The sequence below is a fragment of the Pseudomonas parakoreensis genome, assembly GCF_021602155.1.
Lineage (GTDB): Bacteria > Pseudomonadota > Gammaproteobacteria > Pseudomonadales > Pseudomonadaceae > Aquipseudomonas > Aquipseudomonas parakoreensis.
On record NZ_BQHY01000006.1, the window covers coordinates 1 to 57671 of the forward strand.

The window sequence follows — 57671 nt, forward strand, 5'->3', positions numbered from 1 at the left end:
TGAAGCGATCTGCCGTCGAAAACTGCGTAACTCGTTGAATCTCAAGGAGTTTTCCGTTTCGACTGCGCCGGAAGTGGGGCGAATTATAGACCTCCAGAATCTGCCGTCAACCGTTAATTTCAGTTTTATTGCAAAACCTGCTTTTTAGCCAATAAACGCGGGATTCGACGGGCAACTGTAGGCACACGCAGCAGTAAAAGCACTGCACCTATAAAGGCATAGATCGCCCACTCCTTGAGATCAGCACGCACGATCCACAACATGTGCAGCAATCCCAGCCCCAGAATCACGTACACCACCCGATGCAATTTCTTCCAGCGCACACCTAAACGACGCTGACTGTAACGATTTGAGGTTACTGCCAGTGCCAACAATCCAAGAAAACCCAGCGTACCCACAATAATGTACGGCCGCTTGCGTAACTCCACACCCAACTGTGACCAGTCGAAACCAAGGATGAACGCCATATAGCTGAACAGGTGCAGAACCACATAGGCAAAACACCAGAGCCCCACCTGACGGCGAACAGCAATCCAGCCCGCCCACCCCGTCAATTTCTGCAACGGCGTCATGCTCAACGTGATCAGCAGGAATACCAGCGTCCCCAGCCCCAGTCGATCAACCAGCACCTTGCCGGGATCCGGACCGAGCAAATCGGCAAACGCCTGATAAAACCAAAACAGTGGCCAGATCGCCGCCGCAATAAAAACGCCTGCACGCCAAAACGGATATCGCATCAGTAGTTCTTCCGCAGATCGAGCCCTGTATATAAAGAAGCGACTTCATCCGAGTAGCCGTTGAACATCTGGGTATCGCGTACATTCGGCTTGAACAAACTGTTCGGCAGACGCCGCTCTCTTGCCTGAGTCCAGCGCGGATGATCGACCGTCGGATTCACGTTGGCATAAAAACCGTATTCATCTGCCGCAATGCTCTGCCAGGTAGTCTTGGGCTGCTCGCTGACGAGACTGATCCGCACAATGGATTTCACACTCTTGAAGCCATACTTCCACGGCACCACCAGACGCAGCGGCGCGCCATTCTGATTGGGCAATTCGCGGCCATACATGCCAACCGCCAGAATCGCCAAGGGATTCATCGCCTCATCCAGACGCAAGCCCTCTACATAAGGCCAGTCGATCAGCGCGAAACCCGAGCGCTGCCCAGGCATGCTCTTGGGATCCTGCAAGGTTTCAAAGCGAATGTACTTGGCGTTAGAGGTCGGCTCGACCTGCTTGAGCAGTGCGGAAATCGGAAAACCAATCCAAGGGATGACCATCGACCACGCCTCAACACAGCGAAGACGATAGATACGCTCCTCTAACTGGTACGGCTTCATGAAGTCTTCCAGCGCGTAACGCCCGGGCTTTACCACCTCTCCATCGACGACCACGCTCCACGGCTCGGTTTTCAGCGAGCCGGCATTGGCTGCGGGATCGCCCTTGTCGGTGCCGAACTCATAGAAGTTGTTGTAATGGGTCGCGTCTTTATAAGGCGTGATCGCCTCATCCTTGACGTTGACTGCCCCCCACTTGGTAGAACGGAGCTTCTCGGCAAACCAGGCAGGCGCCTTGCCTGGCTCGACATCAGCATAGCGCGCCGCGTCCTCGGCACTGGCCCAACGCGGCAGGCTGCTCACGGCGATACCGGCCGCAGTAGCTCCGAGCAATTGACGACGGGAGAGATAAATGGACTCAGGCGTGACATCCGACTCATGGCAGTCGGACGCTTTGGGGATTTTGATCAGCATGGCAACTCCGCAGCTTTGGAGGACAGATGCACCCATAGACTGCGGAGTATGCGGGAAATTACATCACTCGGCGTTTTTGTGCCGACGAAGATGCAACAGGTATTGCACCGGTCCGGAAGCCGCGTAGGCGAGGAACACCAGCAGCAAAATACGCGGTGGATCGCTGAACACCACAGCGAACACCAGTACCACGGCGAGGATCGCCACGAACGGCACGCGCCCCTTCAGATCCAGCTCCTTGAAGCTGTTGTACTTGATGTTGCTGACCATCAGCATGCCGGCAGCCGCCACCATCAGAGCGACCAGGAACGACATCTTCGAACCCTGAATACCGTAATCGCTGAACGCCCAGACAATCCCCGCCACCACGCCTGCCGCCGCCGGGCTGGCCAGACCGATGAAGTAGCGCTTGTCGGCCGTACCGACCTGAGTATTGAAACGCGCAAGACGCAGCGCTGCACCGGCTACATAGATGAAGGCCACCATCCAGCCGACCTTGCCCATGTCGCCCAGCGCCCAGCCGAACGCCAGCAGCGCCGGTGCCACACCGAAGGCAACCATGTCGGACAGCGAGTCATACTCGGCGCCGAATGCACTTTGTGTATTGGTCATGCGCGCCACGCGGCCATCGAGACCATCGAGCACCATGGCCACGAAAATCGCGATCGCGGCAAAGGCAAAATACTTGCTCGCATTCGCAGAATCCCCGGCGCTCAAGGCAGCCTGGGCACTCATCGAGTTGATGATGGAATAAAACCCTGCAAACAGGTTCGCAGTGGTGAACAGGTTCGGCAGCAGATAGATACCACGATGCCGGACTTTACGACCTTCTGCGTCGTGCCCTTCCTCGACATGTTCATCGATGGGCAGCAGGCTTTCGGCGTCAGAAGCCTGGTTCGGCTCTTCGGGACGTTCGCTCATGGACATTACCTTGCAACGGTTTGGAAAGTTTCGACAGGTGTCTGTGACGACGGTTCGGCCACAAACGATGCAGCTTTATACCAGAACCATCGGTTTCAAACGAAAAAACGCGGCCGAGGCCGCGTTTTTCGTACAAGGGACGACGACTTAGTTTTTGGCTTTGTCGACGATCTTGTTGGCACCGATCCACGGCATCATGGAGCGCAGTTGCTCGCCGATGATTTCGATACCGTGAGCGGCGTTGTTACGACGCTTGGCGGTCATCGAAGGGTAGCCGGTTGCGCCTTCGCTGATGAACATTTTGGCGTATTCGCCGTCCTGAATACGTTTCAGGGCGTTGCGCATGGCCTGACGGGATTCGGCGTTGATCACTTCCGGACCCGTCACGTACTCGCCGTATTCCGCGTTGTTGGAGATCGAGTAGTTCATGTTGGCGATACCGCCTTCGTACATGAGGTCAACGATCAGCTTCAGCTCGTGCAGGCACTCGAAGTAGGCCATTTCCGGCGCGTAGCCAGCTTCAACCAGCGTTTCGAAACCGGCCTTCACCAGCTCAACGGTACCGCCGCACAGTACGGCTTGTTCGCCGAACAGGTCGGTTTCGGTCTCGTCCTTGAAGGTGGTTTCGATGATGCCGGTACGACCGCCGCCCACGCCAGCTGCGTAGGACAGCGCAACGTTTTTGGCGTTGCCCGAGGCGTCCTGGTAGATCGCGATCAGGTCAGGGATACCGCCGCCCTTCACGAACTCGGAACGTACGGTGTGGCCCGGAGCTTTCGGCGCGATCATGATCACGTCGAGGTCGGCACGTGGAACAACCTGGTTGTAGTGGATCGCGAAGCCGTGGGAGAAGGCCAGGGTGGCGCCTTTCTTGATGTTCGGCTCGATTTCGTTCTTGTACAGCTGAGACTGGAATTCGTCCGGGGTCAGGATCATGACCAGGTCGGCGCCGGCAACGGCAGCAGCCACGTCGGTCACTTTCAGGCCATGGGCTTCGGCTTTGGCAACAGTGGCCGAACCTTTACGCAGACCGACGGTAACGTCGACACCGGAGTCTTTCAGGTTGCATGCCTGGGCGTGGCCCTGGGAACCGTAACCGATGATGGCAACTTTCTTGCCCTGGATGATCGACAGGTCGCAGTCTTTATCGTAGAAAACTTTCATGAATTTCCCCTATATATCCAGGCCGTTCAGGCCATTCGCTAATTTGGTTTAGATGCTGAGTACTTTGTCGCCGCGGGCAATGCCGGTCACGCCGCTACGGACGGTTTCCAGAATCGATGCGGTGCCGATGGACTGAATGAAGCTGTCGAGCTTGTCGCTGGTACCGGTCAATTGCACGGTATACACGCTGGCGCTGACATCGACGATCTGTCCACGGTAAATATCGGTGGTGCGTTTGATCTCGGCGCGCTGGGCGCCAGTGGCCTTGACCTTGACCAGCATCAGCTCGCGCTCGATGTGAGCGCTTTCCGACAGGTCCACCAGCTTGACCACTTCGATCAGCTTGTTCAGGTTTTTGGTGATCTGCTCGATGATTTCATCGTGGCCGACAGTGGTCAGCGTCAGACGCGACAGGGTCGGGTCTTCGGTTGGCGCCACCGTCAGGCTTTCAATGTTGTAGTTGCGCTGCGAGAACAGGCCGACTACGCGAGACAAAGCGCCGGGTTCGTTTTCCAGAAGCAGGGAAATAATGTGCCGCATGATTAAGTACGCTCCGTCTTGCTCAGCCACATATCGCGCATGGAGCCGTCTTTGATCTGCATCGGATAGACGTGCTCGCTGGTATCGACCGAAATATCGATCACCACCAGACGGTCTTTCATGGCGAACGCCTCTTCCATCTTCGACTTCAAATCCTTCGAATCGGTGATGCGCACGCCGACGTGACCGTAGGCTTCAGCCAGTTTGACGAAGTCAGGCAGCGACTCCATGTAAGAGTGCGAGTGACGGCTGCCATAGCTCATGTCCTGCCACTGACGAACCATCCCCAGAACACCGTTGTTCAGGATGACGATTTTCACCGGCAAGCCATATTGCAGGCAGGTCGACAGTTCCTGGATGTTCATCTGGATGCTGCCTTCGCCGGTAACGCAGGCAACGTCGTCATCCGGGAAGCTCAACTTGATGCCCATGGCCGCCGGGAATCCGAAGCCCATGGTGCCCAGGCCACCGGAGTTGATCCAGCGGTTCGGCTTGTTGAACTTGTAGTACTGCGCCGCGAACATCTGGTGCTGGCCCACGTCGGACGTGATGAAGGCATCGCCTTTGGTCACTTCGCACAGGGTCTCGATCACGGTCTGCGGCTTGATCAGGCTGCCGTCGCCCTTTTCATAAGGGAACAGGCCGCGATCACCGCGCCACTCATCGACTTGCTTCCACCAACTGGCCACAGACTCCTTGTTCGGGGTCTCGCCGATTTCCTTGAGGATCGCGACCATTTCGGTCAGGACACTCTCCACCGGACCAACGATTGGCACGTCGGCCTTGATGGTCTTGGAAATCGAAGCCGGGTCGATATCGATGTGGATGATCTTGGCGTTCGGGCAGAACTTCGCCGCGCCGTTGATCACACGGTCATCGAAACGTGCGCCAACAGCCAGGATCACGTCGGCATGGTGCATCGCCAGGTTGGCGGTGTAGCTGCCGTGCATGCCGAGCATGCCGATGAACTGACGATCAGTACCCGGGAAACCGCCCAGGCCCATCAAGGTGTTGGTCACTGGCAGGTTGAGCATTTTCGCCAGTTCGGTCAGCGGTGCGGAACCGTTGCCCAGAATCACGCCGCCACCGGAATAGAGCACGGGACGCTTGGCCGCCAGGAGCATTTCTGCCGCCTTGCGGATTTGCCCGGAGTGACCGCGAACGGCCGGGCTGTAGGAGCGCAGCTTGGCTTTTTTCGGAAAAACGTATTCGAACTTCTCGGCCGGGTTGGTCATGTCTTTCGGGATATCGACCACGACCGGGCCTGGACGACCGGATTGCGCCAGGTAGAACGCCTTCTTCATGACTTCCGGGATTTCCGAGGCGTGCTTGATCATGAAGCTGTGCTTCACGATTGGCCGGGAGATACCGATCATGTCGGTTTCCTGGAACGCGTCGGTACCGACCATGGTGCTTGGCACCTGACCGGAAATGATCACCATTGGAATCGAATCCATATAGGCGGTGGCAATACCGGTGATGGCGTTTGTGGCGCCTGGACCGGAAGTCACCAATACCACGCCGGCTTTACCGGTGGCACGGGCGTAGCCGTCAGCCATATGGGTCGCCGCTTGTTCGTGACGAACCAGAATGTGGGTCACTTCCGGTTCTTTGAACAGGGCATCGTAAACATGCAGGAGAGCACCACCCGGGTACCCGTAGATATATTTGACGCCTTCGTCACGCAAGAAGCGGACGAGCATCTCACCGCCAGATAAAAGCTCCACGTTGTTCACCTCTAAAACGCCAGAATACCGTCCACAAAAAGGGGCGGGTCTTAATAGGTTTACTTCTCGGCAGAGCATGAGCGACGGTGGTCGCCGACTACGTCAGCACTGACTGAGCAAGTATTGGGATCGTCCCAAGTGTTGCGGGCCTTTCCCACCCAGCGCGAGGTAACGCGTTGCGGGTGTAACAGGTCGACGCGGATAGGCGCCTCATGATCTGCCGAGTGGGTCTGCTTCTGGCAGTCCCTCTACAGCGGACTTTGGATTCTTCTGTTTCGCCCTCTCCAAGTCAAGCCGTCAATGTGCTTAATTGTGGGTAAGCACATGAGAACGCAAGAAAAAACCTGAAAACAGCTACTCTGTTAGCGTCAATTGCGCAATTTTGCCAAGGAATCAGCATGCGAACGCTTCTGTTAACTCTGCTGATCGGCCTCACCCCCTGGTGCTCGGCCGCTCAGATCTACAAATGGGTCGACGCTCAAGGCGTCACGCACTTCGATGCGCAGCCGCCGCAAGGGCTGCCGGCGACGACTGTGCAGACGCCCTCCTCGCCCCCACCGAAACCTGCCGCCATGCCTGGCAGTGGTGCGCTGGGCGATCAGAAAGCCATCGACGACAAGGTGAAGAAACAGGTGGCGGAGCAGCAGGCGCAGCTCAAGGCATTTTGCGAACAGGCACGGACGAACCTGGCGCAATTGCAGAACAATCCGCGTTTGCGGGAGGAAGTGGAGGGACAAGTACGGCGGCTGGATGATGCGCAGCGTCAGGAGCGCATTGTCGAAGCGCAGAAGCAGATTGCGCAGAACTGCGAATAAAAATCTGTAGGAGCTGCCGCAGGCTGCGATCTTTTGATGCTGTTTTCAAAAGCAAGATCAAAAGATCGCAGCCTTCGGCAGCTCCTACAGGGGATCGGCTCTAGCGGGAAGCGGTGATCAGCAGATCGAACTCTTTAAGCAGCACCTGCAACTGGCGATCCTTGCCCTGCAGATTGCGCTGGGCGAAGACCATTTCAGCCATTTCCTGAATGCCCGAGGCATTGGGCAACGGCAAGTCCTGCTCAAGGATCATCTTCATTCGCGGCAGGAAGATCCATTGCAGCCACTGCTCGAAATCCAGCGTGTCGACCGAAAACGGTTCGACACTGCTCAAGGCTTCGGCTGATGGCTGGATCTCATCCCACCAACCCTGCGTGCGCAGTTCACGCTCGATCAGCAGCAATTGATCGGCGATTTTCGGGAAACGGGTGTCCATCAGAGCGAAACCTTGGCCTTTTGACGAGCCAGTGCAGCGCCGGCGGAGTCGCCCTGCTTCTCACGGGACTGCGCGATGATTTCCCACAGGTTGGCTTGCAGATCCGGACGGCCGTTGGCCATGGTCAGCGCGCGACGGGCGAACTGTTCCGCCTGCGGCGCATCACCTTGGGCCATGCGCACCTGCGCCAGACGGTAGAGCACTTGCGGCTCACGCGGAGCTACACGCTGAGCGCGCTCCAGACTGGAAGATGCACCGTTGAGGTCGCCGCCGGCCTGCTGCTGTTGCGCAGTGGTCAGCAAGGCGAGTACCGGACCATCCAGTTGCTCGTCTGCGGACAGACCTCCGCCACTGCTGGCCGAAGGAATGCCGCTCGGCGTCGAAGGCATGCTGTAGCTGCCAGTGTTGATCGGTGCCGACTCGACCGGCGAAGGATTGTACGGACCCGCCGTAATCCCACCGGACGCCGGACCAGGAACGATCGGCGAGGAGCTGATCGGCGCCGATGTCGCAGCACCGCCACCCGGCACCATCACCACCACGCCGGTATCGCCTTGCGGAATGGCCTGGGATTGCGCCTGACCCTGCACTGGACGTTTGACTGTCGTCTTGCGGAAACCGCCGTTGGCCGACAGCCGTTCGCTGTTGGACACGGCTGTGCCGGAGTCCACCACCGGGATCGAACCACGCTGTACGGTAGAGCAGCCGCTGAGCAAAGCCACGGCGGTCACCGCTGGAATCAACCACTTGTTCACTTGAAACCCTCTTTGCTTAATTCATCCAGCCCTTGACCCAATCCATCACCGACTCCGGCGAAGCAGGCGTTTCGCTTGCACACGCGGCACCGGGTGGCGGTTCGCTGCCGCGAATATACGGCATCTGCACGGCTCCCGGACAGTTGGCATCCGAGCCTTGCCCGGTACGCGAATCGACCCACGCCTGAACGATGTTGTCCGGCTGCGGCATATCCAGCGGCAGCGGATCGGCCTTGCGCATGAAACTGGTCCAGACCTGCAGCGCACCGGTCGCCCCGGTGAACGGGGTCTTGCCGTTGTCGTCACGACCGAGCCAGACCACCGCCAGCAGATCCTGACTGAAACCGGCGAACCAACTGTCGCGCGAGTCGTTACTGGTACCGGTCTTGCCGGCCAGCGTCAGGGTCTTGGGCAGCACGTTGTAAACCGAGCTGCCGGTACCTTCACGCATCACCCGCTGCATGGCGTTCTGGATCAGGTAGATGGACGCCGGATCGAAACGCTGCTCGATCTGGAACGGATAACGCTTGAGCGGTTCGCCCTCAGCAGTCAGCACACTGCGAATCCCGCGCATCGGCGTATTGAAACCACCGTTGGCGAGGGTCTGATACATGGTCGCCACTTCGATCGGGGTCATGCCGCCAGCCCCGAGCAACATCGACGGGAACGCCGGGAATTCCCGGGTCACGCCCAGACGCGCAAGGGTCTTGAGCACATTCGGCACACCGACTTCCAGGCCCAGACGCGAGGTCGACAGGTTGTAGGAATGCGCCAGCCCTTGGTAAAGGAAGACTGTGCCGTGAGAGCGACGGTCGTAGTTCTGCGGCTTCCACACCTGACCGTCCGCGCCTTTGATCGACAGCGGATCATCCGACAGCCAACTGGTCAGCGTGTAGTGGCTCGGTTTCTCCAACGCAGTCAGATAGACCGCCGGTTTTACCAGAGAACCGATTGGCCGCACGGCGTCCAGCGCCCGGTTGAAACCGGCGTAACTGGCCTGACGGCTACCAATCATCGCCTGCACTTCGCCAGTCTCCGGGTTGGTCACGACCATCGCCGCTTCCACATCATCGGAGCCTTTGCGTCCAGCCAGACGTTTAAAGGTGTCGTTAACCGACGCTTCGGCTTTCATCTGCAGAATCGGGTCGAAACTGGTGAATATCCGCAAGCCTTCTTCGGTCAAGTCTTCGTCGCGGTAGTCTTCACGCAACTGGCGTTTGACCAGATCGATGAAGCCCGGGAACGAGCTGTCGGCGAGCTTGCCGCGCGTGGTTACACCCAAGGGCATTTTCTTCGCCGCTTCAACCTGTTCGGCAGTCGCCACGCCTTGCTGCTCAAGCACGTCGAGCACCAGGTTACGTCGCTCCAGCGCACGCTCGGGGTTGCGGCGCGGGTTGTAGTAGGACGGGCCCTTGACCATGCCGACCAGCAACGCGACCTGATGCAGCTTCAGCTCGGACAGTGGCTGACCAAAGAAGAACTGGCTGGCCAGACCGAAACCGTGCACGGCACGCTGACCGTCCTGCCCGACAAAGACTTCATTGAGGTAGGCCTCAAGAATTTCCTTCTTGTCGTAGTGCAGCTCCAGCAGCATCGCCATCATCGCTTCGGTGAGCTTGCGGCTCAGACTGCGCTCGTTGGTGAGGTAGAAGTTCTTCACCAACTGCTGGGTCAGCGTGCTGCCGCCCTGGGTCATCTTGCCGCCAGAGGTGTTGACCCAGATCGCCCGGGCAATCGATTTCGGCGACACGCCCCAGTGGCTGTAGTAGTCGCGGTCTTCAACGGCGACCAACGTATCGAGCAAATACGGCGGCACCTGATCGAGCTTGATCAGGATGCGGTCTTCAAGATTTTTCGGGTAAATGCCGCCGATCATCAGCGGCTCGAGCCGCACCACGGACAACTTCCCGCCGTTGAGCCCGGAGAGTTCGGCCACATAGTCGCCAGAGAAACGCACGCGCACCGGCTGCGGTTTCTCCAGGCCTTCATAGAACTGGAAGCCGCGGGTATTCAGATCGACGGTATTGCCACTGACGGCAGCAGCGCCGGGGCCATTGCTCACGGCTTCACGGCGATAGCCCAAGGCGTCGAGTTCGGTGAGGAAATCGTCCTTGCTCAGCTTTTGTCCGACGAACAGCTCGAGCGGACGCGCGTACACCTTCGCCGGAATGGTCCAGCGCTTGCCGGAGAATTTCTCCTGCACCACGGCATCGAGGTAAACGGCGAAGCCGGCCAGCACCACAAGGCCGACCAGACTGAGTTTAATGGCCCAGCCCAGCCACGGCCGCAGGCCCTTGGCAGGTGGTTTTTTCTTGGTACGGGGGGATCGAGTTCGAGTCATGGCGGCGGATTATACGCACTTTATTCATCCTCAACAGGAGCGCTCCGAGGTTTGCGTCAGGCTGGCGAGCGGCCATAATGGCGACCTCGAATTTCCCAGTCTCTGAAGGATCGCCCGTGAGCCAGTCACTGATCGCTGCCCTGCAAAACCCGGCCCTCTACCCGCACCCCGTCGACGGGTTCCAGGTCATCGAAACCCATATCTCGTGGGTGATCCTCACCGGGTCGTTTGCTTATAAAGTGAAGAAGCCGGTGAATTTCGGCTTTCTCGACTTCACCAGCCTCGAAGCGCGCGAGCACTTCTGCGCTGAAGAACTGCGTTTGAATCAGCGCCTGACCGAAGATTTGTATCTGGACGTGTTGCCGGTGACCGGCAGCGTCGAAGCGCCGCAACTGGGCGGCGACGGCCCGGTGATCGAGTATGTGTTGAAGATGCGCCAATTCCCGCAGACCGGCCTGCTCAGCACCCTGCAAGCCAACGGTGAACTGACCACTCAGCACATCGACGAAATGGCCGAGCAGATCGCCAGATTCCACCTCAGTGCGCCAAAAGTCCCGGCCGAACACGACGCTGGTACGCCAGACAGCGTAATGGCCCCGGTGCGCCAGAACTTCGAACAGATCCTGCCGTTCCTCAGCGACAAAAACGACTTGTTGCAACTCGAGGCCCTGCAAGCCTGGGCCGAGAGCAGCTTCGATCGTCTCAAGGCACTGTTCAGCCAGCGCAAGGCCGAGGGTTTCACTCGCGAATGCCACGGCGACATTCACTTGGGCAATGCCACTGTGATCAATGGCAAAGTGGTGATCTTCGACTGCATCGAGTTCAACGAACCGTTCCGCTTCACCGACGTCTGGGCCGACACCGGTTTCCTGGCGATGGACCTGGAAGACCGTGGTCTGAAATCCCTGGCCCGCCGCTTCATCAGCCAATACCTGGAATTGACCGGCGACTATCAAGGCCTGGAAGTGCTGAACTTCTACAAAGCCTATCGCGCGCTGGTTCGCGCCAAAGTCGCGCTGTTCAGCATGCCGGCAGACGCCACGCCGGTGCAGCGCGCCACCACCCTGCGCCAGTACCGCAACTACGCCAACCTGGCGGAAAGCTACAGCACCATTCCTTCGCGTTTCATGGCCATCACCCACGGCGTATCGGCTGTCGGCAAGAGCCACGTGGCCATGCGCCTGGTCGAAGCGCTGGGCGCGATTCGCCTGCGTTCCGACGTCGAGCGCAAGCGTCTGTTCGGCGAGCAGACCGTAGCCAACGACGTGCAGGCCGGGATCTACAGCGCCGACGCCAGCGTAGCCACCTATGCCCGTCTGCATGAGATTGCCGGAGTGATCCTGCACGCCGGTTTCCCGGTGGTGATCGATGCGACCTACCTCAAGCGCGAGCAACGTGACAGCGCGGCGAAAGTCGCCGAGGCGACCGGCACGCCATTCCTGATTCTCGACTGCAACGCTCCGCAAGCCGTGATCGAAAGCTGGCTGGCGATTCGTCAGGCCGACAAGAAGGACCCTTCCGACGCCACGCTGGCGGTCATAGAGGCCCAACAGGCCAGCCGCGAAGCACTGACGCCAGAAGAAATTCTGCGCAGCAAGCGCGTACAGACCAATGAAAGCGGGACCCTCGACACCGTAGTGGCGCAGATTCGTCAGCGCCTGCCAGGCCTGTAAGAAACTATTTCGGCCGTGAAGTCCTCGCTGGCTTCACGGCCGTCAAATAGTGGCACTATACTGGCGTCATAAAACCAACAGGTGATGTGACATGAGCCAGCCGAAACTTCTCGACACCCCGCTTTATGCCCTGCTGCACAAAGACGACATCGCAGGCTTCAACAAGGAACGCCCGAACGACGGCCCGATCGACATGGTCGGTGGCGACTTCCGTGGTCTCGATCTGCGTGAACTGAACGCCGACGGCGTGGATTTCCGCGACGCCTACTTCCGCTCCGCCGATTTGCGCGGCATCGATTTCCGTAATTCATCACTCGAAGGCGCAAGCCTGGCCCATGCGCAGATTTCCGGTGCGTACTTCCCACCGGAACTGAGCGCCGACGAGATCCTGATGTCGATGAATTTTGGTACCCGCCTGCGCTATCGCACCCGCTGATATTTTTATCTTTCTCTGACCCGACGCCTTTCCCGCGTGGGAGCGGGCTTGCTCGCGAAGGCGTGGTGTCAGTCGATACATCCTGCGGCCGACAGGACGCCTCCGCGAGCAAACCCGCTCCCACATTTATTTCCGCATTTCTTCCCTCCTTTCTGCGTTCACAGCTGCCTTCTTAGAAGCGTTTGCGTCTAATCCGACCAAACAACCACGCTTTTCCTACTGATGGCTACACTCCTGAGAAGATCGCCCACGCACCATTCGGCCGTCGCAAGGAGGCTTGATGAATGATGAACTGCAACACCTGAAGAATCTTGGCAAGACGTCGGCGCAATGGCTGCATGCCGTGGGCATCCACAGCGCCTCGGACTTGCGTCGCCTGGGGGCGGTGGACGCCTATCGGGCCGTGCGTACCCGCGGGTTTCGCGCATCAAAGGTGTTGTTGTACGCGATCGAAGGGGCACTGATGGATGTGCACTGGAACGATATCCCGGCCGAACGCAAAGACGCCTTGAACAAGCAGCTCGAAGCCATCTCCTCGCGTCACAAGAACTGACCAGGCGCTGACGACCATGTATCTGCTCGGGGAACAATCGGCATCGATCGATGCGCTGATCAATCGTTTGCAGAGCTTGCCCGCACGCTGGCTGGAAGGGCTTGCGCCATGCGGGCCAGCGTCTGAGCCGGAAATCTCTGACGACCTGATGGCGCAGCTCCCACGCGATCAGCTGTTTCTGCTGACAGAAGGCGTGATCCACGGCTACATCGGTGGCCGTGCGCTGTTTTACTGGCAGGAAGGCGATCTGATCGGCCTGCAGCAAGGTGACGCCTGGACCGATTGCCGACTGCGCAGCGATGGACTATTGCGCTTGCTGCCCTATCGACGAACCGATCTGTTCCGACATTTGTACGCCGAGCCGGAACGGGCTGAGCAATGGCTGGAATATCTGCTGGGGCAGATGGCGCTGCTGGCACACGCGGTGGCCGAACTGAAGCCACGGGAGTTTCGCAGCACCAATGGCTTTAAACGGGTCGAGAGCGGTGACGTGCTGATCCAGCAGGGCGATGCCGCCGATCACGTCTTTGTGATCATCGATGGACATGCCGAAGCGTTTGTTGACGGGCACAAGGTTGGCGACGTGCCCAAGGACGAGATTTTCGGCGCCATGGCCGTGTTCACAGGCGAGCCGCGAAACGCCACGGTCATTGCCCGCGAGCCAAGTACAGTGATGTTGATTCCGGGCGATCAGTTTCTGAGCATGATCCGCAACAATCCGAAGATTGCCCACAGCCTGATCGAGAGCATGGCCCGGCGCATTGGCCAGCTCAACCAGCAAATCACCCAACTGAGTGCGGTGAAAGCTGCGCGTTGAGTCCCCTGTTTCCGGGGCATTCCGGCCATTTGCACGACTAAATCACGCGAATGGAAAAACAGTGGTTGACTCGTTAATGAGAATCGCTATGATTATCACAACTGATCGCGAGATCAGTCGATATTCTGAAAAGCCCTTGGTTCGGACTCTCAGATTATCTCCTCATCAGGCTAATCACGGTTATTTGACCCGGTTTTTACCGGGTCTTTTTTTGCCTGTGGAAAAGTCACTGGCCGAACTGTTTGCGCATCTGTGCGCAGTAATCCTGCGCAGGCGTGGTCGGGGTGTACCAGACGTAATCGGCCATCGCCGCGCTGACCTCGGCGCCCTGTTCGGCCAGCATCAGCACCGTGGGCGCTTGGGCTGCGCCAAGATCAAGCACATGCAGCGGCACGCCAGCATCCTTGCGCGCATGCCAGGCGCCTGCCAACAACATGGCGGGCGCTGGTGCCGCCAGCAAACGTTCGGCCATGCGTCGATCACGTTGTTGCTGAACGCTGAGCATCGCCGGCATCTGCGATTTGAGCAGCAAGCCACAGTGCGAGTCGCTTATCTGCTCAAGCAGCGTGGCTTTTACCGTTGCCGCATTGCTGCGAACGCCGGTCAAGGCCGGCGGCTGACGATAGAACGCGCGGATCTCGCTGTCGTCCAGATTGGCTGCCAGCAACGGATAGGATTGTGTGAGGGCGAAGCGAACGATCGGTCCATAAAGCTTCCAGTCCCAGCCATCCTGCCAGTCCAGAGCGGCGGCAAGATCGGTGGGCCGCGCTGCTGCATGGCGAACCTGATCAACGTTCGGCTGTTGATCAGGCGTAAGCATCTCCAGCAGCAGACTGCCCTGAGGGCGTTGCTCACCCAGCGACCGCAACAGCCACAACTGCGCAGCGTGATGATCGGCATTGTCATGCTGCTCGCCAATGATCACGTGTTGCGCACCGGCCAGACGTGTCAGCAGTTCCTGCGCGGTCAGCACCTGACCGCTGTGCAGATCGCGTATCTCACCGCTGACCGGTGGTGGCGCAGCAACATGCTGACACCCCGCAAGCCACAACACCGCCAACAACCAGATCCCGCGCATGCCATCACCTCGATGAGAAATCAGCGGGCGATGATCAGCGGATGCCCACGCTCCGGGTGCGGCTGCACCAATACTTCGAGACCGAACACCGCTTTGAGCGAGTCCGGTCGCAAAACTTGCTGCGGCGTATCCAGCGCCACCGGGCGCCCGCCTTCAAGCAGCAACACCCGATCACAATAGCGCGCCGCCAGATTCAGATCATGCAGGATGACGAGCACCGCCGCACCGCGATCGGCAAACTCGCGTACTGCCTGCAGCGTGGTGTGTTGATGCAAGGGATCGAGCATCGAGGTCGGCTCGTCCAGCAACAGGGTTTGCCCGGCCTGACCCGGCCATAACTGCGCCAAAACCCGCGCCAGATGCACGCGTTGGCGCTCGCCACCCGACAGCGCCAGATAACTGCGCCCGCTCAGGTGCCCGGCATCCGCAGCGTCCAGCGCTGCCGCAATGATTTCGTCGTCGCGCACCCGACCACTTTGATACGGCAAGCGGCCCATGCCGACCACTTCATCCACACGAAAGGCAAAATCCAGCGTCGAGACCTGCGGCAACACCGCCAGACGCTGGGCGCGTTGCGTACCTGTCCAGTGATTCAGCGCCTTGCCGTCGAGCAACACCTCGCCTTCACTCGCCGTCAGCTCACCGCACAAGGCACCGAGCAAGGTGCTTTTGCCGGCACCGTTCGGACCGAGCACACCCAGCACCTCACCGGGCTCCAGTTGCAGGGTGACGTCGCTGAGGACGGTCTTGCGCCCGCGACGGATGTGCAGATTGTGTGCACACAGCATCAGGCACGTCCTCGCAGCAGCAGATAAAGGAAGAATGGCGCGCCGATAAACGCCGTGACAATACCGATCGGCAACTCCGCCGGCGCCAGTGCCAGCCGCGCCACCAGATCCGCCAGCAACAGCAGGCTCGCACCCGCCAGTACCGACGCCGGCAACAGCACCCGGTGATCGGGCCCGGCCAATAAACGCACCAGATGCGGCACCACCAGCCCGACGAAACCGATCATCCCCGCCGCCGCTACCGCTGCGCCAACACCCAACGCTGTGCAGAACACCAGTTCACGCTTGAGCCGTTCGACATCGATCCCCAGATGCCCTGCTTCGGACTCACCCAGCAACAACGCATTCAGCGCCTTGGCACGACGCGGCAACCACAGCGCAACACCGGCGCTGATGATCAGCAACGGCCACAAACGCGCGTAACTGGCACCATTGAGGCTGCCCAGATTCCAGAAAGTCAGCGTGCGCAGGGTCGCGTCATCCGCCAGATAGGTGAACAACCCGACTGCCGAGCTGGCCAGCGCCGTCAGCGCGATCCCCGCCAGCAGCATGGTCGCGACGTGAGTCTGGCCGTTGCGCCGTCCGAGCCGATAGACCAGCGCCGTTACCCCCAACCCGCCGAGAAACGCGCACGCCGACAACAAATACGGCCCGAACCACTCTGGCAAACCGCCAAAAAACGTACCGCCGACAATAGCTACAGCCGCACCAAGCGCCGCACCGCTGGAGACTCCGACCAACCCGGGATCGGCCAGCGGATTGCGAAACAAACCTTGCATCGCCACACCGGACAGCGCCAGTACGCCGCCGACGGCCAGGCCGAGCAAGGTCCGCGGCAGACGGATCTGCCCGAGAATCAGCTCAGCCTGCTCCAGACCGTCCGGCGCCAGCGGCACACCGAGCATGCGCAGAGCCGCGCGCAACGTATCGAACAGCGGCAGGCTCACCGGCCCCAGCGCCAACGACAGCCAGATGGCCAGCAAACACAGGAGCGTCAGCCCGATAAACACGCTGCGTGGTTTGACCAGTACGGTCATTGGCCGCTCGCAGTCGGGTAGAGGCCGTCAGACAAACCCTTCAACGCCGCCGGTAAACGCGGCCCGAGCCCGCCGACCAGCAGCGTCGGATCCAGCTCCAGTACCCGTCCGGTCTTGGCCGCACGGCTTGAATTGAGGATGGGGTTTTCCTTGAACAACGCCGCTTTTGCCGCCTCACCGCTCAACGCGCGATCCGCCAACACCAGCACCTCAGGATCAAGCCCGGCCAGCGACTCCACGGAGAACGGCTTGTAACCGGTATGCGTTGCCAGGTTATGTCCGCCGGCCCGTTGCAGCAGCCAGTCGGCGACAGTGTCCTTGCCGGCAATCAATGGTTTACCGCCGGCATGTCCGATCAGCACCAGCACACCGGGCGCCTTGTGCCGGGTCTGCAACTCGGCGACTCGCGCCTTCTGCATGGCGAGCTGCTGTTGATAACTTTCCAGCAACTGCGTCGCCTGGGCTTGCGCGCCGAGCAACTGCCCGAGATGCGTGAGGTTTTTTTCCAGCGTCGGCAGATCCGGCTGCGCCGAGAACAGTTCGACCTGCACCTTGGCGCTCCTTACCTGAGCGATCACCGGTGGCGGGCCCATTTCTTCGCTGCCGATAAGGATGTCCGGGCGCAGGCTGAGAATGCCCTCTGCCGACAGGCTGCGTTGATAGCCGATACTTGGCAGTTTCTTCAGCGACTCGGGATGCTGGCTGGTGGTGTCGACGCCGACCAGTTTCGACTCGCCGCCCAACGCACTGACCCACTCCGAAAGCGCGCCACCGGCACTGACCCAACGCTGTGGCAAGTCGGCAGCTGTCACCTGAAGGCTGGCGAACAGTCCGACACACAGCACAGCAACGCGGATAATCAGGCGCATACGCAGCTTTCCTTGAACAGTTTCCCGGGCAGCGAACCGGCAGGCCAAGTATCCTTGGCGGCAGCCGCGCACAGTGGGCGAAGGCGGCCATTTGATAATTGTTTGCATTTAAACGTCAAGCTCGGACATTTCCTGAAACGAGCCGACAGTTGAGGATAGTCATGAAGTTTTTGTGCGCGGGCGCCGATCTCGCCGAGGCCGGCAGCCGTGGGTTCGACATCCACGGCAACAAACTGTTTGCCGTGCGCCGCAATGGTCAGGCCTATGTTTATCTCAACCGTTGCCCGCATCGTGGCGTCGGCCTGGAATGGCACCCCGACCAGTTTCTCGACCCGAGCAACAGCCTGATCCAGTGCGCCATCCACGGCGCACTGTTCCTGATCGAGGATGGCGAATGCGTCGCCGGCCCCTGCGCCGGGCAATCCCTGATCGCCATCCCCTGCCGCGAGGACGCCCAAGGGGTGTGGATCGATGTTTAACCGTTGAGCAACACGTCCAGCCGCCGGTCGATCACCATTTCTTCGTGGTTCAAGCGCACGCCGTAGGCCAGCACTTCAACTCCGCATGCCACCGCCTCGCGCAGGGCATCGGCGTACGCCGCATCGATTTCCTCGGCCGGACGCACTGCGTCAATCCCGCTGAGATTAACGCAATACAGCTGCACCGCCCGAATGCCGTCACGGGCCAGATGCGCCAGTTCACGCAGATGCTTGGCGCCGCGCTGGGTCACCGCATCGGGAAACGCCGCGACATTCGTTCCGTCGAATCCCAGCGTGACACTTTTCACTTCCACGTAGGCCGGGCCGCTCGGGTACTCGAGGCGGAAATCGATGCGGCTCTTTTCCTGGCCGTACGCCACTTCACGTTTAAGCGCCGTAAAGCCGCTCAACTCGTTGATGACTCCCGCCTGCAGCGCCTCTTCCACCAGTGCGTTGGCACGGCCGGTGTTCACGCAAAACAGCCGGCCCTGCGGGGTTTCGCCAATTTCCCAGGTGCCGGGCAGCTTGCGTTTCGGGTCGTTGGAGCGACTGAACCACACCTGTCCGCCCTCAACCTGGCAGTTGAGCATCGAACCGGTGTTCGGGCAGTGAAGGGTCAACAGCTCGCCATTGACCGTTTCAACATCAGCCAGAAAACGTTTATAGCGGCGAATCAGCCGCGCCTCTTCCAGAGCCGGATAAAAACGCATCAGCCTTGCCAGCTCTTCAAGCCACGAGCGATGCGTTCCACCGCTTCCTGTAAGCGTGGGAGGTTTTGCGTGTAAGCAAAACGCACATGATGGCCCGCTTGATAACGACCGAAATCCAGCCCCGGGGTAAAGGCAACGTGCTCGGTTTCGAGGAAATGCCGGCAGAACGCGAAGGCATCACCGCCGAACTGGCTGATATCGGCATACAAGTAGAACGCACCTTCAGGTTCGACGGCGATATTGAAACCCAACTCGCGCAACGCCGGCAGGAGGAAGTCGCGACGGCGGCCAAATTCGGCGCGGCGCTCTTCGAGAATGCTGATGGTGTCCGACTCGAAACAGGCCAGTGCGGCATGCTGCGCCATGCTCGGCGCGCTGATATAGAGATTCTGCGCGAGTTTTTCCAGCTCACTGACGGCCGCATCCGGTGCCACCAGCCAGCCGAGACGCCAACCGGTCATGCCGAAATATTTGGAGAAGCTGTTGAGGACAAAGGCGCTGTCATCGACTTCCAGCACGCTGGCGGCATCGGTGCCGTAAGTCAGGCCATGATAAATCTCGTCCACCACCAGATGGCCGTGCCGCGCCTTGATCGCTGTGGATAATCCGGCCAGTTCGTCGCGGGTCAGGAGGGTGCCGGTCGGATTGGCAGGCGAAGCCACCAACGCACCAACGCTGTCGTGATCCCAATGCCGCGCCACCAGATCCGGGGTCAGTTGATAGCGCACCTCCGGCCCGACCGGAACCAGTTGTGCCGCGCCTTCAACCAGACGCAGGAAGTGCCGGTTGCACGGGTAGCCCGGATCCGCCAGCAGCCAGTGTTTGCCCGGATCGACCAGCAAGGCGCTGGCCAGCAACAGCGCGCCGGAGCCACCCGGCGTGATCAGGATCCTTCGCGGATCAATGTTCAAGCCGTAGCGCGTTTGATAAAACCCGGAGATCGCTTCGCGCAATTGAGGAATGCCCCGCGCCGCGGTGTAGCGAGTCTTGCCCGCCGTCAGCGCCGCTTGCCCGGCGCGGATGATCGGTTCGGCTGTGGTGAAGTCCGGCTCGCCGATTTCCAGGTGGATCACATCGTGACCTTCGGCCTGCAGTTCATTGGCCCGCGCCAGCAGCGCCATCACATGGAACGGTTCGATCGCACGACTGCGCGCACTGTAGGGCTGAGCCATTGGTTTTCCTTCGACGGGGAAAAAGAGACGATTCTACCTGTCTGCCGGAACGAGCGAGAACCCGTCGCGGTCACAGCCTCAAGAACGCTGGACTGTAACGATATGCGCGTACGCTCCAGGATTGACTAAAATCAGAGATTGATCAGGCCTCCATCACTGTCAGACATGACTTGCCAAACTTCTGCAAGCGCCGCCCGCCGGGGCCTCGACATCCGGGAGTAGCGCAGGCCGAATTGATCTGGTAAGTTCGCCCGCTTGCAGCCGCAGGGCCGGCAGGTGTCGGTGATGGAGCAATCCTGCGCAATGGATTACAAGAGTAGAGGCGGTCCATTTCATGCCCACCCAAGCAAAGCAACAGGCAAGTCAGACACTCAGCGGTTTCGAACCCTACGTCCCGAAAGCGGGCGAAGAGTACATGGGCGCTCCAATGCGCGCGCACTTCACCAAGATCCTGACCAAGTGGAAACTGGACTTGATGCAGGAAGTCGACCGCACTGTTGATCACATGAAAGACGAAGCGGCCAACTTTCCTGATCCGGCCGATCGTGCCAGTCAGGAAGAAGAGTTCGCCCTCGAGCTGCGCGCCCGCGACCGCGAGCGCAAACTGATCAAGAAGATCGACAAGACCCTGCAACTGATCGAAGACGAAGAGTACGGCTGGTGCGACTCTTGCGGGATCGAGATCGGCGTCAAGCGTCTTGAAGCCCGTCCGACTGCCGACATGTGCGTCGACTGCAAGAACCTGGCGGAAATCAAGGAAAAGCAGGTCGGCAAGTAATCTCGACCTGAACGAAAAACGGAGCGTGCGAACGCTCCGTTTTTGTTTCTGCCTTTTGCCCTTGTGGGAGCGAGCCTGCTCGCGAAAGCGGTGTGTCATTCAACATTTAATCGTCTGACATCAAGCTTTCGCGAGCAGGCTCGCTCCCACCCGTTGACCTGCGTATCGCCTGAAAAGTAGCTTCGTTTCCATGACAGCCAAAATCTCCCCCGCCTACATCGGCCGCTTCGCCCCCACCCCCAGTGGCCACCTGCACTTCGGCTCACTGGTGGCGGCGCTCGCTTCTTATCTGGATGCCCGCTCGGTGAATGGCCGCTGGCTGGTGCGCATGGAAGATCTCGATCCGCCCCGCGAAGAACCGGGCGCGCAGGCGGCGATTCTCAAGGCGCTGGAAAGTTACGGCTTCGAGTGGGACGGTGAGATGGTACGCCAGAGTGACCGCCACGCCGCCTACGCCGAAGTGCTCGACAGCCTGTTCAACCATGGCCTGGCCTACGCCTGCACCTGCTCGCGCAAGCAGCTGGAGCCGTATCACGGGATTTATCCGGGCTTGTGCCGCAATGCCGGTCATGGACAGCAAGATGCGGCGATCCGCCTGCGCGTGCCGGAACTGGAATACCACTTTATCGATCGGGTGCAGGGCGAGTTGCGCCAGCATCTGGGCCGTGAAGTGGGAGATTTCGTGATTCGCCGCCGCGACGGTCTCTACGCCTACCAACTGGCGGTGGTGCTGGATGACGCCTGGCAAGGCATCACCGACATCGTGCGCGGTGCCGACCTGCTCGACTCCACGCCACGCCAGCTCTACCTGCAAGAACTGCTGGGCCTGCGTCAGCCGCGCTATCTGCACCTGCCACTGATTACGCAGCCGGACGGCAACAAGCTCGGCAAATCCTACCGTTCGCCGCCGCTTGAGGCCGATCAGGCCACGCCGCTGCTGTTGCGAGCCTTGCGTGCGCTGGGGCAAAACCCCGGTGCCGAACTGGCCCATGCCACGCCCGAGGAATTGCTCAAATGGGGCGCAGCCCACTGGGATGCATCGAAGATCCCGCGCACACTGACGTTGCCCGAGGCGCAACTGCAATGACGACACTTGCAGTGGCGCGCCCATCCGTTACCATCGCCGCACGTTTTCGGGCACGCGCATAAAAAAGAGAGGCCGGGATGTACATCTATCGCTTGGTCCTGCTTCTGGTCGTGGGAATCTATCTGTTTTCGCCAGCCATCATGGATTGGTGGATCGACGCCACGGGCGCCTGGTATCGGCCGTATCTGCTGTGGTTGATCCTGATTGTCGTGACCTTCATCCTGCAGAGCCAAAAAGATGCCGATGAGCTTTAGCCTGACCCAGATGATCCTGATCAGCGCCGCGTACCTGGCGGTGCTGTTCGGCGTTGCCTGGATCAGCGAACGGGGCATGATCCCGCGGGCGATCATTCGCCACCCGCTGACCTACACCCTGTCGCTGGGGGTCTACGCCAGTGCCTGGGCGTTTTACGGCACGGTGGGGCTGGCCTATCAGTATGGCTACGGCTTTCTGTCCAGCTACCTCGGGGTGTCTGGTGCGTTTCTGCTCGCACCGGTGCTGCTGTATCCGATCCTGAAAATCACCCGCACCTATCAATTGTCGTCGCTGGCGGATCTGTTCGCGTTCCGCTTTCGCAGCACCTGGGCCGGCGCGCTGACCACGATCTTCATGTTGATCGGCGTGCTGCCGCTGCTGGCGTTGCAGATTCAGGCGGTAGCCGATTCGATTGGCATCCTCACTGGCGAGCCGATCCAGAGCCGCGTCGCGCTGGCGTTCTGTGCGCTGATCATTCTGTTCACGATTTTCTTCGGTTCCCGGCATATCGCCACTCGCGAGAAACACGAAGGGCTGGTGTTCGCGATTGCCTTCGAATCGGTGATCAAACTGATCGCCCTCGGCGGCGTCGGTCTGTATGCGCTGTACGGCGTGTTCGATGGCCCGCAACAACTCGAACTGTGGCTGCTGCAAAACCAGACCGCCCTCGCCGCCCTGCACACGCCGCTGCAGGAAGGACCATGGCGCACGCTGTTACTGGTGTTTTTCGCCTCGGCGATCGTGATGCCGCACATGTATCACATGACCTTTACCGAGAACCTCAACCCGCGCTCGCTGGTCAGCGCCAGCTGGGGCCTGCCGCTGTTCCTGTTGCTGATGAGCCTGGCGGTGCCGTTGATCCTGTGGGCCGGCCTGAAGCTCGGCGCCACCACCGACCCGGAATATTTCACCCTCGGCATCGGCATCGCCGCCAACAGCAAACCGCTGGCCTTGCTGGCGTACGTCGGCGGGCTATCGGCCGCCAGTGGCCTGATCATCGTCACCACCCTGGCCCTGTCGGGCATGGCGCTGAACCACCTGGTGCTGCCGCTCTATCAGCCGCCGGCCGAAGGCAACATCTATCGCTGGCTGAAGTGGACGCGTCGGGCGCTGATCGTCGCGATCATCATGGCCGGTTTCTGCTTCTACCTGATGCTCGGCGCCGGGCAGGATCTGGCCAACCTCGGCATCGTCGCTTTCGTCGCCACGCTGCAGTTCCTGCCCGGCGTGCTTTCGGTGCTGTACTGGCCGACCGCCAACCGGCGCGGCTTTATCGCCGGCCTGCTGGCGGGGATTGTGGTGTGGGTGGTGACCATGCTGTTGCCACTGGTCGGCAATCTGCAGGGTTTCTACATTCCCCTGCTGAACATGATTTACGTGCTGGACGACACCAGTTGGCACATGGCGGCGATCGCCTCGCTGGCAGCCAACGTATTGATGTTCACCCTGATCTCGCTGTTCACCAACGCCAGCCTCGAAGAAGCCAGCGCCGCCGAAGCCTGCGCGGTGGATAACGTGCGTCGTCCGCAACGCCGCGAACTGCATGCTGCTTCGCCCCAGGAGTTCGCCACGCAACTGGCCAAACCGCTGGGCGCCAAGGCGGCGCAGAAAGAAGTCGAGCAGGCCCTGCGCGACCTCTATCTGCCGTTCGACGAGCGCCGTCCTTATGCCTTGCGCCGCTTGCGCGACCGCATCGAAGCCAACCTCTCCGGCCTGATGGGCCCGAGCGTGGCGCAGGACATGGTCGAAACCTTCCTGCCGTACAAGGCCGGCGGCGAAAACTATGTGACCGAAGACATCCACTTCATCGAAAGCCGCCTCGAGGATTACCACTCGCGCCTCACCGGACTGGCCGCCGAACTCGACGCCCTGCGCCGCTACCACCGCCAGACCTTGCAGGAGTTGCCGATGGGCGTCTGCTCGCTGGCCAAGGATCAAGAGATCCTGATGTGGAACAAGGCCATGGAAGAACTCACCGGCATCGCTGCGCAACGGGTGGTCGGTTCACGCCTGAGCACCATCGCCGATCCGTGGAAGCCATTGCTGCAAGGCTTCATCAACCTGCCCGACGAGCACTTGCACAAGCAGCACCTGGCTCTCGACGGCCAGACCCGCTGGCTCAATCTGCACAAAGCGGCGATCGACGAACCGTTGGCGCCGGGCAACAGTGGTCTGGTGCTGTTGGTGGAAGACCTGACCGAAACGCAGATGCTCGAAGACAAACTGGTGCACTCCGAGCGCCTGGCGAGCATCGGTCGACTGGCGGCGGGTGTGGCCCATGAAATCGGCAACCCGATCACCGGCATCGCCTGTCTGGCGCAGAACCTGCGCGAAGAGCGCGAAGAAGACGGCGAACTGACGGAAATCAGCGGGCAGATCCTCGAACAGACCAAGCGCGTGTCGCGCATCGTGCAGTCGCTGATGAGCTTTGCCCACGCCGGCAGCCATCAGCACAGCGACGAACCGGTTTGTCTGGCCGAAGTCGCGCAGGATGCCATCGGTCTGCTGGCGCTGAACCGACGCAACTTCGAAGTGCAGTTCTACAACCTGTGCGATCCGGATCACTGGGTCGAAGGCGATCCGCAGCGGCTCGCCCAAGTGCTGATCAATCTGCTCTCCAACGCCCGTGATGCCTCGCCTGCGGGCAGCGCCGTGCGGGTCAAGAGTGAAGCCGGCGAACACACGGTCGATCTGATCGTCGAAGACGAAGGCAGTGGTATTCCGCAGAACATCATGGACCGATTGTTCGAACCTTTCTTCACCACCAAGGACCCGGGTGAAGGTACCGGTCTGGGCCTTGCACTGGTCTATTCCATCGTTGAAGAGCATTATGGACAAATCACCATCGACAGCCCGGCTGATGTACAGAGCCAGCGCGGCACCCGAATCCGGGTGACCTTACCGCGTCATGTCGAAGCGACGTCCGCTGTGAACTGAGACCGTCGAGAGTATCGAATCAATGCCGCACATTTTGATCGTCGAAGACGAAACCATTATCCGCTCCGCCTTGCGCCGCCTGCTGGAACGCAACCAGTACCAGGTCAGCGAAGCCGGTTCAGTGCAGGAAGCACAAGAACGCTTCAGTATTCCCACATTCGATCTGATCGTCAGCGACCTGCGCCTGCCTGGCGCCCCCGGCACCGAGCTGATCAAGCTCGGCCAGGGCAAACCGGTGCTGATCATGACCAGCTACGCCAGCCTGCGCTCGGCGGTCGACTCGATGAAGATGGGCGCGGTGGACTACATCGCCAAACCTTTCGATCACGATGAAATGCTTCAGGCGGTTGCGCGGATCCTGCGTGATCACCAGTCGGCGCCTGCCGCCGGCGAAACGCTTGCCGGCAAACCGAGCAGTGGCAGCGGCAAATCGTCTGTCGACAACAGCAACGGCGAGATCGGCATCATCGGCTCGTGCCCGCCGATGCAGGACCTGTACAGCAAGATCCGCAAAGTCGCGCCGACCGATTCCAATGTCCTGATCCAGGGCGAGTCCGGCACCGGTAAAGAACTGGTGGCCCGCGCCCTGCACAACCTGTCCAAGCGTGCCAAGGCACCGATGATTTCGGTGAACTGCGCGGCCATCCCGGAAAGCCTGATCGAGTCCGAACTGTTCGGCCACGAAAAAGGTGCGTTTACTGGCGCCAGCGCCGGGCGCGCCGGTCTGGTGGAAGCGGCGGATGGCGGCACGCTGTTCCTCGACGAGATCGGCGAACTGCCGCTGGAAGCCCAGGCTCGTCTGCTGCGTGTGCTGCAGGAAGGCGAGATTCGCCGCGTGGGTTCGGTGCAGTCGCAGAAGGTCGATGTGCGTTTGATCGCCGCGACCCACCGTGACCTCAAGAGCCTGGCGAAAATCGGCCAGTTCCGTGAAGACCTGTATTACCGCCTGCACGTGATTGCCCTGAAATTGCCGGCGTTGCGCGAACGTGGCGCCGACGTCAACGAAATCGCCACGGCGTTTCTCGCCCGCCAGAGTGCGCGCATCAACCGTACCGACCTGAAATTTGCCGCCGACGCCGAACAGGCCATCCGGCATTATTCCTGGCCGGGTAACGTGCGAGAGCTGGAGAACGCGGTAGAGCGCGCGGTGATTCTGAGCGAAAGCCCGGAAATCTCTGCCGACCTGCTGGGCATCGACATTGAGCTGAGCGACCTGGAAGACGACGAGTTCATCGGCTTGCCCGCGCAAACCGCGGGTAACACCAGCAACAGCAGCCATGAGCCGACGGAAGACCTGTCGCTGGAAGACTACTTCCAGCACTTCGTTCTTGAGCATCAGGACCACATGACCGAGACCGAGCTGGCGCGCAAACTGGGCGTCAGCCGCAAGTGCCTGTGGGAACGCCGTCAGCGCCTGGGCATTCCACGGCGCAAGACCGGGGTCACCAGCGAGAGCTGAACGTTACCTGTAGAGTGTGCGGGTAACGCTTGAAGACGTGAAAAAACTGTTACCTCAGCTTTTTCACGTAACAGAAGCCGGGGTTATCGGTAACGAAACCCCGGCTTTTTTTCGCCCCGAGAAAACCGTTATATCGACCTAACCCCTTGTTTTATTGGGCTTGGCAAAAGTTGGCACGGCACCTGCTATATGTTTGGTACAAGAACAATAACAAGCAATGCACAAGACAATAAAAATAAGACGAATCGACTCACGCACAATAAAAACAAGACGGCGAGAGGCGCAGCTAACTGATTCTTTTGGAGAGGCGTTGTATTTGGGGCTAGCCCCACGACCAGGCCGAGAACAACAAAAACTGTCCTAAGACAGAGCCTGTACTGGTTGGATCGCAAGATCACTGCAACACAGCGACCAAAGCAATCCGTTTGCTCTTGACTCCCGATTGGGAGGGTCATGAAGGAAAAGCTTCATGACGAGGGCACTCAACAAAAACAAGAAGCCCGAATCAATAATAAAAAGAGCACGCAACTACTTCTTGGGGAGCTTCGGCTCCCCTTGTAGTTTCTGTCTTTCGGCAAAAACCTCCGTTTCGACCCTGCCCGATGCCTGTAGCCTGCGGCTTGCAGCGCAAATCTGCTGCGTCCTACACCATCCCCCGACTAAATGCTAGAATCTGCGCCCATCATGCGGTCATTCTTTGGTATGGCCGAACATTCCTTCAAACAGTGCATCCCATGCTGAAGAAGCTGTTCCAGTCATTCCGAACACCCGTGCGTCGTACGCAACACATCCGCAGCACTCCTGAAGTGCTCAACAGCGGCCAACATTCGCTGCAAAAGGGGCAATTCAGCCGCTATGCGGTGAATATCGTCGAACGCTTGCAGGGCGCCGGTTACCAGGCCTATCTGGTCGGCGGTTGCGTGCGTGACATGCTCCTGGGCATCACGCCCAAGGATTTCGACGTCGCCACCAGCGCTACCCCCGAGCAAGTCCGAGCCGAATTCCGCAATGCGCGGATCATCGGTCGCCGCTTCAAGCTGGTGCATATCCATTTCGGTCGCGAAATCATCGAAGTCGCGACCTTCCGTGCCAATCACCCGGTCAATGAAGACGACGAAGACAGCAACCAGTCTTCGCGCAACGAGAGCGGGCGGATTCTGCGCGACAACGTCTACGGCACTCTGGAAGAAGACGCGCAACGCCGCGACTTCACCATCAACGCTTTGTATTACGATCCGGTCAGTGAGCGCATTCTCGATTACGCCAACGGCGTGCACGACATCCGCAATCACCTGATCCGGTTGATCGGCGATCCGAAGCAGCGTTACCAGGAAGATCCGGTGCGCATGCTGCGGGCCGTGCGTTTCGCTGCCAAGCTGAATTTCGGCATCGAGAAGCACACCGTGCAGCCGATCCGCGACCTGGCGCCGATGCTGCGCGAGATCCCGTCGGCCCGTCTGTTCGAGGAAGTGCTCAAGCTGTTCCTCTCCGGCCACGGCGCGATCACCTTCGAGATGCTGGTCGATCTGCAACTGTTTGCCCCACTGTTCCCGGCCAGTGCCGACGCACTGGAATACAACCCGGAATACACCCACACGTTGATCAGCGAAGCGCTGACCAACACCGACCTGCGCATAAAACAGAACAAACCGGTCACACCGGCGTTCCTGTTTGCCGCCCTGCTGTGGCCTGCCCTGCCGGCCCGCGTATTACGCCTGCAAGAGCGTGGCATGCCGCCGATCCCGGCCATGCAGGAAGCCGCGCATGAGCTGATCGCCGAACAGTGTCAGCGCATCGCCATTCCAAAGCGCTTCACCATGCCGATCCGCGAAATCTGGGACATGCAGGAACGCCTGCCACGCCGCAGCGGCAAACGCGCCGACCTGCTGCTGGACAATCCACGTTTCCGCGCCGGTTACGACTTCCTGCTGCTGCGTGAAAGCGCTGGTGAGGAAACCGACGGCCTGGGCGAATGGTGGACGGATTATCAGGACGCCAACGACAGCGAACGCCGCGACATGATCCGTGATCTCAGCGGCAAAGGTGATGACGCCAGCGGTGCGCCACGCAAACGTCGCCGCAGCAGTGGTTCCAAGCGCAAGCGCGCCGGGGCTTCAAGCTCGACGGGCGAATAAGGCATGGAACGCATCTACATCGGTCTGGGCAGCAACCTCGCTGACCCGGCCGAACAATTGCGCAGCGCGCTCAATGCGCTGGGGCAATTGCCGCAGACTTCCCTTGCTGGTGTTTCGGCGTTCTATCAGAGCGATTCACTGCTGCCGGGGCAACCGCGTTACACCAACGCGGTCGCTGCCCTCGACAGTGATCTCGCGCCGCTCGACCTGCTCGATGCCCTGCAAACCATCGAAAACGATCAAGGTCGGGAGCGCCTGGAGCGCTGGGGGCCGCGTACGCTGGATCTGGATATCCTGTTGTTCGGTGATCGCCTGATCGACGAGCCGCGCCTGAAAGTCCCGCACTACCAGATTCAGGAGCGTGCGTTCGTACTCTATCCTCTGGCCGAACTGGCACCCAAGGATCTGCGCCTGGCCGATGGCCGCACATTGGCTGACCTGCTCGCCGCCTGCCCGTTCGTCGGCCTCGAACGCCTCTCCCACGCCTGACGCAAATCTCCCCCTGTGGATGGGGCCTCTGTGGCGAGGGGATTTATCCCCGATCGGCTGCGCAGCAGTCGCAAAACCGGCTAATACGGTGTGACTGATTAATGCGCCATTTAAGGGCCGCTTCGCAGCCCATCGGGGATAAATCCCCTCGCCACAAAAGCGATGTTCCGTGTTCGCTTTTTGTCGGACAAAAAACCTCCCAATCAGCCCCGCCGTGCCGCTGAATCGCATCAGTAACGCCGGTAACACTCCCCTCGTAACAATGCGGTAACACACGCAATTGACTTCCTAGGTTCTCCTCACGACTATAGGCGTCCCGCTGCCGCCAACCCGGCACATACGGGCGCAATCCAGGCCTTATAAGCACGACAAAAGACCGTGCGCCTGAGTAGACGAAGAATCACGCGCGTTACTCGCAGTAGTTTCCAGAGCGCCTGAACGAGGATTTTTTACATGCCAGCCATCACCCTGACCACGCTCCAGAGCCTCAAGCAGAAAGGTGAAAAGATCACCATGCTGACCTGCTATGACGCGACCTTCGCCCACGCCTGCAACGAGGCCGGTGTCGAAGTGCTGCTGGTGGGCGACTCCCTCGGCATGGTTCTGCAAGGGCACGACAGCACCTTGCCGGTGACCATCGCAGAAATGGCCTATCACACCGCTTGCGTCAAACGCGGCAACACCGACGCCCTGATCCTGGCTGACCTGCCGTTCATGGCCAACGCCACGATCGAGCAAACTTTGACCAACAGCGCCACACTGATGCAGGCCGGCGCGCACATGATCAAGGTTGAAGGTGCATTGTGGCTGGCGGAGTCGATCCGTCTGCTGGCCGAGCGCGGTGTACCGGTCTGCGCACACATGGGCCTGACCCCACAGGCGGTGAACATTCTTGGCGGCTATAAAGTGCAGGGCCGCAACGAGAACCAGGCGCGACAGATGCGTGCCGATGCGATCTCGCTGGAACAGGCTGGGGCCGCCATGCTGCTGCTCGAATGCGTGCCGAGCGAACTGGCGGCGGAAATCAGCCAGGCCGTGAAGATTCCGGTCATCGGGATTGGCGCCGGTAGCGATACCGACGGTCAGGTTCTGGTGCTGCACGACATGCTCGGCCTGTCGATCACGGGTCGCGTACCGAAATTCGTCAAAAACTTCATGCAGGGTCAGGACAGCATCCAGTCCGCCCTGAAGGCCTACGTCAACGAAGTCAAAGGCGTTACGTTCCCAGGCATCGAACACGGATTCTCTGCATGAACACTGTCAAAACCGTACGCGAACTGCGTGCCGCCGTGGCCCGCGCCCGCAGTGAAGGCAAGCGCATCGGCTTCGTGCCGACCATGGGCAACCTGCACAGCGGTCACATTGCGTTGATCACCAAAGCCACTCAGCGCGTGGATTTCGTGGTCGCGAGCATTTTCGTCAACCCGCTGCAGTTCGGCGCCAGCGAAGACCTCGACAAGTACCCGCGCACCCTGGCGGCGGATCAGGAAAAGCTGCTGCAAGCAGGCTGCCATTTGCTGTTCGCCCCGACCGTCGAAGAGATGTACCCCGACGGCATGGCCGGGCAGACCCGGGTCAGCGTGCCGCAACTGTCTGAAGGTCTGTGCGGCGCCAGCCGTCCGGGGCACTTCGAAGGTGTGGCGACCGTGGTCAGCAAGCTGTTCAACATGGTGCAGCCGGACTTGGCGATCTTCGGTCAGAAGGACTTCCAGCAACTGGCGGTGATCCGCGCGCTGGTGCATGACCTGAACATGCCGATCCAGATCATCGGCGAACCGACCGTGCGTGCCGCCGACGGTCTGGCGCTGTCGTCGCGCAACGGCTTCCTCAGCGAAGATCAACGTGCGGTGGCCCCGGTGGTTTATCGGACCCTGAGCGCAATCGCCGAGTCGATCAAGCAAGGCGAGCGCGACTATCCGGCGCTGGTCGCCGCTCAGGTGCAACAGCTGGAGGCCGCCGGCCTGCGCCCGGACTATCTGGAAATCCGCCACGCCCTGACCTTGCGTCCGGCAACGGCTGAAGACCGCGATCTGGTGATTCTGGTAGCCGCGTTCCTCGGCACCACGCGGTTGATCGACAACTTGCATCTGAATCTCGATAGCCCAGCTTAAAAAACAGCGCAATACCCCTGTGGGAGCGAGCCTGCTCGCGAATGCGATCTGTCAGTTGACAACGATGTCGACTGTTCCGACGCTTTCGCGAGCAGGCTCGCTCCCACATTGGTTTCTGGTGTCCACACAGACCATATTGCCGCCCCCAAAGCCTTCGGGCACACTGCCCGCCGTTCGTTTCCAACCCGGGAAATCCCTCATGCAAGCCATCATGCTCAAGGCCAAGCTGCACCGCGCCGAAGTCACTCATGCGGTACTCGATTACGAAGGTTCCTGCGCCATTGATGGCGAGTGGCTGGACTTGTCCGGCATCCGTGAATACGAGCAGATCCAGATTTACAACGTCGACAATGGCGAGCGCTTCACCACCTACGCGATTCGTGGCGAAGAAGGTTCGCGGATGATTTCGGTGAACGGCGCAGCCGCGCATAAAGCCAAAGTCGGCGACCGCGTGATCATTTGCGCCTACGCCCATTACAGCGAAGCGGAGCTGGTCAATTTCAAACCGCGCATGCTGTACATGGCGCCGGGCAATGAGCTGAGCCACACCAGCAACGCGATTCCGGTTCAGCTCGCCTGAGCCGCTTCGACGCGCCACTCCCCTTCCGTTGGTCGGCCCGTTCCCGGTTTTGATGTTAAAAAAGTACAGGGAACAGGTCAGAAGAAGTCAAGACAGATCGCAGCGCGAGGTTTACTGTATTCGCCCTGCGTTGAAAAATCGTGTCGACGCATTTGACCCTCGCCCAACCAGGGCGTATCGGTCTGTTCTGTGTTCAAAAGGCCGTTCAAGTAAAAAGGAAAACCGCAGCGATGGCGTACTACCGCACTCCTCATGACGTTACCGCTCTGCCTGCCTGGCAAGCGTTGAAAGATCACCGCCAAGCCATGCAGGATTTCAGCATGCGCGAGGCCTTCAACGCCGATCCGCAGCGCTTTAATCAATTCACGCTCAGCAGCTGCGGCCTGTTTCTCGATTATTCGAAGAACCTGATCAACGCCGAGACCCGCAACCTGCTGGTGGGCCTGGCCAATGAAGTCGATCTGAAAGGCGCGATCAAAGCGCTGTTCGACGGCGAAATCGTAAACGCCTCCGAAGGCCGCCCGGCGCTGCATACCGCCCTGCGCCGCCCGGTGGGCGACAAGCTGTCGGTCAATGGCGTCAACGTGATGCCGGAAGTTCACAAGGTGCTGAACCAGATCACCGATCTGGTTGGCCGCATCCACGACGGTCTGTGGCGTGGTTACACCGAGAAGCCGATCACTGACGTGGTCAACATCGGCATCGGTGGCTCGTTCCTCGGCCCTGAGCTGGTTTCCGAAGCGTTGCTGTCCTATGCGCAGAAAGGCGTGCGCTGCCATTACCTGGCGAACATCGACGGCAGTGAGTTCCACGAGCTGACGCAGAAGCTGCGCGCCGAAACCACGCTGTTCATCGTTTCGTCGAAATCCTTCAACACCCTCGAGACCCTGAAAAACGCTCAGGCCGCCCGCGCCTGGTATCTGGCGCAGGGCGGCTCGGAAGCCGAGCTGTATCGCCACTTCATCGCGGTATCGAGCAACAACGCGGCGGCCGTCGCGTTCGGCATCCGCGAAGAAAACATCTTCCCGATGTGGGACTGGGTCGGCGGTCGTTACTCGCTGTGGTCGGCCATCGGTCTGCCGATTGCCCTGGCCATCGGCATGTCCAATTTCAAGGAGCTGCTGTCCGGTGCCTTCACCATGGACCAGCATTTCCAGAGCGCACCGTTCGAACAGAACATGCCGGTGCTGCTGGCCTTGCTCGGCGTGTGGTACGGCAACTTCTGGGGCGCGCAAAGCCACGCGATCCTGCCGTACGACCACTACCTGCGCAACATCACCAAGCACTTGCAACAGTTGGACATGGAATCCAACGGCAAGAGCGTGCGTCAGGACGGCACCTCGGTGTCGACCGATACCGGCCCGGTGATCTGGGGCGGCGTCGGCTGTAACGGTCAACACGCGTATCACCAGTTGCTGCACCAGGGCACCCAATTGATCCCGGCCGACTTCATCGTGCCGATCGTCAGCTTCAACCCGGTCTCCGATCACCATCAGTGGCTGTACGCCAACTGCCTGTCGCAGAGCCAGGCGCTGATGCTCGGCAAAACCCTGTCGGAAGCCGAGGCCGAACTGCGCGAAAAAGGCATGAGCGAAGAGCAAGTGCGCAAACTCGCGCCGCACAAGGTGATTCCGGGCAACCGCCCGAGCAACACCCTTGTGGTCGAGCGCATCAGCCCGCGTCGCCTCGGCGCGCTGGTCGCCATGTACGAGCACAAAGTGTTCGTGCAGAGCGTGGTCTGGGGCATCAACGCCTTCGACCAATGGGGCGTGGAACTGGGCAAGGAATTGGGCAAAGGCGTTTACAACCGTCTGGTCGGCAGCGATGAAACCAGCGCTGACGATGCTTCCACCCAAGGCCTGATCAACTACTTCCGCGGTCGTCACCGCGGGTGAGGTGAACGGCTTGCCCACAAATCCTGTGGGCAAGCCATTTCCAATGTGGGAGCGAGCCTGCTCGCGAATTCGGTGTGTCATTCAGCATCTTTGTGGCTGATACAGCGCATTCGCGAGCAGGCTCGCTCCCACAGTTGTTTCAGGGATGACTTGAACCTCCAGGCCGCTCGGCGCATCTTTATTCCTGTCGCACAACAAGAATAAGGAACCGTCATGTTCGATATCAGCACGTTCCCCAAAGCCGATGCCGTCCGCCGGGCTGCGCAGTTGAGTCAGGACGACTACAAGCGCCTGTACCGCGAATCGATTGAACACCCCAGCACCTTCTGGGCCGAACAGGCCACGCGCTTTCTCGACTGGAGCACACCGTGGCAGACCGTTCAGCGCTACGACCTGAAAACCGGTGAAGCAGCCTGGTTTGCCGGCGGCCAACTGAACGTCAGCTACAACTGCATCGACCGCCACCTCGCACAGCGCGGCGAGCAGACCGCGATTCTCTGGGAAGGCGACGACCCTGCCGAATCGGCGCAGATCACTTACAAAAAACTCCACCATCATGTCTGCCGCCTGGCCAACGTCCTGAAAAGCCGCGGCGTGAAAAAAGGCGACCGGGTGTGCATCTACATGCCGATGATCCCCGAGGCGGCCTACGCGATGCTCGCCTGCGCGCGGATCGGCGCGATTCACTCGGTGGTGTTCGGTGGCTTCTCCCCGGACTCCTTGCGCGACCGTATCCTCGACGCCGACTGCCGCACGGTGATCACTGCCGATGAGGGCGTGCGCGGCGGCAAATTCGTACCGCTCAAGCAAAACGTCGACAAGGCCCTGCACAGTTGCCCGGACGTCAGCACCGTCATCGTCGTCGAACGCACTCAAGGCAAGGTCGATTGGGTCGAGGGCCGTGACCTCTGGTATCACCAGGCCGTGCGTGACGTCAGCGATGACTGCCCGCCGGAGCCGATGGACGCCGAAGATCCGCTGTTCATCCTCTACACCTCCGGCAGCACCGGCAAACCCAAGGGCGTGCTGCACACCACCGGTGGCTACCTGCTGCAAGCGGCGATGACCTTCAAGTACGTGCTCGATTACCGCGAGGGCGAAGTGTTCTGGTGCACCGCCGACGTCGGCTGGGTCACCGGCCACAGCTACATCGTCTACGGTCCGCTGGCCAATGGCGCGACCACGCTGATTTTCGAAGGCGTGCCGAGTTATCCGAGCACGTCGCGCTTCTGGCAGGTGATCGACAAACACCAGGTCAACATTTTCTACACCGCGCCGACCGCCCTGCGCGCGCTGATGCGCGAAGGTGCCGGGCCGTTGCAGGAAACGTCGCGCCAAAGCCTCAGATTGCTCGGCAGTGTCGGTGAGCCGATCAACCCGGAAGCGTGGGAATGGTATTTCAACGTGGTCGGTGAACAGCGCTGCCCGATTGTCGATACCTGGTGGCAGACCGAAACCGGCGGCATCATGCTCAGCCCGCTGGTCAGTGCCCAGCGGATCAAACCGGGTTGCGCCACGCAGCCGATGTTCGGCGTGCAACCGGTGCTGCTCGATGAACACGGCAAGGAAATCAAAGGCGCCGGCAGCGGCGTGCTCGCGATCAAGTCGAGTTGGCCGGCGCAGATCCGCAGCGTCTACCGCGACCCGAAACGGATGGTCGACACCTATTTCAAACCCTACCCCGGCTATTACTTCACCGGTGACGGCGCACGCCGCGACGAGGACGGCGATTACTGGATCACCGGGCGCATCGATGACGTGATCAACGTCTCCGGCCACCGCATCGGCACCGCCGAAGTGGAAAGCGCGCTGGTGCTGCACGACAGCATCGCCGAAGCCGCTGTGGTCGGTTACCCGCACGACGTCAAAGGCCAGGGCATCTACGCCTTCGTCACCCCCATGAACGGCGTCGAGCCGAGCGATGAGCTGAAGAAAGAACTGCTGGCCCACGTCAGCAAGGAAATCGGCAGCTTCGCCAAACCGGACCTGATCCAGTGGGCGCCGGCCTTGCCGAAAACCCGCTCGGGCAAGATCATGCGGCGCATCTTGCGCAAGATCGCCTGCAACGAACTCGACAGCCTCGGTGACACCTCGACCCTGGCCGATCCGAGCGTGGTGCAAGGTTTGATCGACAAGCGCCTCAATCAGTAACATCCGTGGCGCGGTCACCCGGCCGCGCCCGTTCATCATCTATGAGTTGTCATGGAATTCATCCGCAGCCGTATCGAAAACCAACTCATGAGCCTGACCGGGCTGTCCCTCGGTCAGCTCGATCTGGAAAACCCCAAGGGCGATCCCGGGCTGTTCGGGCCGGACTCGATCAGTTGGCAAGTGCACGGCGATTTCAGCAGCATGCTGATCGGCGGCATCAGCGCGTTGTTGCTGCAAGCCCTGCACCCGCTGGCGCTGGCCGGGGTCTGGGATCATTCGAATTTTCGTCAGGACATGCTCGGGCGTTTGCGCCGCACCAGTCAATTCGTTTCCGGCACCACCTTCGGCTCGCGCCGCGACGCCGAATGGCTGATCGACAAAGTGCGCACCATTCACCTGCAAGTGGTCGGTATCGCGCCGGACGGCCGACCGTATGCGGCCAGCGATCCGGACCTGCTGACCTGGGTGCACGTAGCCGAGGTCAGCCATTTTCTTGCCGCGCACCTGCGTTACCGCAACCCGCAATTGTCGGGGGCGGATCAGGATCGCTACTACGCAGAAATCGCCGTGGTCGCCGAGCGCCTGGGTGCGCGGGAGGTGCCGAAATCGCGACAGACCGTGGCCGATTATCTGCAACGCCTGCGCCCGCAACTGCTCTGTGATGAGCGCAGCCGCGAAGTCCTGCGCCTGCTGCTCGACGCCCCGGCCCCAAGCGTGCTGGCCCGACCTTTTGGCGACCTGATGATGAAGGCTGGCATCGATCTGCTGCCGGACTGGGCCAGCGCCATGTTCGGCATACGGCAGAATCCGCTGCAACGCCAGCTGATCCGCGCCAGCGTCAAGCGCAGTGCACCGATGCTGCGCTGGGCGATGCGCAATGGTTCGGTGCAGCGGGCCAAACGACGGATGGGTTTGCTGACCTGAAAGCTTCGCGAGCAGGCTCGCTCCCACAGGAGATTGATTTGCAGCATAGATCCTGTGTGGGAGCGAGCCTGCTCGCGAAGGGCACAACTCGATTGCCCGCCAAGCTGCTAAACTCCCGCGCCCCCATTCTCACCAGCAAGGCGCACGCATGTCTTCCTTGAATCAGGCGCTGCGCGCCGCCCTCGATAAACGCCAGGATCTGCTCGCTGAGCTGCACGACCAGGGTACCGATTGCTATCGGCTGTTCCACGGCAGCCAGGAAGGCGCCGGCGGCCTGACCGTCGACCGCTATGGTCCGCAACTGCTGGTGCAGAGCTTTCACCAGACGCTGGAGCGTGACGACCTGCTGCAACTGCACGCCATGGTCAACCAGACCCTGGGGTTTGACACCCTGCTGGTCTACAACGACCGCTCCCGCGGCAACTCGCGGATCGACCGCGAAGACAATGTCTACAAAGCCGATGACGCCGCGCTGGCGGATCTGGTCGGTCACGAATGGGGCCTGAACTATCGCGTGCGCGGGCGGCATGCCGGCCAGGATCCGCTGCTGTTCCTCGACCTGCGCAACACTCGCGGCTGGGTCAAGGATCACGCCAAGGGTAAAAGCGTGCTCAACCTCTTTGCCTACACCTGTGGCGTCGGCCTGAGTGCCGCTGCCGGTGGTGCGCGTGAGGTGTGCAATCTGGATTTCGCCGAAGGCAATCTGGCGGTCGGCCGTGAGAACGGCCTGCTCAACCCGCAATTGCCCGAGATGCAATTTATCCAGTCCGATTATTTCCCGGCGATCCGTCAGCTCGCCGGGCTGCCGATCAGCCAGCGGCGCGGGCAGAAACTGCCGAGCTACCAGCGCCTCGAACAGCGCCAATACGATCTGGTGCTGCTCGATCCTCCGGCTTGGGCCAAGAGCGCATTCGGCACCGTCGACCTGCTGCGCGACTATCAAAGCCTGCTCAAACCGGCGCTGCTGACCACCGCCGACAACGGCGTGCTGATCTGCTGCAACAACCTGGCGAAAGTCAGCATGGACGACTGGCGTGAACAGGTGCTGCGTTGTGCCGAGAAGGCCGGGCGACCGGTCCGCGACTGGAGCGTGATGACCCCGGGCGCCGACTTCCCGTCGCTGGATCAACAGCCACCGCTGAAAACCCTGATCCTGCAGCTGTAACCCCCCTGCGGGACTGGCAACCATCCAATGTGGGAGCGAGCTTGCTCGCGAAGGCGGCGCGTCAGTCAGCATATTTCTCGACTGATCCGCAGCCTTCGCGAGCAAGCTCGCTCCCACAGTGTCTTGGTCCTACAGAAGAATCTGAACAATCCTGCCCCCCACGATGTACTTCGGAACCAGAATCGCGTGCCATACTCCAAGGCACTCCGATTCAGACAGATGAAGCCGCAAATGCCCAAAGGATTGATTCGCGCGATTGGCGCCTTGTTGACTGCTCTGGCCCTCTACAGCCTGCTGGGGTTTCTGATTTTGCCGGGCATTGCCCTGCGCATTGCCAACCAGCAACTGGCGAACTACGCCACGGTGCCTGCGCACATCCAGCGCATCGAGCTCAATCCGTTCAGCCTTGAAGTCACCCTGTGGGGCCTGGTCGTCGGTGAGCCGGGCAAGGAGCAGGTCGGCTTCGAGCGGCTGTACGCCAACCTGCAACTCGACAGCCTGTGGACCAAAGCACTGCACCTGGCCGATATCGAGCTGGACAAGCCCAAGACCGAAATCCTCTTCGCCAAGGACGGCCAGCTCAATCTGCTGGGCCTGTTCAAAATTCCCGCCAGCGAGCCGACCCCGGCCGATCCGAATGCCAAGCCGTTCCCGCTGCGCATCGACCGCATTCAGCTGGCCGGTGGCAACGTGCATTTCGAGGACGCGCGGCCGAGCGAGCCCATCGAGTTCCTTTACGACAAACTCGACTTCGAACTGAAAAACCTCAGCACCCTGCCCGAAGACAATGCCGACATGACCCTGGTGGCTGCCGGCCCGGCCGGTGGGCAGATCGACTGGAAGGGCAACTTCAGCCTGATCCCGTTCACCTCTGAAGGCACCCTGAAAGTCACCGATGGCAAGATGAAATCCTTCTGGCCCTATGTGCGTGATGCGCTGCCGCTGGTGCTCGAAGACGGCGTGATCAACCTCAGCACCGAGTACAAACTGAATCTGTCGAAACAAACCGAACTGCTGCTGAACAACGTCGCGGTGAATATTGCGCCGTTCGCAATCAAGGCGCCGGACGGACGTCCGCTGGCCAGACTCGAACGCCTTGATGTCAGCGAGACCTCGCTGGACCTGGCCAAACAGCAGGTAGTGGTCGGCAAGATCCGCAGCAACAAACTGGAAACCTGGGCCGCGCTCGAGGCCGACGGCCAGCTCGACTGGCAGAAACTGTTCGCCAGCCAACCCTCGAAACCGGCCGCCAAGGCCGCCGCCGAACCCAAGACCACTCCGGCCGCCGCCGATTCGCCGAAAGAGCCGGCGGCGCCGAGCAAGCCCTGGCAGGTGCTGCTCAAGGATGTGCAGTTGCGCAATTACACCGTGCATCTCGCCGACCGTTCGGCCAACCCGCCGGTGGCGCTGGATGTGACGCCGCTGAATATCGACCTGCAGGATTTTGACAGCCTCAACGGTTCGCCTTTCAAGGTCAGGCTCGACAGCGGTCTGGGCAAACAAGGCAAGATCAACGCCGACGGCGTGGTCAACCTCGCACCGGTTACCGCCCAGCTCAACGTGAAGACCCAGGACATCGACCTGCGTGTCGCGCAGTCCTACATCAATCCGTTCATTCGCCTGGAACTGCGCAGCGGCATGCTCGGCAGTGACCTCAAGGTCAACCTCAAGAGCACCGAGCCACTGGCACTCAGCGTTACCGGGCGCGCGCAGATCGATCAACTGCACACCCTCGACACCCTGAAAACCCGCGACTTCCTCAAATGGCAGCAAGTCGTGGTTGAAGGCATCAACTATCAACACGGTGACAGTGTGTCGATCGACAAGGTCAACCTGTTCCAGCCGTACGTGCGGTTCATGATCAACGATGACCGCACCACCAACATTGATGATTTGCTGATCCCGCAACCTGCCGATTCCGGGGCGAAAACGGCAGCGGCCAAACCCGCCAATCACTCGAAACCGCTGGGCATTCACATTGGCGGTATCGCGATCAATGACGGCTCGGCCAACTTCGCCGACTTCAGCCTGACCCCGAACTTCGCCACGGCAATCCAGCAACTCAACGGCCAGATCGGCACCATCGACAGCCGTCAGGCGAAACCGGCCAGCGTCGACGTCAAGGGCAAGGTCGACCGCTATGCGCCGGTGACCATCAAAGGTGCGGTCAATCCGTTCGACCCGATGGCCAGCCTCGATATCGCTACCAGTTTCAAACGCGTCGAACTGACCACACTCACCCCGTATTCCGGCAAATTCGCCGGCTACCGCATCCGCAAGGGCCGGCTCAATCTCGACCTGCACTACCTGATCACCAAGGGCCAGTTGAAGGCTGAAAACAAAGTGGTGGTCGAGCAGCTGCAACTCGGCGAGAAAGTCGACAGCCCGGATGCCGTGAGCCTGCCGTTGAAACTGGCGATTGCCCTGCTCAAGGACGTCGATGGCAAGATTTCCATCGAACTGCCGGTCACCGGCGACCTCAACAACCCGCAATTCAGCGTAATGCCGATTGTCTGGCAGACCCTGCGCAATCTGATCGTCAAAGCCGCCGCCGCGCCGTTCAAGCTGATTGGCGGACTGGTCAGCGGTGGCGGTTCTGAAGACCTCGGCACCGTGTCCTTTGCACCCGGGTCGAGCGACCTGAGCAAAGACGCCGAATCAGCGCTGGATAAACTGTCCCAGGCGCTCAAGGAACGTCCGGCCCTGCGCCTGGAGATCGAAGGTACCGCCGCGCAAAGCAGCGACGGTCCGCTGCTGGCCGAACAGCGTCTGGAACGCGAATACCAGTACAACTACTACAAGATGCTCCAGCGCCGTGGCGACAAGGTGCCGGCCCAGGCTTCCCTGCTGCAAGTACCGGAGAACGAGAAAGGCCCGTTGCTCGAAGGCATCTACCGCACGCGTCTGAAAACCCAGCCGCCGGCCGAATGGAAGGATCTGGGCAAGGAAGAACGCACGGCGAAAATGCGTGACGGCGTGATCAAGTTCTGGAGTTCCAGCGATGTCCTGCTGCGCCAGTTGGGACAGGAACGCGCCAGCAGCATCAAGGACTATCTGGTCGACAAAGGCCAATTGGCGGACGACCGGGTGTACTTCATCGATGCCAATCTGGGCGAGGCCGAGAGCGATGGCCGGGTCGTGACGCAAATGCATCTGGACGCCGAATGATGAACCGCAAATGGCGGGTGGCTTTGACGCTGCTGCTCGCCGCCAGCCCTGCGCTGGCCTCCGACACGCTACGTTGTGGCAGCCAACTGGTCAGTCTCGGCGACCGTGCCAGCGAAGTGCTGCAGAAGTGTGGCGAACCGGTCAGCCGCGATGTCCTCGGCTACAAGCGCAGCGCCAACCGCCGCGAAGAATTTCAGGTCGAGGAATGGACCTACGGCCCGAGCAACGGCATGTATCAATACCTGCGCTTTGAAGGCAATCGCCTGCGGCAGATCAACAGCAAGCGCGGTAACTGAAAGATCAAAAGATCGCAGCCTCCGGCAGCTTCTACAGTGAAATGCATTCCCTGTAGGCGCTGCCGGAGGCTGCGATCTTTTGCTTCTAGCAAATAGAACAGGCCCCGACACAAGTGTCGGGGCCCGTAATGGTCACATCCGTGTGACCGTTCGCATGAACTCTAAAGTTGCGGCAGACGTATTGCTCGGCCCGTCTGTCGCGTCTTCTCCCGGTCCAGGCGAGAAGTCATGCCTTACTCGGCTTTCAGGCCGTCAGCGGAGACCGCTTTGACGCCTTTGATTTTCTTGGTGATGTTCACAGCGGTGGTTTTCTGAGCTTCGGTGACAGCGACGTCAGAAGACAGGGAAACCACACCTTTGTTGGTTTCGACTTTGATGTCGGTACCAGGAATGCCTTTTTCGGTTACCAGGTCGCTTTTGACTTTGGTAGTGATCCAGGTATCGGAAGTAGCTTCTTTAGCCTTGGTCATTTCACCAGCAGCCAGAGTCATTGGAGCCTGAGTAGCCTGGGTGGATTGTGCAAAGGCACCGGAAGCCATGGTCAGGGTCAGCGCGGTAGCAGCAGCGGCAGTGATAGCGAACTTCTTCATACGAGTAACTCCTGTTTTTCTGGAAAGTCTGCTGGTTGTCTTGTCAGCAGGGTTACTGGGTATATTGCGAACGCTGTGCCAACTTTTCGAAAGACAATAAATCGTTATAAATCAATAAGTTATGAATTAGATAAATTTTCGAAATCATGCAATTTGCATGACGCGTGGAATATCGACATGCAAGTTGCGGTTTTTTGGAAAGTTCCTAAATGGCTGAAATTATTGAAGCTTTTTTTACTGCTCTGGAAATGAAAATGCCCCGAAGATCGGGGCATTTGCCATTCAGGCCCTCGCATCAAGTGCCGCTGGCAGTGCAACCTTTTGGCGAGTAGTCAGCGTTGACGGTGGTTGCGCAGGTCCACACGCCAGAGGTGCTGCCCGTTGCAGCGCCTGAACGGGTGAGCGTGATTGTCTTGCCCAATACCGGACCCGGTGCGTTCACCAGTGTGCAAGTGATGGTGCCGGCACCGGTCGAGGCCGTCCCGGAGGCCGCCAGTGTGCAGTTCGACGTGGTCGCGGAAGCGCCGCCCGCCACCAGTGTCAGCGTCGGATCCGTACCTTGATTGATGGTGTCTTCAAACGGCACTTTGAGCGCGCTGATTTCTGCCAGACCTGCTGTCACTTTCGAACGGGCCTGGTATTTGGAGTATTGCGGCAGGGCGATGGTCGCCAGAATACCGATGATCGCCACCACGATCAGCAGCTCGATCAGAGTGAAACCTTTTTGGTTGTTCATAGACAGGCTCTCCATGCATGAGTCGGAATCTCATGATCTGCAAAGAGCTCAGCACAGGCCATGCCAACCGCCTGCAGACCCCGTGCGCTGGGCATAAACGCGCGATATCGCGCTTTCCTACAACCTGTAACCGCACTATCTGACACTTTTTGTCACCTGCACCGGGGGTGTTTGGCGCTGTCACTTGACTAGGCTATAAGTCATGAACTGTCAGCTTCCGGAATTCCCATGAATGACATCGCTCTGAGCGGTCTGGCCAAGCAGTTGGTACAGGCCGAACTGCTCACGGAAAAAAGCGCTCAGCAGGCCTGGCAACAGGCGCAGCGCAATCGGTTGTCGCTGGTCAGCTACCTGGTGCAGAACAAACTGGTGAAGAGCTCACAGGTGGCCGAGATCGCTTCCGAGCATTTCGGCATGGCCTTCATGGACCTCAATTGCCTGGACAAGGAAACCCAGCCCAAAGGCCTGGTCAGTGAAAAACTGGTGAGGCAGCACCACGCCCTGCCCTTGTGGCGCCGTGGCAACAAACTGTTCGTGGGCATTTCCGACCCGAGCAATCATCAGGCGATCAATGACATTCAGTTCAGCACCGGGCTGAGCACCGAAGCCATTCTGGTGGAGGACGACAAGCTCACCGAGGCCATCGAGAAGTTCTTCGACACCCACGCCAGCGGCCTGGAGGACATGGCCGACGTCGATCTCGACGGCATGGATGTCGAGTCCGTCGACGACAGCCGCCAGGACGCCATCGGCGGGCTCGACGCCGATGACGCGCCGGTCGTGCGCTTCGTGCACAAGATGCTGCTCGACGCGATCAAGAGTGGCTCCTCAGACCTGCACTTCGAACCCTACGAGAAAAACTTCCGGGTGCGGGTGCGCACCGACGGTATCCTGCGCGAGGTGGCCAAACCGCCGATTCAACTGGCCGGGCGGATCGCCGCACGCCTGAAGGTCATGGCCAGCCTGGATATCTCGGAACGCCGCAAACCGCAGGACGGGCGGATCAAAATGCGCCTGTCGAAGACCAAGTCGATCGACTTTCGGGTCAACACCCTGCCGACGCTGTGGGGCGAAAAAGTGGTGATCCGGATCCTCGATCCGTCGAGCGCACAGATCGGCATCGATGCATTGGGTTACGAGCCGGCGCAGAAAGACCTGTACATGGCGGCGCTCAAGCAGCCGCAGGGCATGATTCTGGTGACCGGGCCGACCGGTTCGGGGAAAACCGTGTCGCTGTATACCGGCCTGAATATTCTCAATACCGTCGACATCAACATTTCCACCGCCGAAGACCCGGTGGAAATCAACATGGAAGGCATCAACCAGGTCAACGTCAATCCGAAACAGGGTCTGGATTTTGCCCAGGCCCTGCGTTCGTTTCTGCGGCAGGACCCGGACGTGATCATGGTCGGCGAAATCCGCGACCTGGAAACTGCCGAGATCGCGATCAAGGCCGCCCAGACCGGCCACCTGGTGCTGTCCACGCTGCACACCAACAGTGCCGCCGAAACCCTGACCCGCCTGCACAACATGGGCATTCCCGGGTTCAACATCGCCACCTCGGTAAGCCTGATCATCGCCCAGCGCCTGGCGCGCAAGCTGTGCAACCACTGCAAGAAACCGATCGAAATCCCCCGCGAAACGCTGATCAAGGAAGGTTTCCCTCCGGAACAGATCGGCAATTTCACGATCTACGAGCCGGTCGGTTGCGATCACTGCAACGGCGGCTACAAGGGACGCGTGGGGATTTATGAAGTGGTGAAAAACACCTCCGAGCTGCAGCGGCTGATCATGGCCGAAGGCAACTCGCTGGAAATCGACAGCCAGATGCGTCGCGACGGCTTCGACGACCTGCGCACCTCGGGCCTGCACAAGGCCATGCAAGGCATCACCAGCCTGGAAGAAATCAACCGGGTCACCAAGGACTGAACATGGCGGTCAAGGCAGCGAAAATCAGCATCTACGCCTGGGAAGGCACGGATCGCAAAGGCAGCAAGGTCACGGGCGAGTTGAGCGGGCAGAACCCTGCGCTGATCAAGGCCCAGCTGCGCAAACAAGGCATCAACCCGGGCAAGGTGCGCAAGAAATCCACCTCCTTGCTCAGCCTCGGCAAACGCATCAAGGCCCAGGACATCGCCCTGTTCACCCGGCAGATGGCAACCATGATGAAGGCTGGCGTGCCGTTGTTGCAGTCGTTCGACATCATTGGCGAAGGCTTCGACAACCCGGCGATGCGCAAACTGGTGGACGAAGTGAAGCAAGAGGTGGCAGCCGGCAACAGCTTCGCCGCCGCCCTGCGCAAGAAGCCGCAGTATTTCGATGAGCTGTATTGCAACCTGGTGGATGCCGGCGAGCAATCCGGTGCACTCGATACGTTGCTCGAACGAGTCGCAACCTATAAGGAAAAAAGCGAAGCGCTCAAGGCCAAGATCAAGAAAGCCATGACCTACCCCACAGCCGTGGTGCTGGTGGCGATGGTGGTCACGGGGATTTTGCTGGTGAAAGTGGTGCCGCAGTTTCAGGCAGTATTTTCCGGTTTCGGCGCTGAACTGCCGGCCTTCACGCTGATGGTGATCAGCATCTCCGAGTTCATGCAGCAATGGTGGTGGGCGGTGCTCGGCGCCCTGATTGCAGCGGTGTTCGGCATCCGTCATGCGCTGAAGACATCCCAGGCATTGCGCGACCGTAAAGACACCTGGCTGCTGAAGCTGCCGCTGGTGGGCACGCTGATGTACAAATCGGCGGTGGCGCGATTCGCCCGCACCTTGTCGACCACCTTCGCCGCTGGCGTACCGCTGGTGGAAGCACTGGATTCGGTGGCCGGCGCCACCGGCAACGTGGTGTTCAAACGTGCAGTGCTGCGTATCCGCCAGGACGTCGCCACCGGTATGCAGCTGAATTTCTCGATGCGCAGCACTGGGGTGTTCCCGAACATGGCGGTACAGATGACCGCCATCGGTGAGGAATCGGGCGCGCTGGATGACATGCTCGACAAGGTCGCCGGTTTTTATGAGGACGAAGTGGATAACATGGTCGACAACCTCACCAGCCTGATGGAGCCGTTCATCATGGTGGTGCTCGGGGTCATCGTCGGCGGGCTGGTCGTGGCCATGTACCTGCCGATTTTCCAGCTCGGCTCAGCGATCTGACATGCCTATCGACCAACTCTTCAGTCTGTATCCGCTGGCCTTTGTGTGCACCGCTCTGCTGCTGGGTCTGGTGGTGGGCAGTTTCCTCAACGTGCTGGTCTGGCGTCTGCCGAAAATGCTCGAGCGCGATTGGCGCCAGCAGGCGCAGGACGTCCTCGGCCTGCCGAGCGAAACGCCACTGCCGACCTACAACCTGATGCTGCCGCACTCCCAGTGTCCGCACTGCGGCCACCGGATTCGGCCGTGGGAAAACATTCCGCTGCTCAGCTACCTGTTGCTGCGCGGACGCTGTTCGGCGTGTACCGCCCCGATCAGCAAACGTTATCCCCTGACCGAACTGGCCTGCGGCCTGCTCTCGGCATTCGTCGCCTGGCACCTGGGTTTCGGCTGGCCGGCCGGCTTGTTGATCGTTCTCACCTGGGGCCTGCTGGCGATGAGCCTGATCGACACCGAACATCAATTGCTGCCCGATGTGCTGGTGTTGCCGTTGTTGTGGCTGGGGTTGATCGTCAACAGCTTCGGGCTGTTCGTCTCGTTACACGCCGCGCTGTGGGGCGCGGTGGCCGGCTACATGGCGCTGTGGTCGGTGTTCTGGCTGTTTAAGCTGCTGACCGGCAAGGATGGCATCGGCCACGGCGATTTCAAGCTGCTGGCGCTGCTCGGGGCCTGGGGCGGCTGGCAGATTCTGCCGCTGACGATTCTGCTGTCGTCGCTGGTGGGGGCGATTGTCGGGGTGATTCTGCTGCGGCTGCGTGAGCAGAAAACCTCGACGCCGATGCCCTTCGGCCCGTATCTGGCAATTGCCGGCTGGATTGCCTTGCTCTGGGGTGGTCAAATAACCGACTTCTATTGGCAGTTTGTCGGTTTGAAATGAATACCCCTGTGGAAAAACCCTGGATTCTCGGCCTGACCGGCGGCATCGGCAGCGGCAAAAGCGCCGCGGCCCAGCACTTCATCGATCTCGGGATCCATGTGGTCGACGCCGATCACGCAGCGCGCTGGGTGGTCGAGCCGGGGCGTCCGGCGCTGGCGAAGATTGCCGAACACTTCGGGCCCGGCGTCCTGCAAGCCGATGGCACGCTGGACCGTGCGGCCCTGCGCAAATTGATCTTTGAAGTGCCGGAAGAACGCCGCTGGCTCGAAGCCCTGCTGCATCCGTTGATCGCCGAGGAAATCGCTCACCATCTGGCGCTGGCAAAATCGCCTTATGCGATTCTGGTGTCACCGCTGCTGATCGAATCCGGGCAATACGCGATGACCCGGCGCATCCTGGTGATCGACGCCCCGCAACAATTGCAGATCGACCGCACCTTGCAGCGCGACCAGACCAGCGAACAGCAGGTCCAGGCGATCCTCAAGGCCCAGTCGAGCCGCGAAGACCGCCTGAGCCGTGCCGACGATGTGGTGGTCAACGACCGTGACCTCGCCTGGCTGCACAGCGAAGTCGAGCGTCTGCATCACTTTTACCTGACTTTATCTGGAGGCCAAGCATGAGCCCAATCCCGACCGTTGACTGCCCAACCTGCGGCGCCCCCGTGGAATTCACCCCAGAGAACAAATTCCGCCCGTTCTGCTCCGATCGCTGCAAGCTGATCGACCTCGGCGCCTGGGCGTCCGAAGAACACAAGATTCCGGTCGCCCCGGATGCCGAAGACGAAATGTTCTCCGGTGATTTCGACCCGCGTCACTGATCGCGATCAGGGCCGCATGAAGCCGTAGTCCTGATCGTCGTCGAGGTTTTCCGCGAGAAAGCGCAATTCGTCGGCCAGGTCTTCGGCGTTGCGCACCGTCTTGCTCTGTTGCACCACCGCGCTGAGCAAGGCGCGCAAACTCAGGCCCGGATCGAAGCCGACCTCCAGCGCCATCTCCAGACTCTGCCGCGTTTCCTGCCTCGCCCACTCGTAAACACTCATGCCGCTGCTCCTGAAGGGATTTGATTGAGCATGAAATGCCGCGCGCGGAGCGGATTTGATGTGGATCAAGACTTGGGATCGTCGTCCTTCCACGGCGCCGAAAGGTAGCGGGTGCGGTTGAAGGTTTCCAGCCACTCGGGGCTGAACACCACGAGCGCGCTGATCACCATCCCGTTGATGAACGCTTCGGGGAAAATCAGCAGCCACAGGTAGCCGATGAAGTCTTCCAGCCATTCCGGCATGGCAAACAGGCCGTCGTACCACAGCAGGCCCAGGCTCAACGTCAGGCACAACAAGGCCGACAACGCCGCAGCAAAGAATCCGGAACAGAAGATATACACGAACGGATTTCGCGGCTGGGCACGCTCGACGATGATCGCCACGCACTCAGTGATCAACACCGGCAACAGGATCAGCAACGTACCGTTGACCCCGACCGCCAGCAGATCCTGACGCCCGAGCAACACCAACCCCATCTGCGCCACCAGCCCGCCGACAATCGCCAGCGGCCAGTCCAACAAAAGTGTCACCGCGGTCATGCCGATGAAGTGATAAGAAACCCCGGTGTCGAAATCCCTGCGCACCATCCACAGCAAAAACACGGCGAACACGGTGCCAAACAGCAGATGCTGACGGCGACTGTCACTGAACAACTCGACCCACGGCGCACGACAAATCGCCCAGATAAGCACCGGCAGATAGATCAGCCAGCCGACCGTCAGGCTTTGCGGTGACAGCAGCTCGGCGCCGATCATGGACGGGCCTTCTCCAGTGCCTCGTGCAGTGAGGCCGCGTCGATGTACTCATGCTGTTCCAGCAGTCGGCCGTCCTTGAGTTGCAGCCACAGCACCGAGCCTTCGGCGCCGGGATAACGCGATGCCACCCTGCCTTCACGATCAAGCATGACCCGATAGCTGTAATCACGCATGGCCGGAACCGCGAACATCTTCGCGATCAGCGCCGGCATGCGCTGGATGTCAGCGACGAACACGGCGTGATGCGCCTCCAGATAGCCTTTTGGCTGGTCTTTCAACGCCTGCTTGATCAGCCTGGCGCCGTCCATGTCGCGCGCCACCAGCAGCGTCGTGGTGCGGTTATCGAGGGTGAACGGCTGATCGTATTGATCCAGCAACGTCCAGGGCGCCAGCCGCTCACCGATTTCAAGCGCCTGAGCCCACAGCGGAATCACAGCCAACACCAGCAGCCAGCAAAATTTCACGTTCATCCCCTCGATTTGGCATTAATGGACGGTTTTCCTCAGTCTACACCGCCCGTTGCAACCGCCCACTGACACACATTGCCGCGTGGTGCTTTCAGCTTGTCGCAATTGAACGCTAAGCTTGGGCTTATGGATGACTCAGATTATTTACGCCTGCTGACCATCGCGGCAGAGCAAGCCAACGCGTTCCTGTCCAATGCCCGCAAATGGGAGCGTGAGCGTTGGGTCTGCCAGCGCCTGCTGCAAGGCTTGAACATTCCTTACCGCGCCGATGAGTTTGCCCCTGCTGGCGAGCCGCCGGACGTGCTGTTTCGCGATGCCAATTTCGAAGTGTTTTTCGTGCTCGACGAAGGCCGCCGACTCAACGACGAATGGCGCGACGAACTGCAACGCCGCCGCAGTGCATTTTCCCTCAGCCAACTGGTACGCCGTGAAGCCAAGCCACGGCGGATCCCGGCCAATGAATTCTTGCTGCGGCTGGCGCCGACCTTGCGCAAAAAAGCGCACAACTACAAGGAACGCGGCATGGATCTGGGCGAACTGGACATCATCGCCTTCGCCAGTCTCAAGCGCGAAGTGCTGGACCTCAACAGCCACTTTCCACCGCCCACCGAGTATCTGCGTCAGGGCTGGCGCTCGCTGTCGCTGGTCGGGCCGACTTTTGCCCGGGTGCTGTTCGCGCATCCTGATGCACCGGATTTCCTGCGCAGCAACCTCGGTCGCAGCATCGTCTTCGATGTCGGAATCAGCCTGTGACGCCGTTGCAGCAGTTGATTGCCGACGTCCCGCAGACCGGACGCGTGCGCTGGATCGGCGTGCGCCCCGAGTCTCGCGGGCCAATGATCGAACTCGACGCGGTGGAAGCACGACTGGAGGCCGGACTGACTGGCGATCACGCCCGCGCGGGGGTGCGCAACGCGCGGCAAGTGACGTTGATCCAGTTCGAACACCTGGCCGTGATCAGCGCGTTGATGGGCCGGTCAGAGGATCATCCGGTCAAGCCTGAAGACCTGCGGCGCAATCTGGTCATCAGCGGTATCAATCTGTTTAGTCTCAAGGGTCGGCGCTTTCGCATCGGTCAGGCAATATTCGAGACCACTGGCTGGTGTCAGCCCTGCGCGCGCCTGCAAAACCACCTCGGCCCCGGCACCTTTCAAGCGGTGCGCGGGCATGGCGGAATTACCGCCCGGGTGTTACAAAGCGGGATCATCCGCCTCGACGACGGTGTTTCGGTCGAACCGGTTCCGGCCAGAGGCTATGCTGCGTTCAACCCGGGATAAAAACCGCTGTAGCGTCTCCACCTTCAGCAACGTCTACCTGACGAGGCCTTTATGACCAGCCGCCTGAACCCCGAAGACCAGAAGCATGTCGAAGAGTACCTGCAGTTGTCCCAACACCGTGTCGAGCGCCGGCCTTTCCGGCCGTGGATGCTCCTGGTGCTGGTGCTGGCAGTGACCATTGGTCTGGGCTTGCTGAGCCGACTTATCAGTTACCTGACGCTATGAGCTGCCTGGCGCTCGCTCGGGTAACCGCACCGATTTCCTTTAAAAACCTTGCGAGTTATCCCTATGTCCCATCGTATTGTCATTGTCGGCGGCGGCGCCGGCGGTCTGGAGCTGGCTACCCGTCTGGGTAAGACTCTGGGCAAGCGCGGCACGGCCAGCGTGATGCTGGTCGACGCGAACCTGACGCACATCTGGAAACCCCTGCTGCACGAAGTGGCCGCCGGATCGCTGAACTCTTCCGAAGACGAACTCAACTATGTTGCCCAGGCGAAATGGAACCACTTCGAGTTCCAGCTGGGGCGCATGAGCGGGCTTGATCGGGCGCAGAAGAAAATCCAGCTGGCCGCCACCTACGACGAGAACGGCGTGGAACTGGTACCGGCGCGTGAAGTGCCTTACGACACGCTGGTGATCAGCGTCGGCAGCACCACCAACGATTTCGGCACCCAGGGCGCGGCGCAGCACTGCCTGTTCCTCGACACCCGCAAACAGGCCGAGCGTTTCCACCAGCAGCTGCTCAACCACTATCTGCGTGCGCACGCCGGACAGACCGATGTGGTCGAGCAGATCAGCGTGGCCATCGTCGGTGCCGGCGCCACGGGTGTCGAGCTGGCGGCAGAACTGCACAACGCGGCGCATGAACTGGCGGCTTATGGTCTGGACCGGATCAAACCGGAGAACATGCACATCACCCTGATCGAAGCCGGCCCGCGAGTGCTGCCAGCCCTGCCGGAACGCATCAGCGGCCCGGTGCACAAGACCCTGGAGAAACTCGGGGTCAATGTCATGACCAATGCGGCGGTCAGCGAAGTGACCGCCGACAGCCTGATCACCGCCGATGGCAACGTGATCAAGGCCAGCCTGAAAGTCTGGGCCGCCGGGATCCGCGCACCGGGTTTCCTCAAAGACATCGACGGTCTGGAAACCAACCGCATCAATCAGCTGCAAGTGCTGCCGACGTTGCAGACCACCCGCGACGAAAACATTTTCGCCTTCGGTGACTGCGCCGCCTGCCCACAGCCGGGTTCGGATCGCAACGTGCCGCCGCGTGCACAAGCCGCACACCAACAGGCATCGTTGCTGGCCAAGTCGCTGAAGCTGCGTATCGAGGGCAAAACCCTGCCGGAGTACAAGTACACCGACTACGGCTCGCTGATCTCGCTGTCGCGTTTTTCCGCTGTGGGTAACTTGATGGGCAACCTGACCGGCAGCGTGATGCTCGAAGGCTGGCTGGCGCGGATGTTCTACGTGTCGCTGTACCGCATGCACCAGATGGCGCTGTACGGACCGTTCCGCACGGCGATGCTGATGCTGGGCAGCAAGATCGGTCGCGGTACCGAGCCACGCCTGAAGCTGCACTAGAACCAAAACGTGTGGGAGCTGGCTTGCCAGCGATAGCGGTCAGTCAGTCGGCGATGATGTTGACTGATCCGCCGCTATCGCGGGCAAGCCACGCGCCCACATTGTTTTGTGCAGCTCACAAAATCAGCAGGCTCATTCCTGCAATCGATCACCGCTCATCAGAGTTGGAAGCGCCGCACCATGCCTTGCAGCGCGTTGGCCAGTTGCGACAGTTCTTGGCTCGACGCACGGGTCTGATCGGCACCTGTCGCCGAACGGACCGACAGGTCGCGAATGTTCACCAGATTACGATCCACTTCCCGCGCGACTTGCGCCTGCTCTTCGGCGGCACTGGCGATCACCAGATTACGCTCATGGATCTCATGCACCGAAGCGGTGATGGTTTCCAGCGCCTCCCCGGCGCGCTCGGCCAACGCCAGTGTGGTCGTGGCCCGTGCAGCGCTGGCCTGCATCGAATCCAGCGCCAGGCTTGAACCACTGCGCATGCCCTGCACCATCTGCTCGATCTCCTGCGTCGATTGCTGGGTGCGATAGGCCAGCGCCCGCACTTCGTCGGCGACCACCGCAAAACCTCGCCCACTTTCCCCTGCGCGGGCCGCCTCGATGGCGGCGTTGAGCGCAAGCAGGTTGGTCTGCTCGGCAATGGCACGGATCACATCCAGCACTTTGCCGATGTCCTGTGACTGGTTGGCCAGCGATTGCACCAACTCGCCAGTGTGCTGCACGTCGCTGGCCAGCGCATTGATGGCCGATGCGGTATCACTGACCCGCGCCTGCCCCAGTTGCGCCGACTCACTGGATTGGCGGGTGGCATCGGATGTCGACACGGCATTGCGAGCGACTTCTTCAACGGCTGTGGTCATTTCATTGACCGCCGTCGCTGCCTGTTCGATTTCGTTGTTCTGCTGCTGCAAGCCGTGTGTGCTGTCGAGCGTCACCGCGTTGAGTTCATCAGCAGCGCTCGCCAGTTGCGTGGCCGAACCGCTGATGCCTTGCAGCGTTTCCCGCAGGTTTTGCTGCATGGTCGCGAGCGCCTTGAGCAATCGGCTGACTTCATCGTTACCGTGGGTTTCGATCGGCCGGGTCAGGTTGCCCCGGGCCACGCTTTCGGCAGCGCTGACGGCGCTGCTCAGCGGACGGACGATGCTGCGGGTGAGCAACATCGCCAGCGCCACCGTGGCCAGCGCCGCCAGCGCTATGAACAGGCTGACGATGGTGCGCGAGGTCTGGTAGTGGTCAGCGGATTTCTGGCTCTCCGCAGCAACCTGTTTGGCGAACAGATCCGCCAGGTCATTGAGCTGCTTGCCGGAGCCGTCGACCACGGTTTTCATATCAACCAGCAACAATTTGGTCAGTTCGTCACGCTGGCCTTGATCGGCCAAGGTGAAGGATTGCGCGATGCCGGTGCGATAGGCAGCGAAGGTCTTTTTGAACTGGTCATAAAGCTGCTGGCCTTCCGCCGTGGTGACCAGTTTGTCGTAGGCGGCGATCTTCTCGCTCAGCTCCTTGTCGCGGGTATCCATCTGGCTGCGGTAAGTCGCGATGTTCTGCGGATCCTGATCAAGGGCCATGCGCAGGGAAATCGTACGAATCCGCAACATCAGCTCGCGAATTTCGTCACCGCCGCGAATGCTCGGCAGCCAGCGGCTCTCGACCGCGACCTCACTGTCACGGATGCTCGACATCTGCCCCAAGGCAAATACGCCGAGCAACGCCACCAGGACCGCGATCAGGGCAAAACCCAGCGCGGCACGTGGAGCAATATTCAACTGACGAAGCAACATGACGAACGCCCTTATTCTTGTATTGGCCAGATTGAAGGGGCGAACAGTGGCAGCCCCTCTCGTTAGCGGGCTATCGGCAAGTTGTACGATGACTTGAAAGGAATTGTCTGGCGCGAGGACAAAAAAAATCCCCGTATCTTTCGATACGAGGATTTTTAATATGGTCGGGGTAAGGGGATTCGAACTCCTGACATCCTGCTCCCAAAGCAGGCGCGCTACCGGACTGCGCTATACCCCGGTAAAAAAAAGGCGACCTTTCAAAGATCGCCTTCTTCGATCAGCGCTTTTGGCCTCTGATCTTAAGATTCGATCCCAGTGTTACCTGGTTTCAAAAATGGTGGGTCGTGTGGGATTCGAACCTACGACCAATTGGTTAAAAGCCAACTGCTCTACCAACTGAGCTAACGACCCAAAAATGGTCGGGGTAAGGGGATTCGAACTCCTGACATCCTGCTCCCAAAGCAGGCGCGCTACCGGACTGCGCTATACCCCGGTTTGAAATTGGCTCCGTGACCAGGACTCGAACCTGGGACCCAATGATTAACAGTCATTTGCTCTACCGACTGAGCTATCACGGAACTACATATTTCAATTTACAACGGTGAAACTTACAGCTCCTAGACGCCGTTCGCATCGCTGCGTTCGTGTGTCTGAGGCGCGCTATTCTACAACCTAGAACACCTCTGTCAACCCCCTAAATCGCTTTCAAGTTAATGATTTGCAACTTATTTCAGATTTCAGCTCAGTGAGCTGAGATGCTGCGGGTGACTGACTGCGGGGCGCACTTTACAAGCCTTTTCCTTAGAGTTCAACAGCCTAACGAAAAAAAGGCCTCGCAAAGCGAGGCCTTCCTTATTTCATTGGCTTTACCGCTCAGTCGAAAACGATTTCGTCGCTCACGACCTTGCCGGTTGCCGTGTCGCCCGGCAGGAAATGCCCCGACAGGATCAACTGCGCCAACGGGTTTTCGATCCAGCGCTGGATTGCACGTTTGAGCGGACGTGCGCCATACACCGGGTCGTAACCCACGGCAATCAGCTTGTCCATCGCTTCCGGGCTCAGTTCCAGCTTTAGCTCGCGCTCGGCCAGACGACTGCGCAGACGGCCCAGCTGGATCTCGGTAATGCCCGCGATCTGATCCCGCGCCAATGGCTCGAAGATCACCACTTCGTCGACCCGGTTGATGAACTCGGGACGGAAGTGACTGGTCAGCGCGTCCATCACCGCTGCACGCTGCGCCTCACGGTCACCGACCAGTTCCTGGATCTGCGACGAGCCGAGGTTCGAGGTCATGACAATCACGGTATTACGGAAATCCACCGTACGTCCGTGGCTGTCGGTCAGGCGTCCATCCTCCAGCACTTGCAGCAGGATGTTGAACACATCCGGGTGCGCCTTCTCGACCTCATCCAGCAGGATCACCGAGTAAGGCTTGCGGCGTACCGCTTCGGTCAGGTAACCGCCCTCCTCATAGCCAACATAGCCCGGTGGCGCCCCGATCAGCCGCGCCACGGAATGTTTCTCCATGAACTCGGACATGTCGATCCGCACCATTGCCTCTTCCGTGTCGAAGAGGAATTCGGCCAGCGCCTTGCACAGCTCGGTTTTACCGACCCCGGTCGGGCCGAGGAACATGAACGAACCGCTCGGACGATTCGGATCCGCCAGCCCGGCACGCGAGCGCCGTACGGCGTTGGCCACCGCGACCACCGCTTCGTCCTGACCGATCACGCGCTGGTGCAACAGGCTTTCCATCTTCATCAGCTTGTCGCGCTCGCCTTCGAGCATTTTCGACACCGGAATACCGGTCCACTTCGAAACGACTTCGGCGATTTCCTCTTCGGTCACCTTGCTGCGCAGCAACTGGTTTTCGCTCTTGCCGTGTTGGTCGACCATTTGCAGGCTGCGTTCCAGATCCGGGATCACCCCGTACTGCAATTCGGCCATGCGGTTAAGGTCGCCTTTACGGCGCGCGGCTTCCAGTTCCTGACGCGATTGCTCGATCTTTTGCTGAATCTGCGCCGAACCCTGTACCTCGGCTTTTTCCGAGTTCCAGATTTCTTCCAGATCCGAGTACTCACGTTCGAGGCGGACAATTTCTTCCTGGAGTTTTTCCAGGCGTTTCATCGCCGCTTCATCGCTTTCTTTCTTCAGTGCCTGGGATTCAACCTTGAGCTGAATCAACCGACGCTCCAGACGATCGAGCACTTCCGGCTTGGAATCGATCTCCATGCGGATGCGGCTGGCGGCCTCGTCGATCAGGTCGATGGCCTTGTCCGGCAACTGCCGATCAGTGATGTAGCGATGGCTGAGCTTGGCGGCCGCGATGATCGCACCGTCAGTGATCGCCACCTTATGGTGAACCTCATAACGCTCCTTGAGGCCACGCAGGATGGCGATGGTGTCTTCTTCGCTCGGCTCGTCCACCAGCACTTTCTGGAAGCGCCGTTCGAGGGCCGCATCCTTCTCTATATATTGGCGGTACTCGTTGAGCGTGGTTGCGCCGACGCAGTGCAGCTCACCGCGCGCCAGTGCCGGTTTGAGCATGTTGCCGGCATCCATCGAGCCTTCGCCCTTACCGGCGCCGACCATGGTGTGAAGCTCGTCGATGAACAGAATGATCTGCCCTTCCTGCTTCGACAGTTCGTTGAGCAGCGCTTTGAGGCGTTCTTCGAACTCACCGCGATACTTGGCACCGGCAATCAGCGCGCCCATGTCCAGCGACAACAGGCGTTTGCCCTTGAGGCCGTCCGGCACTTCGCCGTTGATGATGCGCTGTGCCAGACCTTCGGCAATCGCGGTCTTACCCACACCAGGCTCACCGATCAGCACCGGGTTGTTCTTGGTGCGACGTTGCAGCACCTGAATGGTCCGGCGGATTTCGTCGTCACGGCCGATCACCGGATCGAGCTTGCCGTCTTCGGCGCGCTTGGTCAGGTCGACGGTGTACTTGTCCAGTGCCTGACGCGACTCTTCATGGTTGGCGTCATTCACCGCCTCACCACCGCGCAGGTTGTTGATCGCGTTTTCCAGGGCTTTCTTGCTCACGCCCTGGCCGAGCAGCAGTTTGCCCAGTTTGCTGTTCTCGTCCATCGCGGCGAGCAGCACCAGTTCGCTGGAAATGAACTGGTCGCCCTTCTGCTGGGCCAGACGATCAGCCTGATTGAGCAGACGCGCCAGATCCTGCGACATGTTGACGTCGCCGGTCGGGTTCTGGATTTTCGGTAATTGATCGAGCTCTTTGGTCAGCTCTTTGCGCAGGCTGTTGACGTCGAAGCCCACTTGCATGAGCAGAGGTTTGATCGAACCACCCTGCTGTTCAAGCATGGCTTGCATCAAGTGCGCCGGCTCGATGGCCGGATGATCGTGGCCAACGGCCAAGGATTGGGCGTCGGACAACGCCAACTGTAATTTGCTGGTTAAACGGTCTATACGCATGGGGTCACCTTCCTTTTGAGCAGGTCGGACCTAAAAACCATCCTGAATAAAGAAACCTGCCAGATACCACTGTAGATGCGGTCGATTCTGGGAGATTCAAGCGTCGGGAGATTGATGTAGATCAGACAAGCTTAGCGGGTGAGCCAGACAAGGGAGGCAAAGCGCCCCGTGCGCGACGCACGGCGGTAAGAAAAGAAGCGCGGATCGGTCACCGTGCAGAAACCGCCACCATAAACCGCCGTGACACCTTTGGCCGCCAGACGCAGACGCGCCAGCAGATAGATGTCAGCCATGAACTTGCCAGCATTGTGGCTTGGCACGAAGGCGGCTGCCGCTTCCGGCAGTTGCTTGACGAAGACTTCGCGTACTTCCGGGCCGACTTCAAAGGCTTTCGGGCCGATGGCCGGGCCGAGCCAGACCAGCACGTCCGCCGCAGCGGTGTCGAGATGATCGAGGGTGGCTTCCAGTACGCCCGCCGCCAACC

The 57671-nt window shown here is 60.1% G+C and carries 54 protein-coding genes and 4 tRNA genes (1 of these 58 running past the window's edge); 31 read left to right on the forward strand and 27 right to left on the reverse strand.

All coding sequences use genetic code 11. The annotated features are described in order from the left end of the window. Nucleotides 1-125: 125 nt before the first annotated feature. From msrQ to L6D63_RS10420, 6 genes are all read right to left on the reverse strand, one after another. Complete coding sequence (msrQ, locus tag L6D63_RS10395; protein WP_047296567.1) at nt 126-737, reverse strand: protein-methionine-sulfoxide reductase heme-binding subunit MsrQ; 612 nt, start codon at nt 735-737, stop codon at nt 126-128. After that, nucleotides 737-1750 carry a protein-methionine-sulfoxide reductase catalytic subunit MsrP gene (msrP, locus tag L6D63_RS10400; protein WP_131671609.1) on the reverse strand — a complete coding sequence of 338 codons (1014 nt, stop codon included), beginning with the start codon at nt 1748-1750 and terminating at the stop codon, nt 737-739. The genes msrQ and msrP overlap by 1 nt, the downstream gene beginning before the upstream one ends. A gap of 63 nt (nt 1751-1813) precedes the next feature. Beyond that, nucleotides 1814-2671: a CDP-diacylglycerol--serine O-phosphatidyltransferase gene (gene pssA, locus L6D63_RS10405; RefSeq protein WP_003228213.1), complete on the reverse strand. Its 858-nt coding sequence runs from the start codon at nt 2669-2671 to the stop codon at nt 1814-1816. Nucleotides 2672-2818: 147 nt separating this feature from the next. Next, entirely contained in the window at nt 2819-3835 is a 1017-nt protein-coding gene (gene ilvC, locus L6D63_RS10410) for a ketol-acid reductoisomerase (RefSeq protein ID WP_007959661.1), read from the reverse strand. A gap of 48 nt (nt 3836-3883) precedes the next feature. Continuing rightward, nucleotides 3884-4375, reverse strand: coding sequence for an acetolactate synthase small subunit (ilvN, locus tag L6D63_RS10415; protein WP_003205610.1), 492 nt, complete (start codon nt 4373-4375; stop codon nt 3884-3886). A gap of 2 nt (nt 4376-4377) precedes the next feature. Then, entirely contained in the window at nt 4378-6102 is a 1725-nt protein-coding gene (locus tag L6D63_RS10420) for an acetolactate synthase 3 large subunit (protein ID WP_041065497.1), read from the reverse strand. A 398-nt stretch (nt 6103-6500) separates the two neighbouring features. Here L6D63_RS10420 and L6D63_RS10425 point away from each other — a divergent pair, with 398 nt between their 5' ends. Next, nucleotides 6501-6917, forward strand: coding sequence for a DUF4124 domain-containing protein (locus L6D63_RS10425; protein WP_131671608.1), 417 nt, complete (start codon nt 6501-6503; stop codon nt 6915-6917). A 100-nt stretch (nt 6918-7017) separates the two neighbouring features. Here the strand turns inward: L6D63_RS10425 and L6D63_RS10430 are convergent, their stop codons facing one another. The 3 genes from L6D63_RS10430 to mrcB are packed head-to-tail and all read right to left on the reverse strand — an operon-like array spanning nt 7018 to nt 10449. After that, nucleotides 7018-7353 (reverse strand): YqcC family protein, encoded by a 336-nt coding sequence (locus L6D63_RS10430; RefSeq protein WP_047296574.1) that lies wholly within the window; start codon nt 7351-7353, stop codon nt 7018-7020. After that, nucleotides 7353-8108: a tetratricopeptide repeat protein gene (locus tag L6D63_RS10435; protein WP_047296575.1), complete on the reverse strand. Its 756-nt coding sequence runs from the start codon at nt 8106-8108 to the stop codon at nt 7353-7355. Before L6D63_RS10435 ends, L6D63_RS10430 begins: the two co-directional genes overlap by 1 nt. Before the next feature lie 16 nt (nt 8109-8124). After that, complete coding sequence (mrcB, locus tag L6D63_RS10440; protein WP_041065450.1) at nt 8125-10449, reverse strand: penicillin-binding protein 1B; 2325 nt, start codon at nt 10447-10449, stop codon at nt 8125-8127. A gap of 116 nt (nt 10450-10565) precedes the next feature. Between mrcB and L6D63_RS10445 the strand changes: the two genes are divergently transcribed. The 4 genes from L6D63_RS10445 (at nt 10566) to L6D63_RS10460 (ending at nt 13928) form a co-directional block, all read left to right on the forward strand. Next, the gene (locus L6D63_RS10445) at nt 10566-12122 is read left to right on the forward strand and encodes a bifunctional aminoglycoside phosphotransferase/ATP-binding protein (protein WP_095668314.1); all 1557 of its coding nucleotides are present in this window, start codon (nt 10566-10568) and stop codon (nt 12120-12122) included. A gap of 91 nt (nt 12123-12213) precedes the next feature. Beyond that, entirely contained in the window at nt 12214-12558 is a 345-nt protein-coding gene (locus L6D63_RS10450; protein WP_007963914.1) for a pentapeptide repeat-containing protein, read from the forward strand. Nucleotides 12559-12838: 280 nt separating this feature from the next. Next, nucleotides 12839-13111 (forward strand): TfoX/Sxy family protein, encoded by a 273-nt coding sequence (locus L6D63_RS10455; protein ID WP_003228231.1) that lies wholly within the window; start codon nt 12839-12841, stop codon nt 13109-13111. A 16-nt stretch (nt 13112-13127) separates the two neighbouring features. After that, nucleotides 13128-13928, forward strand: coding sequence for a Crp/Fnr family transcriptional regulator (locus tag L6D63_RS10460; protein ID WP_131671607.1), 801 nt, complete (start codon nt 13128-13130; stop codon nt 13926-13928). Nucleotides 13929-14154: 226 nt separating this feature from the next. Here the strand turns inward: L6D63_RS10460 and L6D63_RS10465 are convergent, their stop codons facing one another. From L6D63_RS10465 to L6D63_RS10480, 4 genes are read right to left on the reverse strand one after another with little or no spacing between them, the layout of a single operon-like run. Continuing rightward, nucleotides 14155-15006 (reverse strand): ChaN family lipoprotein, encoded by an 852-nt coding sequence (locus L6D63_RS10465; RefSeq protein ID WP_047296579.1) that lies wholly within the window; start codon nt 15004-15006, stop codon nt 14155-14157. 20 nt (nt 15007-15026) lie between these two features. Further along, the gene (locus L6D63_RS10470; RefSeq protein WP_131671606.1) at nt 15027-15794 is read right to left on the reverse strand and encodes a heme ABC transporter ATP-binding protein; all 768 of its coding nucleotides are present in this window, start codon (nt 15792-15794) and stop codon (nt 15027-15029) included. Then, nucleotides 15794-16777 carry a FecCD family ABC transporter permease gene (locus L6D63_RS10475; RefSeq protein WP_236170332.1) on the reverse strand — a complete coding sequence of 328 codons (984 nt, stop codon included), beginning with the start codon at nt 16775-16777 and terminating at the stop codon, nt 15794-15796. Before L6D63_RS10475 ends, L6D63_RS10470 begins: the two co-directional genes overlap by 1 nt. 50 nt (nt 16778-16827) lie before the next feature. Then, complete coding sequence (locus tag L6D63_RS10480; RefSeq protein ID WP_131671604.1) at nt 16828-17700, reverse strand: heme/hemin ABC transporter substrate-binding protein; 873 nt, start codon at nt 17698-17700, stop codon at nt 16828-16830. 161 nt (nt 17701-17861) lie between these two features. On the opposite strand from L6D63_RS10480, the gene L6D63_RS10485 reads away from it, so the two are divergent. Next, on the forward strand, nt 17862-18179 hold the full coding sequence (locus L6D63_RS10485; protein ID WP_121187211.1) for a Rieske (2Fe-2S) protein: 318 nt from the start codon (nt 17862-17864) through the stop codon (nt 18177-18179). Here L6D63_RS10485 and sfsA read toward each other — a convergent pair. Both sfsA and L6D63_RS10495 read right to left on the reverse strand, forming a co-directional pair. Further along, a complete protein-coding gene (gene sfsA / locus L6D63_RS10490; protein WP_131671603.1) occupies nt 18176-18889 on the reverse strand; it encodes a DNA/RNA nuclease SfsA in 714 nt (237 codons plus the stop codon). The genes L6D63_RS10485 and sfsA overlap by 4 nt on opposite strands. Then, nucleotides 18889-20061: a pyridoxal phosphate-dependent aminotransferase gene (locus L6D63_RS10495; protein ID WP_047296592.1), complete on the reverse strand. Its 1173-nt coding sequence runs from the start codon at nt 20059-20061 to the stop codon at nt 18889-18891. The genes sfsA and L6D63_RS10495 overlap by 1 nt, the downstream gene beginning before the upstream one ends. Before the next feature lie 334 nt (nt 20062-20395). Between L6D63_RS10495 and dksA the strand changes: the two genes are divergently transcribed. From dksA to L6D63_RS10575, 16 genes are all read left to right on the forward strand, one after another. Beyond that, nucleotides 20396-20839 (forward strand): RNA polymerase-binding protein DksA, encoded by a 444-nt coding sequence (gene dksA / locus L6D63_RS10500; protein WP_007959616.1) that lies wholly within the window; start codon nt 20396-20398, stop codon nt 20837-20839. 190 nt (nt 20840-21029) lie between these two features. Then, nucleotides 21030-21926 (forward strand): tRNA glutamyl-Q(34) synthetase GluQRS, encoded by an 897-nt coding sequence (gene gluQRS / locus L6D63_RS10505; protein WP_131671602.1) that lies wholly within the window; start codon nt 21030-21032, stop codon nt 21924-21926. A gap of 77 nt (nt 21927-22003) precedes the next feature. Then, the gene (locus L6D63_RS10510; protein WP_003176118.1) at nt 22004-22180 is read left to right on the forward strand and encodes a hypothetical protein; all 177 of its coding nucleotides are present in this window, start codon (nt 22004-22006) and stop codon (nt 22178-22180) included. Continuing rightward, a complete protein-coding gene (locus tag L6D63_RS10515; RefSeq protein WP_236170325.1) occupies nt 22164-25118 on the forward strand; it encodes a sensor histidine kinase in 2955 nt (984 codons plus the stop codon). Before L6D63_RS10510 ends, L6D63_RS10515 begins: the two co-directional genes overlap by 17 nt. A 22-nt stretch (nt 25119-25140) precedes the next feature. Further along, on the forward strand, nt 25141-26577 hold the full coding sequence (locus L6D63_RS10520; protein ID WP_047296599.1) for a sigma-54-dependent transcriptional regulator: 1437 nt from the start codon (nt 25141-25143) through the stop codon (nt 26575-26577). A 734-nt stretch (nt 26578-27311) separates the two neighbouring features. Next, nucleotides 27312-28712 (forward strand): polynucleotide adenylyltransferase PcnB, encoded by a 1401-nt coding sequence (locus tag L6D63_RS10525; protein ID WP_041065404.1) that lies wholly within the window; start codon nt 27312-27314, stop codon nt 28710-28712. Nucleotides 28713-28715: 3 nt separating this feature from the next. Further along, nucleotides 28716-29201, forward strand: coding sequence for a 2-amino-4-hydroxy-6-hydroxymethyldihydropteridine diphosphokinase (gene folK / locus L6D63_RS10530; RefSeq protein WP_047296601.1), 486 nt, complete (start codon nt 28716-28718; stop codon nt 29199-29201). 453 nt (nt 29202-29654) lie between these two features. After that, a complete protein-coding gene (gene panB / locus L6D63_RS10535; RefSeq protein WP_095668303.1) occupies nt 29655-30455 on the forward strand; it encodes a 3-methyl-2-oxobutanoate hydroxymethyltransferase in 801 nt (266 codons plus the stop codon). Continuing rightward, complete coding sequence (panC, locus tag L6D63_RS10540; RefSeq protein ID WP_131671601.1) at nt 30452-31312, forward strand: pantoate--beta-alanine ligase; 861 nt, start codon at nt 30452-30454, stop codon at nt 31310-31312. Before panB ends, panC begins: the two co-directional genes overlap by 4 nt. 199 nt (nt 31313-31511) lie before the next feature. Continuing rightward, nucleotides 31512-31892: an aspartate 1-decarboxylase gene (gene panD, locus L6D63_RS10545; RefSeq protein ID WP_041065393.1), complete on the forward strand. Its 381-nt coding sequence runs from the start codon at nt 31512-31514 to the stop codon at nt 31890-31892. Nucleotides 31893-32122: 230 nt separating this feature from the next. Then, nucleotides 32123-33787 carry a glucose-6-phosphate isomerase gene (pgi, locus tag L6D63_RS10550; protein ID WP_095668302.1) on the forward strand — a complete coding sequence of 555 codons (1665 nt, stop codon included), beginning with the start codon at nt 32123-32125 and terminating at the stop codon, nt 33785-33787. A gap of 213 nt (nt 33788-34000) precedes the next feature. Continuing rightward, nucleotides 34001-35938: an acetate--CoA ligase gene (gene acs / locus L6D63_RS10555; protein WP_095668301.1), complete on the forward strand. Its 1938-nt coding sequence runs from the start codon at nt 34001-34003 to the stop codon at nt 35936-35938. Nucleotides 35939-35989: 51 nt separating this feature from the next. Then, complete coding sequence (locus L6D63_RS10560; protein ID WP_131671600.1) at nt 35990-36862, forward strand: oxygenase MpaB family protein; 873 nt, start codon at nt 35990-35992, stop codon at nt 36860-36862. A gap of 148 nt (nt 36863-37010) precedes the next feature. Further along, nucleotides 37011-38027, forward strand: coding sequence for a class I SAM-dependent rRNA methyltransferase (locus L6D63_RS10565; RefSeq protein WP_131671599.1), 1017 nt, complete (start codon nt 37011-37013; stop codon nt 38025-38027). Between the two features lie 219 nt (nt 38028-38246). Further along, entirely contained in the window at nt 38247-41195 is a 2949-nt protein-coding gene (locus L6D63_RS10570; RefSeq protein WP_236170326.1) for a DUF748 domain-containing protein, read from the forward strand. Continuing rightward, nucleotides 41195-41491, forward strand: a complete 297-nt coding sequence (locus L6D63_RS10575; protein WP_041065375.1) for a DUF2845 domain-containing protein — start codon at nt 41195-41197, stop codon at nt 41489-41491. Before L6D63_RS10570 ends, L6D63_RS10575 begins: the two co-directional genes overlap by 1 nt. A gap of 233 nt (nt 41492-41724) precedes the next feature. Here the strand turns inward: L6D63_RS10575 and L6D63_RS10580 are convergent, their stop codons facing one another. Together L6D63_RS10580 and L6D63_RS10585 are read right to left on the reverse strand one after the other, a co-directional pair. Next, complete coding sequence (locus tag L6D63_RS10580; RefSeq protein WP_007963876.1) at nt 41725-42081, reverse strand: BON domain-containing protein; 357 nt, start codon at nt 42079-42081, stop codon at nt 41725-41727. Nucleotides 42082-42376: 295 nt separating this feature from the next. Further along, on the reverse strand, nt 42377-42817 hold the full coding sequence (locus L6D63_RS10585; RefSeq protein WP_131671598.1) for a pilin: 441 nt from the start codon (nt 42815-42817) through the stop codon (nt 42377-42379). Nucleotides 42818-43045: 228 nt separating this feature from the next. Between L6D63_RS10585 and pilB the strand changes: the two genes are divergently transcribed. Genes pilB through yacG form a run of 5 tightly spaced genes read left to right on the forward strand, consistent with a single transcriptional unit; the run spans nt 43046 to nt 47657 of the window. Continuing rightward, nucleotides 43046-44746, forward strand: a complete 1701-nt coding sequence (pilB, locus tag L6D63_RS10590; protein ID WP_041065369.1) for a type IV-A pilus assembly ATPase PilB — start codon at nt 43046-43048, stop codon at nt 44744-44746. Between the two features lie 2 nt (nt 44747-44748). After that, a complete protein-coding gene (locus tag L6D63_RS10595; protein WP_095668296.1) occupies nt 44749-45966 on the forward strand; it encodes a type II secretion system F family protein in 1218 nt (405 codons plus the stop codon). Nucleotide 45967: 1 nt separating this feature from the next. Further along, a complete protein-coding gene (locus L6D63_RS10600; RefSeq protein WP_047296621.1) occupies nt 45968-46840 on the forward strand; it encodes a prepilin peptidase in 873 nt (290 codons plus the stop codon). Continuing rightward, a complete protein-coding gene (gene coaE, locus L6D63_RS10605; protein ID WP_131671597.1) occupies nt 46837-47460 on the forward strand; it encodes a dephospho-CoA kinase in 624 nt (207 codons plus the stop codon). Before L6D63_RS10600 ends, coaE begins: the two co-directional genes overlap by 4 nt. Next, a complete protein-coding gene (gene yacG, locus L6D63_RS10610) occupies nt 47457-47657 on the forward strand; it encodes a DNA gyrase inhibitor YacG (RefSeq protein WP_007963861.1) in 201 nt (66 codons plus the stop codon). The genes coaE and yacG overlap by 4 nt, the downstream gene beginning before the upstream one ends. Before the next feature lie 6 nt (nt 47658-47663). On the opposite strand, the gene L6D63_RS10615 is transcribed toward yacG, so the two are convergent. The 3 genes from L6D63_RS10615 to L6D63_RS10625 all read right to left on the reverse strand — a co-directional run bounded on the left by L6D63_RS10615 (nt 47664) and on the right by L6D63_RS10625 (nt 49098). Beyond that, nucleotides 47664-47879: a hypothetical protein gene (locus tag L6D63_RS10615; RefSeq protein WP_041065358.1), complete on the reverse strand. Its 216-nt coding sequence runs from the start codon at nt 47877-47879 to the stop codon at nt 47664-47666. 65 nt (nt 47880-47944) lie between these two features. Further along, nucleotides 47945-48634, reverse strand: coding sequence for an energy-coupling factor ABC transporter permease (locus L6D63_RS10620; RefSeq protein WP_131671596.1), 690 nt, complete (start codon nt 48632-48634; stop codon nt 47945-47947). Next, on the reverse strand, nt 48631-49098 hold the full coding sequence (locus L6D63_RS10625; RefSeq protein ID WP_131671595.1) for an FAD/FMN-containing dehydrogenase: 468 nt from the start codon (nt 49096-49098) through the stop codon (nt 48631-48633). The genes L6D63_RS10620 and L6D63_RS10625 overlap by 4 nt, the downstream gene beginning before the upstream one ends. A 129-nt stretch (nt 49099-49227) precedes the next feature. Here L6D63_RS10625 and L6D63_RS10630 point away from each other — a divergent pair, with 129 nt between their 5' ends. The 4 genes from L6D63_RS10630 to L6D63_RS10645 all read left to right on the forward strand — a co-directional run bounded on the left by L6D63_RS10630 (nt 49228) and on the right by L6D63_RS10645 (nt 51965). After that, complete coding sequence (locus L6D63_RS10630) at nt 49228-49854, forward strand: DUF1780 domain-containing protein (protein ID WP_003228301.1); 627 nt, start codon at nt 49228-49230, stop codon at nt 49852-49854. Beyond that, entirely contained in the window at nt 49851-50378 is a 528-nt protein-coding gene (locus tag L6D63_RS10635; RefSeq protein ID WP_131671594.1) for an MOSC domain-containing protein, read from the forward strand. Before L6D63_RS10630 ends, L6D63_RS10635 begins: the two co-directional genes overlap by 4 nt. A gap of 51 nt (nt 50379-50429) precedes the next feature. Continuing rightward, nucleotides 50430-50603: a DUF3094 family protein gene (locus L6D63_RS10640; protein WP_003228304.1), complete on the forward strand. Its 174-nt coding sequence runs from the start codon at nt 50430-50432 to the stop codon at nt 50601-50603. 63 nt (nt 50604-50666) lie between these two features. Next, a complete protein-coding gene (locus L6D63_RS10645; protein WP_041065349.1) occupies nt 50667-51965 on the forward strand; it encodes an NAD(P)/FAD-dependent oxidoreductase in 1299 nt (432 codons plus the stop codon). 158 nt (nt 51966-52123) lie between these two features. On the opposite strand, the gene L6D63_RS10650 is transcribed toward L6D63_RS10645, so the two are convergent. The 7 genes from L6D63_RS10650 to pgeF form a co-directional block, all read right to left on the reverse strand. Continuing rightward, the gene (locus L6D63_RS10650) at nt 52124-53749 is read right to left on the reverse strand and encodes a methyl-accepting chemotaxis protein (RefSeq protein ID WP_131671593.1); all 1626 of its coding nucleotides are present in this window, start codon (nt 53747-53749) and stop codon (nt 52124-52126) included. 161 nt (nt 53750-53910) lie between these two features. Beyond that, nucleotides 53911-53987: transfer RNA gene (locus L6D63_RS10655), tRNA-Pro, on the reverse strand. A gap of 97 nt (nt 53988-54084) precedes the next feature. After that, a tRNA-Lys gene (locus L6D63_RS10660) sits at nt 54085-54160 on the reverse strand. Between the two features lie 5 nt (nt 54161-54165). Then, nucleotides 54166-54242: transfer RNA gene (locus L6D63_RS10665), tRNA-Pro, on the reverse strand. A gap of 9 nt (nt 54243-54251) precedes the next feature. Beyond that, nucleotides 54252-54327 (reverse strand) — tRNA-Asn (locus L6D63_RS10670). A gap of 295 nt (nt 54328-54622) precedes the next feature. Beyond that, nucleotides 54623-57187, reverse strand: coding sequence for an ATP-dependent chaperone ClpB (gene clpB, locus L6D63_RS10675; protein ID WP_047296631.1), 2565 nt, complete (start codon nt 57185-57187; stop codon nt 54623-54625). Between the two features lie 131 nt (nt 57188-57318). Then, on the reverse strand, nt 57319-57671 hold the final stretch of the coding sequence (gene pgeF / locus L6D63_RS10680) for a peptidoglycan editing factor PgeF (RefSeq protein WP_041065342.1). The gene runs 370 nt beyond the window's last position; the window shows 353 of its 723 coding nt (coding positions 371-723); the start codon falls outside the window, past its right edge; it ends in the stop codon at nt 57319-57321.

Coding starts and splice junctions, on each gene's coding strand:
- msrQ (WP_047296567.1), bottom strand. CDS start 737: ATGCGATATCCGTTTTGGCGTGCAGGCGTTTTTATTGCGGCGGCGATC.
- msrP (WP_131671609.1), bottom strand. CDS start 1,750: ATGCTGATCAAAATCCCCAAAGCGTCCGACTGCCATGAGTCGGATGTC.
- pssA (WP_003228213.1), bottom strand. CDS start 2,671: ATGAGCGAACGTCCCGAAGAGCCGAACCAGGCTTCTGACGCCGAAAGC.
- ilvC (WP_007959661.1), bottom strand. CDS start 3,835: ATGAAAGTTTTCTACGATAAAGACTGCGACCTGTCGATCATCCAGGGC.
- ilvN (WP_003205610.1), bottom strand. CDS start 4,375: ATGCGGCACATTATTTCCCTGCTTCTGGAAAACGAACCCGGCGCTTTG.
- L6D63_RS10425 (WP_131671608.1), top strand. CDS start 6,501: ATGCGAACGCTTCTGTTAACTCTGCTGATCGGCCTCACCCCCTGGTGC.
- L6D63_RS10430 (WP_047296574.1), bottom strand. CDS start 7,353: ATGGACACCCGTTTCCCGAAAATCGCCGATCAATTGCTGCTGATCGAG.
- mrcB (WP_041065450.1), bottom strand. CDS start 10,449: ATGACTCGAACTCGATCCCCCCGTACCAAGAAAAAACCACCTGCCAAG.
- L6D63_RS10450 (WP_007963914.1), top strand. CDS start 12,214: ATGAGCCAGCCGAAACTTCTCGACACCCCGCTTTATGCCCTGCTGCAC.
- L6D63_RS10455 (WP_003228231.1), top strand. CDS start 12,839: ATGAATGATGAACTGCAACACCTGAAGAATCTTGGCAAGACGTCGGCG.
- L6D63_RS10460 (WP_131671607.1), top strand. CDS start 13,128: ATGTATCTGCTCGGGGAACAATCGGCATCGATCGATGCGCTGATCAAT.
- L6D63_RS10465 (WP_047296579.1), bottom strand. CDS start 15,006: ATGCGCGGGATCTGGTTGTTGGCGGTGTTGTGGCTTGCGGGGTGTCAG.
- L6D63_RS10470 (WP_131671606.1), bottom strand. CDS start 15,794: ATGCTGTGTGCACACAATCTGCACATCCGTCGCGGGCGCAAGACCGTC.
- L6D63_RS10480 (WP_131671604.1), bottom strand. CDS start 17,700: ATGCGCCTGATTATCCGCGTTGCTGTGCTGTGTGTCGGACTGTTCGCC.
- L6D63_RS10485 (WP_121187211.1), top strand. CDS start 17,862: ATGAAGTTTTTGTGCGCGGGCGCCGATCTCGCCGAGGCCGGCAGCCGT.
- sfsA (WP_131671603.1), bottom strand. CDS start 18,889: ATGCGTTTTTATCCGGCTCTGGAAGAGGCGCGGCTGATTCGCCGCTAT.
- L6D63_RS10495 (WP_047296592.1), bottom strand. CDS start 20,061: ATGGCTCAGCCCTACAGTGCGCGCAGTCGTGCGATCGAACCGTTCCAT.
- dksA (WP_007959616.1), top strand. CDS start 20,396: ATGCCCACCCAAGCAAAGCAACAGGCAAGTCAGACACTCAGCGGTTTC.
- gluQRS (WP_131671602.1), top strand. CDS start 21,030: ATGACAGCCAAAATCTCCCCCGCCTACATCGGCCGCTTCGCCCCCACC.
- L6D63_RS10510 (WP_003176118.1), top strand. CDS start 22,004: ATGTACATCTATCGCTTGGTCCTGCTTCTGGTCGTGGGAATCTATCTG.
- L6D63_RS10515 (WP_236170325.1), top strand. CDS start 22,164: ATGCCGATGAGCTTTAGCCTGACCCAGATGATCCTGATCAGCGCCGCG.
- L6D63_RS10520 (WP_047296599.1), top strand. CDS start 25,141: ATGCCGCACATTTTGATCGTCGAAGACGAAACCATTATCCGCTCCGCC.
- L6D63_RS10525 (WP_041065404.1), top strand. CDS start 27,312: ATGCTGAAGAAGCTGTTCCAGTCATTCCGAACACCCGTGCGTCGTACG.
- folK (WP_047296601.1), top strand. CDS start 28,716: ATGGAACGCATCTACATCGGTCTGGGCAGCAACCTCGCTGACCCGGCC.
- panB (WP_095668303.1), top strand. CDS start 29,655: ATGCCAGCCATCACCCTGACCACGCTCCAGAGCCTCAAGCAGAAAGGT.
- panC (WP_131671601.1), top strand. CDS start 30,452: ATGAACACTGTCAAAACCGTACGCGAACTGCGTGCCGCCGTGGCCCGC.
- panD (WP_041065393.1), top strand. CDS start 31,512: ATGCAAGCCATCATGCTCAAGGCCAAGCTGCACCGCGCCGAAGTCACT.
- pgi (WP_095668302.1), top strand. CDS start 32,123: ATGGCGTACTACCGCACTCCTCATGACGTTACCGCTCTGCCTGCCTGG.
- acs (WP_095668301.1), top strand. CDS start 34,001: ATGTTCGATATCAGCACGTTCCCCAAAGCCGATGCCGTCCGCCGGGCT.
- L6D63_RS10560 (WP_131671600.1), top strand. CDS start 35,990: ATGGAATTCATCCGCAGCCGTATCGAAAACCAACTCATGAGCCTGACC.
- L6D63_RS10565 (WP_131671599.1), top strand. CDS start 37,011: ATGTCTTCCTTGAATCAGGCGCTGCGCGCCGCCCTCGATAAACGCCAG.
- L6D63_RS10570 (WP_236170326.1), top strand. CDS start 38,247: ATGAAGCCGCAAATGCCCAAAGGATTGATTCGCGCGATTGGCGCCTTG.
- L6D63_RS10575 (WP_041065375.1), top strand. CDS start 41,195: ATGAACCGCAAATGGCGGGTGGCTTTGACGCTGCTGCTCGCCGCCAGC.
- L6D63_RS10580 (WP_007963876.1), bottom strand. CDS start 42,081: ATGAAGAAGTTCGCTATCACTGCCGCTGCTGCTACCGCGCTGACCCTG.
- L6D63_RS10585 (WP_131671598.1), bottom strand. CDS start 42,817: ATGAACAACCAAAAAGGTTTCACTCTGATCGAGCTGCTGATCGTGGTG.
- pilB (WP_041065369.1), top strand. CDS start 43,046: ATGAATGACATCGCTCTGAGCGGTCTGGCCAAGCAGTTGGTACAGGCC.
- L6D63_RS10595 (WP_095668296.1), top strand. CDS start 44,749: ATGGCGGTCAAGGCAGCGAAAATCAGCATCTACGCCTGGGAAGGCACG.
- L6D63_RS10600 (WP_047296621.1), top strand. CDS start 45,968: ATGCCTATCGACCAACTCTTCAGTCTGTATCCGCTGGCCTTTGTGTGC.
- coaE (WP_131671597.1), top strand. CDS start 46,837: ATGAATACCCCTGTGGAAAAACCCTGGATTCTCGGCCTGACCGGCGGC.
- yacG (WP_007963861.1), top strand. CDS start 47,457: ATGAGCCCAATCCCGACCGTTGACTGCCCAACCTGCGGCGCCCCCGTG.
- L6D63_RS10615 (WP_041065358.1), bottom strand. CDS start 47,879: ATGAGTGTTTACGAGTGGGCGAGGCAGGAAACGCGGCAGAGTCTGGAG.
- L6D63_RS10620 (WP_131671596.1), bottom strand. CDS start 48,634: ATGATCGGCGCCGAGCTGCTGTCACCGCAAAGCCTGACGGTCGGCTGG.
- L6D63_RS10630 (WP_003228301.1), top strand. CDS start 49,228: ATGGATGACTCAGATTATTTACGCCTGCTGACCATCGCGGCAGAGCAA.
- L6D63_RS10640 (WP_003228304.1), top strand. CDS start 50,430: ATGACCAGCCGCCTGAACCCCGAAGACCAGAAGCATGTCGAAGAGTAC.
- L6D63_RS10645 (WP_041065349.1), top strand. CDS start 50,667: ATGTCCCATCGTATTGTCATTGTCGGCGGCGGCGCCGGCGGTCTGGAG.
- L6D63_RS10650 (WP_131671593.1), bottom strand. CDS start 53,749: ATGTTGCTTCGTCAGTTGAATATTGCTCCACGTGCCGCGCTGGGTTTT.
- clpB (WP_047296631.1), bottom strand. CDS start 57,187: ATGCGTATAGACCGTTTAACCAGCAAATTACAGTTGGCGTTGTCCGAC.